Below are 56,174 nucleotides of genomic sequence, written 5' to 3'. Positions count from 1 at the left end.
GGCGAACCGCTGCTCCCCGCCACGGGCATCAAGCGATTCGACACGCCGCAGGGCGAAGTGGCGGTCGGGGTTATCGGCCTGACGCTGAAGGACACGCCGATCCTCGTCACGCCCAGCGGGGTCGATGGCCTGACATTTGCTGACGAAGCGGCCACGATCAACGCTTTCGTGCCGCAGCTGGAGGCCGCAGGTGCCGACGCCATTCTCGTCGCAATCCACCAGGGCCTCAGCACTACGGCAGGTTACAATGACGAAGGTTGCGGCGGCATTGCGGGCGCTCTGCTGGGTATTCTCCAGCAGGTGGATCCGCGGGTGGACCTCGTCCTTTCGGGCCACACGCACAATGCCTATGTCTGCGATTACGGCAAGATCGATCCGTCGCGCCCGTTCCTCGTAACCAGTGCAGCCTACGGCGGTTCCATGCTGACGGACATCGCGCTTGAATTCCGCGGCGACCGGCTTGTGGCGAAGAGGGCTGAAAACATCGTGGTCGGTCACGATGGCGATGCGGAGGCAGGCGGTTTTCCACGCTTCGCACCGGATGCGCAGGTTGCCGCCTATGTCGAACGCTATGTCGAAGCCGCGCGCGAGGCCGCCGAACGGCCTGTCGGGCGTTTGTCGGGGGATGCGGTGAAAGGCGCGGGGCTGGGACGGCTGATTGCCGATGCACAGCTCAGCGCGACGCGCGAGGCTGGCGCGCAGATCGCCCTGATGAACAGCGGCGGCATTCGCGCGCCGCTCGCATCCGAAAATGACGGCATCATTACCTTCGGCGATATCTACGCCGTGCAGCCTTTCGGCAATGTGCTGATGACGAAGAGCCTGACCGGAGCGCAATTGTTCGAGGTCCTTGAACAGCAATTCGCCGGCACTGAGGATGAACTACTGTCACCGTCCGCCGGCTTTGCCTTCACCTACGACACGAGCCGCGCGCCAGGGCAGCGCATCCTTTCCGCGACACTGGAGGGTCGGCCCATCCACCCTGCGGCAAATTACCGCGTCACTATGAACAGCTTTCTCGCCAGCGGGGGCGACGGGTTTGCGACATTTGCAGAAGGGACCGAAGCCGTGACCGGGCCGCTCGACCTCGACGCCATGGAGGCATGGTTCGCGATGCAGCCTGTCACGCCTGTGCCGGCCGAGAAACGCGCTGTCGCGGCCGGTAGTCAGCCGCGCTGACGCTTACATGGCGCCGCTGTTCATTGCCTGATTGTCGCGCAAATAGGCCTGCTCCGCATTCATCGGACCGGTCGTGGGCGCATTCTCGTCCGGCAGGCGGTAGATCGCGCCATCGGCAACGGCATAGATCTGGGTTTCACCATCTTCGCGGATGAGGATGCGGCTGTTGTCGGAATACCAGTTGAAGGTGCCGCGCGTTTCGGTGCCGGTCTCGTCACGCATCACATAGGTGTCGTCACCCCCCAGCGTGATCATCCGCTCTCCCTGCGGCGTGGACTGCGCATAGGTACCCTCATAATCGACAGTGCTGCGGGCATCCAGCGGCACCTCGGGATAGGTAACCGGCACTTCCGGCAGTTCGACATTCGCTGGCGACGGCCCTTCGGCCATCTCGGTTTCTGCCGTTTCATTGTCGCCGCAGGCAGCGAGAGCGAGGGCAAGAGGGGCAGCGATAAGAGCGGTTCTGATGGTTTTCATTCGATAATCTCCGGCTGATCGGGTTGCCATTGCAACGACTGAACGCGCGGTTTTGTTTCGGAATTCACGCGGGACGCTCACTTCAGCCGCATATCCAGCCCGGGCAGGACGGTCCTGTAGAAGGCGACGATCCGGGCCATGTCCGCCATATAGTCGCCGGTGAGCGCGATTGGCTCACCCAGGCCGCCGGTGCGATTGTCATAGTCGATCCAGCCAGGGACCACCGGAACGCCGGCGGCCGTGGCGATTCTGTGGAAGCCGCTGCGCCACTCGGTCACTGCCCGCCGGGTGCCTTCGGGCGCGATGGTCAGCAGCAGGCGTTCGTCCGCTGCTTCGGCTGCGGCGAAGCGATCAGCCATCTGCGACACCATATTCGCTTTTCTTGATCGATCGATGGGCAGGCCGCCCATGTCGCGCATGAAGCGCCCCATCGGCCAACGGAACAGGCTGTCCTTGGCCATGAAGTGGGTCGACACATTCAGATCATTGGTCAGACCGAGGTAGTTCACGAAATCCCAGTTCGTGCTGTGCGGCACGGCGATGATCACGGCGCGCTTCACTTGCGGAGCATCGCCCGTCGCTTTCCATCCGCGCATCCGGTACAGTTTCAGCAGCATGGACTGCACGATCCGGGACAAGGATCCGGCGAGGGGCTGACTGCTGCCTGTCACGAAATTCTCCCCATCGGCTCTTCATTCATTACGGGCTGCCGGCGCCGGTGCCAAGTTCGGCGATCAGTTCTCCCAGAGCCCAGAATCCTGTCAACACCGCCGGCAGCAGCAACAGGCCGGTCGCAACCGCCAGCACCATCCCGCCACCGGAGATCAGCCGTAATCGGCTGGCCTCCCAGATAAGGAAAATGCCGAGCGGCAAGGTCGCGGCGCAGGCGGAGACGAGGCCCGGGACATAGCTGCCAGTCGTAAACCCCATGAGAAAATGCGGAAATAGCGCATTGCCTGCGCTCATCGCCGCGATCATGCAGATGATGAAGCAGCCGCGTCTGGTCGGCCGCGCTGTCAGCAGGATAGCGACAGGTACGATCGCGAAAGCGATAAGGCCCCACCGTATGGCCGCCATGGGCGGGAGCGCCGCTCGCAAGCCGAGCCAATCACGCGTCTCGGCGAGGAAATCGGGGTCCAGTGGCAGGGTCCACCATTCCTCGACATTGTGCAGCACGATGGCGAGCGCCATTGCGCGGACCAGCAGCGTGAAACGCGCAGACGACCATGCGGTGCGGCGAGCAGAGGCCGCCGCATCTGGCTGGATCACATCCGGAACACGCCGAAACGCGGCTGCTTCTCGATCGGAGCCTCCAGCGTCGCCGACAGCGCCAGCCCCAGCACGTCGCGGGTCTGGGCAGGATCGATAACGCCATCGTCCCACAGGCGGGCGGTGGCGTAATACGGATTGCCTTCGGTTTCATATTTCTCGCGGATCGGAGCCTTGAATGCTTCCGCTTCCTCTTCCGTCCAGCTGTCGGCGTCGCGATGCACGGTGGCGAGAACGCTGGCCGCCTGCTCACCGCCCATGACCGAGATACGCGCATTCGGCCATGTGAACAGGAAGCGCGGGCTGTAGGCGCGGCCCGCCATGCCGTAATTGCCTGCGCCGAAACTGCCGCCGATCACCACGGTGATCTTCGGCACCTGAGCTGTGGCCACCGCCGTCACCAGCTTCGCACCGTGCTTCGCAATGCCCTCAGCCTCGTATTTCCCGCCGACCATGAAGCCGGAGATGTTCTGCAGGAACAGCAGCGGAATGCCGCGCTGCGCGGCGAGCTGGATAAAATGCGCGCCCTTCAGCGCGCTTTCGGAAAACAGCACGCCGTTGTTTGCCAGTATCGCCACCGGCATGCCCCAGATACGGGCGAAGCCGCAGACCAGCGTCGCGCCATATTGCGCCTTGAATTCGTGAAAGGCGCTGCCATCCACCAGCCGGGCGATCACTTCATGCACGTCATAGGGCGCGCGGACGTCTTCGGGGATCAGGGCGTAGAGATCGTCCGCCGCGAAATTGGGTGCTTGCGGATCGCGCAAGGTCACATCGGGCGTATGCGGCATGCCCAGATGGCTGACGATATCGCGCACAATGGTGAGCGCGTGTTCGTCATTTTCGGCGAGATGATCGACGACGCCTGACTTCTTTGCATGAAGATCGCCGCCGCCAAGATCCTCGGCACTGATCTCCTCCCCGGTAGCCGCCTTGACCAGCGGCGGGCCAGCGAGAAAGATTGTGCCCTGTTCGCGCACGATCACCGTCTCGTCCGACATTGCCGGAACATAGGCACCGCCCGCCGTGCAGCTGCCCATGACGCAGGCGATCTGCGGGATGCCGAGCGAAGACATCTGCGCCTGATTGTAGAAGATGCGCCCGAAGTGATCGCGGTCGGGGAAGACCTCCGCCTGATGCGGCAAATTCGCACCGCCGCTGTCGACCAGATAGATGCACGGTAGCCGGTTTTCCTGCGCGATTTCCTGCGCACGAAGATGCTTTTTCACCGTCATTGGATAATAGGTGCCGCCCTTCACCGTGGCGTCGTTGCACAGGACCATGCATTGTCGGCCCGAGACGCGACCGATGCCGGCGATGACCCCGGCCCCCGCAATATCGCCGCCATACATGCCATTGGCGGCAAGCTGCGCTATTTCAAGGAAGGGCGATCCGGGATCGAGCAGACGTTCGACCCTGTCCCTAGGCAGCAGTTTCCCGCGCGAGACATGACGTTTCCGGCTGCCTTCTGATCCGCCCTTTGCGGTTTCAGACACGCGCTGGTGCAGTTCTTCCGCGAGCCTTCGATTGGTGCGGGCATTCGCCTCGGCAGCGGGGCTGGTTCGATCGAGAGTGGATGTCAGGACAGGGGCGCTCATGCGGCGAGTTCCTCGGCAGGCGATTTGGGGGCTTTGTCGATCGTGTCGATCCACGGCCAGCGATCTTTCCAGAATATGTGCCGCAAATCTTGCGCGCGCGGAAGATCGCGGATCAGACCGCCGCGCAGGCGCAGATTTCCGGGACGGGAGGTTCGGCGGCTGTAGACGGCCGCACCGCAGGTGTCGCAAAACGCCCGGAACTTGCCGGGCGAGCTCTCATACTCACGGATCGTGTCGCGCGCCTCGAAATCGACTGCGGCTTCGTCAACCGGCACAGAAACGTTGAAGGCCGCGCCGGTGCCGCTGCGACATTGATGGCAATGGCACAGCCGTGTCTGGCGCGGAGCGCCCTGCAGGACATAACGCACGCCGCCGCACAGGCATTCACCCCGATATGTCAGCGCATCGCCATCATCCTGCATGCGTTCGGCTGGCATCAGCCGGCAGCCCCGATCAGCTCGCGTCCGATCAGTATCCGGCGGATTTCATTCGTGCCCGCGCCGATATCCAGCAGCTTGGCATCGCGCAGATAGCGTTCCACCGGCCAGTCGAGCGTGTAGCCTGCCCCGCCCAGCGCCTGTACACTTTCCGCCGCGACGCGGAAGGCGTTCTCACTCGCCAGCAGGATGACGCCTGCTGCATCGAAGCGAGTGGTCTGGTCCTTGTCACAGGCCTTGGCCACGGCATATGTGTAGGCGCGGGCCGATTGCAGCGCGACATACATGTCGGCGACCTTGGCCTGCATCAGCTGGAACGAGCCTATGGGTTTCCCGAACTGCGTGCGTTCGCGCATGTAGGGGATAACGGTGTCGAGGCAGGCCTGCATGATGCCGAGCTGGATGCCGGACAGAACAACGCGCTCGTAATCGAGGCCGCTCATCAACACGCCGACGCCGCCATTCTCCGGGCCCATGACATTCTCGTCCGGCACGAAGCAATCGTCGAACACCAGTTCCGAAGTCGGGCTTCCGCGCATGCCCATCTTTGCAATCTTCTGGCCGATGGAGAAGCCTTCCATGTCCTTTTCGATCAGGAAGGTCGTGATCCCCCGGCTGGGCTTGCTGTCCCGGGCTCCGGTCTTGGCATAGACCACCAGAACATCGGCATAGGGCGCATTGGTGATCCAGAACTTCGTGCCAGTGAGGCAGTAGCCGCCGTCGACCTTTTCCGCCTTTAGCTTCATCGACACTACGTCCGAGCCTGCGGCAGCCTCGCTCATCGCCAGGCTGCCCACATATTCGCCGCTGATCAGCTTCGGCAGATATTTCGCCTTCTGTTCGGCATTGGCCCAGCGCGCCACCTGATTGACGCAAAGGTTCGAATGCGCGCCATAGGAAAGGCCGACGCTGGCACTCGCCCGGCTGATTTCCTCGACCGCCACCACATGTTCGAGGTAACCCCAGCCAAGCCCGCCGTCCGCTTCGGGTACCGTAATGCCGTGCAGGCCGAGTTCGCCCATCTGCGGCCACAATTCGCGTGGGAAGCTGTCTTCCCGGTCGGTCTTTTCTGCAAGCGGAGCGACCTGCTCGTCAGCGAAACGGGCCACGGTGTCACGCAGCATTTCGGCATCCTCGCCGAGGTCGAAATCGAAACTGGGGGTCGCGCGCAAGTTGGGTCTCCTTCTTCGCCTTGCGCATAGCGATGCTTGGCGGAAGGCGCAAACCGCGAAGCTGCAGCGGCCAGTGCCATCGACGGCAAGGATTATCTGTCACTATGCCCTTGTTCATATTGGCCCAAGGCCAAATAGCCGCTATGCACGCCGCCAGATGAAGACAACTCCCGATCTACACCCATGGCCGGAGGGCACTCCGCCCGCTGCGGCCATGTGCGGCGAAGAGGCGCGCGCCAGCATCATGGCGCAATATGGGCTCGATTCGCTGGACGACGATGGCGAATTGCAGCAGATCGTCGGATTCGCTGCCCGCCTGTGCGACGCGCCCATCGCCCTGGTGTCGCTGGTGGAGAAGGAGCGCCAGCGCTTCCTCGCTCGCGAGGGCCTGTCCGAAAAGGAAACGCCCCGCCCCACCTCGTTCTGTGCCCATGCGATGTTGCAGGCCGAACCGCTGGTGGTGCCCGATGCGCGGGAGGACACGCGCTTTGACGATAATCCGCTCGTCACCGGGCATCCCAACATCCGCTTCTATGCCGGCGCGCCGCTGATTTCGGGTGAAGGCGCACCGCTTGGTTCTCTTTGCGTCATCGATACCAAGCCCCGTACCGGGGGCTTGAGCCAGATCCAGACCGAGGGGCTGCGCGTCATGGCGGCTGCGGTGATGCGCCGCTTGCGCCATCGGCGCGAGACGCTGGTCTCGGCGCAGAACATCGCTAAGCGCGAAGAGCAGCTTCGGACCCTGATCGACAGCCTGCCGCATATCGCCTTCTCCATCGATGAAGACGGAAAGTTCAATTATCTCAACGCCCGCTTTACCGAACTGACCGGTGCCGCTCATCCCAAGAGGCGCGACGAATGGCTGGACCTCGTTCATGAGGAGGACCGCGAGGCGCTGGCCCGCGAATGGACCGAGGCGATGAAGGAAGGCGCAGGCCTGACCTACGAATTCCGCCTGCGCATGGCCGATGAAAGCTGGCGCTGGGTCGAGGTGAACACGCTCTCCACGGCCAATGGCGAGGAAGAATCGCGGCGCTGGTTCGGCACCATCACGGACCGTGACGATCATCACCGCCACATGCAATCGCGCGAGATGCTAGCCAGCGAATTGTCGCATCGCATCAAGAACATTTTCGCGGTGGTTTCCGGCCTGATCGCCATGCGTGCGCGCCGCTATCCCGATATGAAGGAATTTGCCGACGATCTGAACGGAACGATCCGCGCTCTGGGACGGGCGCATGATTTCGTGCGTCCTGTGGAAGGTGCGAAGGGCGACAGTCTGAACGGTCTGCTGAAGGAACTGATGGCGCCCTATCTTCGCAACGGCGACGACCGCGTGATCCTGTCGGACGGCGATTGTGCCATCGGTCCGCGCTCGGCCACGCCGCTCGCCCTCATCTTCCATGAACTGGCCACCAATTCCGCGAAATATGGTGCCATGTCGGTCGACGAAGGGCAGGTTTGCATCAACTTCGACTGCGACGGCGACGATGCGGAGATCGTCTGGCGCGAACAGCATGGGCCGAAACCGCATCCGCCTGCCGACGATGGCAGCAATGCCGGCTTCGGTTCCCGCCTCGTCAAGATGGCGGTGGAAGGGCAATTGAACGGGCGAATGGAGCATATCTGGCATGACGACGGGCTGGAAGTCCGCTTGAACCTCCCGCTGGCAACGATCGCCAATTAGCGCCCCCGCGCAGTCCGGCGGGCCGCTGCCCGCCCTTTCCATCACGGGCTTGCGCAAGCATTTCGGCGCGGTCCGTGCCGTGGACGATGTAACTCTCGACGTGGCTGAGGGCAGCTTCTGCGCGCTGGTGGGGAAGTCGGGGTCGGGCAAGTCGACGCTGCTGAAGATGGTCAATCGGCTGATCGCTCCCGATGCGGGCACGGTCATCCTCCATGGCGAAAATAGCCTTTCCGGCCCTGCACCCGCTTCGCGGCGGCGGATTGGTTATGTGTTCCAGGACGTAGGCCTGTTCCCGCACATGAAGGTTGCGGAAAACATCGGCATCGGCGGGCGCGTGGCCGGTGTGCCCTTGTCGCGTGAGCGCGTGGCCGAATTACTTGAACAGGTCGAACTCGACCCTTCTCTGGCGGAACGGATGCCGGATGAATTGTCCGGCGGGCAGCGCCAGCGGATCGGGGTCGCACGCGCTTTGGCGCTGGAACCGCCGCTGCTGCTGATGGACGAACCCTTCGGCGCGCTGGACCCGGTAACGCGCGAGGCCCTGGGGCGCAGCGTGCGCGCCCTGCATGATCGTATCGGCCTCACGACATTGATGGTGACGCATGACATGGCCGAGGCCCTGCTGCTGGCGGACAGGGTGCTGGTAATGGACCGCGGCAGGATCGTGGCGGACGAAGCGCCCGCAGCGCTTGTGGCGGGCGCAGGCGGAGAGGAGGCGCAGCAAATGGTGGCGGTGCCCCGCGCACAGGCACGCGCGTTGACCGGGCTGGAGCGCAGCATTGAGTGACATTGCCGCCATTCTGGTGACGCTCGGCCCCAAGCTGGCGCAGCATGTGCTGCTTGCAGGATCGGCACTGGCGCTCGGCATCATCATCGCCTTGCCGCTCGCCGTCTGGGCCAGCCGATCCGCCAGCGTGGCGCGTGTGGCGCTCACCTTCGCAAGCCTCGTGCAGACCATCCCCGCCCTCGCTCTGCTGGCGCTGTTCTTCCCGCTGCTGCTGAGCCTGCGGGCGATTTTCGGCGAGGGGCTGCCGACGCTGGGCTTCTTGCCAGCCCTGCTGGCGCTCGCCCTTTACGCCCTCCTGCCGATCCTGCGGAACGCGGTCACGGCCCGCGAACACATGGCAGCCGGGGTGCTGGAGGCGGCGGACGGCGTGGGCATGACCCCGGCGCAGAAATTGCGCTGGGTCGAAGCGCCGCTTGCCGCGCCCTACATCATGGCTGGCATCCGCACGGCTGCGGTCTGGACGATCGGGGCGGCGACGCTTTCGACGACTGTGGGGCAACCCAGCCTGGGCGATCCGATCTTCGCCGGCCTGCAGACTCAGAACTGGGCCCTGGTGCTGGCCGGCTGCATCGCCAGTGCGGGCCTCGCCATCGTCGCCGACCTGCTCCTCGGCACCGTGGAGCGGGGGTTCCGCTCCCGCGACAGACGCCATAGCCGCTGGATGGTTCGCGGCGGCCTGCTGCTGCTGGCGCTGGGGGTTGCGGCCGCCCTCTGGTCGATGCGCGACCGCAGCGATGAAGGCGCGGCGGTGATCGGGGCGAAGAACTTCTCCGAACAATATATTCTCGCCCGGCTGATCGGGCAGCGCCTGGAAGAGGCAGGTTACGCCGTGCGCTACCGCGAAGGGCTCGGCTCTGCCGTGATCCACCGCGCGCTGGCTTCGGGCAATGTCGACCTCGCCGTGGATTACACGGGTACGCTGTGGACGAACGAATTGCAGCGCGAGGACATGGCCGGGCGCGATGCGATGTTCGAGACGATCCGCGAATGGGAAGAGCGCGAGACGGGGATTCATGTGCTCGGCAGGCTCGGTTTCGAAAACGCCTATGCCTTCGCCATGCGGCGCGACGTTGCAGACCGGCTCGGCATCGAAACGCTGGACGATCTCGCCCGCGAAGCGCCACGCCTGACCATCGGCGGCGACATCGAATTCTTCGAGCGGCCCGAATGGCGGGCGGTGCGGCAGGCCTATGGCCTCGGTTTCGCCGAACAGCGCAGCTTCCAGGCGACCTTCATGTACGACGCGCTGGCCGCTGGCGAGGCGGATGTCATTTCCGCCTACACCTCCGACGGGCGGATCGCGGCGGACGATCTGGTTGTGCTGGAAGACCCGCGCGGGGCGCTGCCAACCTACGATGCCATCCTGATGCTCGCGCCGGGGATTTCAGAAGACGAGGATCTGCTGCGGGTACTGCGCCCGCTGCTGGGGCAGATCGACGTTGCCGCCATGCGGCGCGCCAATCACGCGGTGGACAGGGCGGAGAACAAGCGCAGCCCGGCAGAGGCGGCACGAATGCTGGCGCGTGAAATTACGCGCTAGAGTTTACTCGGGCGCTTCGAAGCCAGCCCCGCCCGGCCAATCGGGCGCGGCCAGCCCCATCACCTTGAACAGCTGCCCCATCTCGTCATCCGCAATCAGCCGGTCGCGCTGAGCACCAAGTTCCGCCTTGTATTGCGGTGCCCTGGCGGCAAGATTCTCGGTTCGCATCCCGATGCCGAGGCTGCGCAGAAAGTCCCCCTGCGTGGTGACGCCCAGAACCCGCAAATTGCGGCTGCGGGCTATGTTGGCCAGTGTCGCAAAATCGACATGCGTAGTCAGATCGGCCTCGCCCGGTGCGGCAAAGGGGCTGAGCTTGCGATGTGCGCGAACCGCCTGCAGGGTCGATCCGGCCTGCGTTTCAGCATAGCCGTAATCGACGATCAGCGCAGCACCGCCCTGATCGCCAAGCCGACCGGCAATTTCATACATCACCGCCGCCGCGCCCGGATTGGTTTCAATGATCGTGCCCTCGGGTGCCTCCTGCCAATCAGAAGGCACGGCGGAATCCATCGGCTGCCCTCCCGCGACGAAGGTGAAATCGTCGCCGTCCAGCCCGACCATCCGTTCCCGCCAGCCTTCGGCCGTCCGCACCATTTGCCGCACTGGCAGCGCGTCCAGGAATTCGTTCGCCACCAGCAGCATCGGCGCGTCCATGGGCACCGTCGAGAGATCGTCATGCCACAGGGCGCCAGATACCGCTTCGGCCTGGCAATCCTTCAGGGCATTGCTCGTTTCCACAAAATGCACTTGCGGACCTAGGCCGTAGCGCCGCGCGGCGCGCAGCGCATCCTTGGCCAATGTGCCGCGGCCCGGGCCGAGTTCGACATAATGCACATATTCCTCGCGCCCGGCCCGCACCCAGAGGTCGGCCAGCCACAGACCGATCAATTCGCCGAACATCTGGCTGATTTCGGGCGCGGTAACGAAATCCCCCTCGCTGCCGAGCGGATCCTTTGCCGCATAATAGCGCGCATTGCTTTCGCCCATGAAATGCGAAAGCGAGATTGGCCCGGTATTGCGGATCAACCGGCGGAATATCGCCCCAAGATCCCGGGGTGCATCCGCCGGTTCATCCTCCACGCTCACTTGCCAAATCCCGCGTCAGGCCGGAGCGGTTTCAGTCGCGCGATAACTCGCCCCGCTCGCCAGCGGCGGACGCATCAGCGCGCGGACCATGACAAACAGGCCGAGCAGTATCAGCGGGATCGTCAGCCACTGGCCCATGCTGAGGCCGGTTCGATAGGCGAAATCGGCCAGTTGGACATCCGGTTCGCGGTAAAATTCGACCGTAAAACGGGCCAGCGCGATGCCGAAGGTGAACACGCCGACAAGCAAGCCGGGCCGGTACCGGGCGCGCGTGCGCCAGAACATGTAGAGCAGCACGACAATCAGCAGCGCGCCTTCCAGCGCCGCTTCGTACAATTGGCTCGGGTGGCGGCCCAGCGGACCCGCACCCGGAAACACCATCGCCCAGGGCACATCGGTGGTGCGGCCCCACAATTCGCCATTCACGAAATTCGCCAGCCGCCCGAACATCATGCCGAAGGGCACGTTGACCGCGATGTAATCCGCAACCCGCAGGAAGCGCAGCCCGCCCTTGCGGCAGACGAAGGCGATCGCCAGCAGCACGCCCGCGACCCCGCCATGAAAGCTCATCCCGCCGGTCCACAGCTTTAGAATGTCGATACTGGTCCAGAGCGAGGGTTCGTAGAAGGTGGCATAGCCGATCCGCCCGCCGAGGATGATGCCGAGCGTGCAATAGAAGAACAGATCTTCCGCATGACGCTGCGCCATGGGAGCGCCCGGGGCCTTGATCATCTTCGTCAAATGCCAGTAACCAAGCGCGATCCCGGCCAGATAGGCGAGCGAATAATAGCGCAAGGTGAAGACGCCGAAATCGATCCCGGGCCGCAGACCGAGCTGCGACCAGACGATCGGCCCGGCCTCTGCCTGGGCCGCGATTGCGGCGGTTACTAGTGACAGCACGTGTTGCACCCCTTAAACAATCTGCATGGGCACAAGGCCTGTTCGCATGTTCGTGTGGCGTGCTATTGCCATAGCAGCACCGCGCTTGGAACCCCATCTGCGCGGTCCGGACATACGGAATGAATATGGGGTGAAACGATACCGGCCGGGTTTGACCCATGCGCGAATTCGCAAAAGCGGATCGCACCGGCCCGGACAAGGAGATGGACTGCATGCCGAGCGAGCTGGACGACACGCTGAACCGAATCATGGACGGATTGACCGGCCCCGGCCAGCTGTTCGAAACCAAGGACGTCGACAACAAGGGCGTCACGATGCCCGCCTTCGTCAACGCTCCGCCCAGCCTGGCGCATTATTTCGCCCATTATTGCAACGAGCACAAGGACACGCCCTTCCTGGTGGACGGGGAAACGCGGCTGACCTTCGGGCAGGCCTATGCCGCCGCGCGGTCGGTGGCTGCCAGCCTCGTCGCCGATCACGGGATCGCCAAGGGTGACCGGGTGGGCATCGCCGCGCGCAATTCCGCCAATTGGATCGTCGCCTACATGGGCATCATCATGGCTGGCGGCGTCGCCACGCTGGTGAATGGTTTCTGGACGGGCGAGGAAATGGCGGACGGCATCCGTCTCGCCGGATGCAAGCTGGTGCTGGCCGATGCGCAGCGCGCCGCCCGGCTCGAAGGGACGGATCACCGCTCGACGGTCGTGACGTTCTCGCACGGTGGGCCGGCTTCGGAAGGTCTGTCTTCCGTCTGGAAGGCGGAGCCGGGTTCCGTCACCCTGCCCGAAATGGCTGCGGACGATCTGGCGACCATTCTTTATACATCCGGTTCGACAGGCCAGTCGAAGGGTGCCTATTCGAACCACCGCAGCGTTATCCACGGCATCTTCAGCTATGTCGCGCAGACGGTGATGAGCCTCGGCTATCTTACCCAGAAGGGCGAAGCACCCTCGTCGCAGCCCTCTGCTCTCGTGGCCGTGCCGCTGTTCCACGTGACGGGCGAGATACCCCTCTTCCTGCAAAGCTACGCCATCGGGCGCAAGCTGGTGCTGATGCCGAAATGGGATGCGAAGGAAGCGATGCGCCTGATGGAAGCGGAAGGCGTAACCTATTTCGTCGGCGTCCCGCTGATGAGCCACGAGATCGCCACCCATCCCGACCGCAAGGATTACGACCTTTCGGAGTGCAAGAGCTTCGCCGCCGGTGGCGCGCCGCGTCCGGTCGATCACGTCAACGCGATCAAGGAAGCCTTCCCCGAAGGCTTCCCGCTGCTCGGCTATGGCCTGACCGAAACCAACGCTGTCGGATGCGGCAATTTCAACGAGAACTATCTCGCCAAGCCGGGTAGTACCGGTTCTCCCAGCCGCCCTCTGGTCGACTTGGCCATTCTGGACGATTCCGGCGCCAGTCTGCCGCAGGGGCAGGTGGGCGAGATCTCGATCCGCTCCATCGCCAATTTTGAAGGATACTGGCAGAACGAGGAAGCGACCCGAGCCGCCTTTACCGACGATCGGTACTTCCGCACCGGCGACCTCGGCTATCTGGACGAGGATGGCTATGTCTTCATCGTCGACCGCAAGAAGGACATCATCATTCGCGGCGGCGAGAACATCGCCTGCATCGAGGTGGAGGAAGCCATTTACGGCCACCCGGACATTGCCGAATGCAGCGTCTTCGGCCTGCCGGACGACCGCTATGGCGAGGTGCCTGCCGCCGTCTATCACGTGAAGGACGGACGCAATCTGGCGCCTGACGATCTGTGCGAATATCTCGAAGCGCGGATCGCCGCCTTCAAGATTCCGCAGTATCTGTGGCAATCGGAAAGCGCGCTGCCGCGCCTTGGCACGCAGAAGATCGACAAGCGCGCCGTCAAGGCCGCCTATCAGGGGCGCGTTTCGGCAACTTGAGCAAACCGGCCGCCTTGCCCGACGCGGACCGGCAACCCAGCCGGAACCTGCCTCCGCGCACGGCGATTATCGACCAGCGTGACGTGATCGACAGGCGAGCCATCGCCGGTCGGATCGCGGAACTTGTCGCCGAAGCCAAGGCGGCCGGACAAAAGAAGGCAGGAGAGGCGGCGCGTCCGCAGGTTCTGGCATTGCTCAAGCAGGCGCTGGAGAATGGCCGCGCCGAACTCGCCCGGCGGCTGGTCGAACGCCCGTCAGCCGGGCACGAAAACGCCGCCGGGCATGCTTTCCTGATGGATCAGCTGCTGCGGCTGGCGCATGATTTCGTCACGCGCGATCTGCTGACCGCCATGTCGCGATCGCCGCGCGAGGTGCTGACCATCATTGCAGTCGGCGGGTACGGGCGGGCCGAAATGTCGCCGCATTCCGATGTGGATGTCGCCTTCGTCACGGGCATGCCAGGCTCGGCATGGTGCGAAAAGGCTGTCGAGGCGATGCTCTACCTGCTGTGGGACCTCGGCCTTAAGATCGGCCAGTCCAGCCGCACGGTTGACGAGACGATCCAGATGGCGATTGCGGACCTCACCATCCGCACCGCGCTTCTGGAAGGGCGCTATGTCTGGGGCGACAAGGCGCTTTATGCCGATGTTTCGCGGCGCTTCTGGGCCGAGGTCGCGGCCGGAACAGGCCGGCAGTTCGTTTCCGAAAAGCTGGAGGAACGCAACCGCCGCCACCAGCGCATGGGCGACAGCCGCTATGTCGTCGAACCCAATGTGAAGGATGGCAAGGGCGGCTTGCGCGACCTGCAGACACTGTACTGGATTGGCAAGTTCATCCACCGCGTGCGCAGCGCCGCCGAACTGGTGGACAAGGGCCTGTTCACTCCTGCTGAATATCGCAGCTTTCGCAAGGCGGAAAGCTTCCTGCTGGCGGTTCGGGCCCATCTGCACACTATCACCGGGCGCGCAGAGGACCGGCTGACCTTCGATCTGCAGCGGCAGGTTGCGACCGCGATGAACTTCGCCGACCGCACCGGCAAGAGCAGCGTCGAACGGTTCATGCAGTTCTACTTCCTGCAGGCGAAGAGAGTGGGATCGCTGACCGGCGTGTTCCTCGCCCATATCGACGAGGAGTTTGCCCAGAAGCGGGCGCGCCGCGGTCTTCTGGCGGGCTTTACCGCCAAGCCGCGCATCGTGAAAGGCTACCGCGTATTCGGCGGCACCATCGCCGCCCCGTCGGACGACTGGTTCCAGAAAGACCCTGTTCGCCTGATCGAGATTTTTCGCATGGCGGAGGAAATGGGGCTGGAAATCCACCCCTCCACCATGCGGCAGGCGGATCGCGACTCTGGTCTCATCCAGGCGGAAATGCGGGAAGACTCCCGCGCCAACGCGCTGTTCCTGGACCTGCTTTCCGGGCGGCGCGATCCGGAAACCGTGCTGCGCTGGATGAACGAAGCCGGGGTCTTTGGCCGCTTCGTGCCGGATTTCGGCAGGGTCAACGCGCAGATGCAGTTCGACATGTATCACCATTACACGGTGGACGAACACACGATCCGCGCCATCGGCCTCGTCTCTCAGATCGAGCGCGGGTTGCTGGCCGACGATCACCCCCGCGCCACCCGCCTGATCCACAAGGTGCAGAGCCGGCGGGCGCAATATGTCGCCGTCTTGCTGCACGATATCGCCAAGGGCCGCGGCGGAGATCATTCCGAACTGGGTGCCGAGATCGCCTACGAACTCTGCCCGCGTTTCGGGCTGGACGATGGCGAGACGCAGCTTGTCGCCTGGCTGGTCCGCCAGCATCTGCTGATGAGCGCGACCGCGTTCAAGCGCGACCTGACCGATCCCAAGACCATCGAGGATTTCGTCGCCCGGGTGCAGAGTATCGAACGCCTGCGCCATCTCGCCATCCTTACCGCTGTCGATATTCGCGCTGTCGGCCCCGGCGTCTGGAACAGCTGGAAGGGCCAATTGCTCGGCGAACTGTTCGACGCCGCGCACGAACGGCTGCGGCTGGGCCATATGCGCCATGGTCGCAGCCAGCGCGTCGCCGCGAAAAAGGAGGCCGTTCGCGCCGCCCTGAAGGACGATGCCGCGCTGCTCGACCGGCATGGCAAACTGTTCGACGATGCCTACTGGATCGCGGAACCGGGCGACATCGCCGCCATGAACATCGTGCAGTACGATGCAGCGCGGCGGATGGAACATGAATTGTCGATCCATACCGAACACTGCCCCGAACGCGGCGCGACCATGGTCAGCGTGATCGCATCTGACCATCCGGGTCTGTTCTATCGCATTGCGGGCGGCATCCACCTGGCCGGTGCCAGCATCATCGATGCGCGCATCCACACCACGCGCAATGGCTGGGCGGTGGACAATTTCATCGTGCAAGACCCGCATGGCGCTCCCTTCAACGATCCCGGCCAGCTCGAACGGATAGAATCATCCATCACTGACGCGCTGGCAGGCCGCATTGCGCTGGTCCCCCGTCTTGCGCAAAGACCCCTTCCCCACAGCCGGGCCAAGGCATTCGAAGTCAAGCCGCAGGTGATTTTCGACAACAAGGCGTCGAACCGTTTTACCGTGATCGAGGTACATGCCCGCGATCGCTCGGCCCTGCTCAACCGCGTGGCGCGCACCCTGTTCGAAAACCGGCTGGTGGTGCGTTCGGCGCATATCACCAATTTCGGCGAACGCGCGGCCGACACTTTTTACGTCACGGATCTCACCGGCAACCGCGTTACGGCCAAGGACCGGCTGGTCAGGCTGGAGCGCGAGTTGCTCGACGCGGTCAGCGACGAACGCCAGGCGGCGCTGGAGCAGGCGGAACTGGAGCAGGCCTGAGCGAGGCTGGCGTGTCAGCCCTGCGCCGGACGTTCGCCGAACAGGGCGCTCCCGACCCGCACATGGGTCGCGCCCAGCTTCACCGCCGTTTCGAAATCGCCGCTCATTCCCATGCTGAGGCCAGTGCCAGTTTCCAGGCCATTGTCGCGAGCGAGCTTGTCGAGCAGCGCGAAGAACGGCGCAGGCTCAATCCCCTGCGGCGGGACGCACATCAGCCCGGCGAGCGGGATATCGGCCAATCGCGCCCGTTCGAGGAATGCCGGAAGCTCGGGGATAGGGCAGCCGCCCTTCTGCGGCTCGTCGCCAATGTCCACCTGCACGAAGCAGGGCACCCGCCGGTCAAGCTTGTCGAATGCCTTGGCGAGCGCCTTGAGCAGACTGTTCCGATCCAGCGAATGAATGCAGTCGAACAGGGCCGCGGCATCCTCCGCCTTGTTGGACTGCAACTGGCCGACCAGATGCAGCTTTACCCCCTCGTATCGTGCACGCATTGCGGGCCACTTTTCCTGCGCCTCCTGCACCCTGTTTTCACCGAAAACGCGGTGTCCGGCATGCAGCAGCGGTTCGATGGCCGCCGCATCATGGGTCTTGCTGATGGCGACCAGCGTGATCTCGTCCGCGTTACGTCCGGCGATCCGCGCTGCGCGCTGGATACGGTGTTCGACGGCCTCGAGCCGGGTGACTGCGCCGGGGCCAATGTCGGGGGCTGCATCGTTCATGACGCAAGCCTATAACGCCTGCATGCCGCCGCGCCAGACCCCTCTCCCGATCCGCTGGCTTCTGAGCGATGCGCGCAATGACGCCGTATTGGAAGATGCCCTTCGCGCCCTGCCGCCAAACTCGGGATTCGTGTTCAGGCACTATCACCTCGATCCTGTCGGAAGGCGCCAGCGTTTCTACGCGCTTTCGGCTTTGGCCCGGCGCTCGGGTCATCTGGTGATCCTGTCTGCCGATGCGGAAACAGCGCGGCAGTGGGGTGCTGACGGCATCTACGGTTCGCCAGAGGTTCTGCCCGCTCCATCCACCGACCTGCTTCGCCTGGCGACAGTGCACGATCAGGGCGAGATGCAGGCGGCAAACGCGGTTTCCGCTGACGCCGCCTTTGTCTCGCCGGTGTTTGCGACCCGGTCCCATGCCGGTGCACCGGTCCTGGGGCCATCAGGGTACGCGCGTCTTGCTGCCCAGGCTGAGATGCCGGTTATCGCGCTCGGCGGCATGACTCCCGAACGCGCCGCAGCGCTCGGCTGCGCCCGCTGGGCCGCCGTGGATTGGGCCTTCGGATGGGTTGGTGCACGATCCGAAAGGCGCTGAGGCCCCAAGGATTCTTGACGGCGGGGCGGGTCACGGGCCATGGTCCCGCCGGGGTGGGACGCGGCATCGGCTGCGGCACCGAACAGCGGAAGACGGGTAATGGCGACACGCGCAATCGGGGACCGGGGCCTCAATCGCAGCAGCGGCAAGCAGGCGGCGACCGACTGGCGCGCAGCCTTCCGCCGCTCGCTGCGCCGGGCGGGCCAGATGGTCGGCGCGGTCGTCCTGTTCGCCGCCGCATTGTTCCTCGCACTGGCGCTGGTCAGCTATACGCAGACCGATGCCAGCCCCTCTACCGCCGCATCGGGTGAGGATATTCGCAACTGGATGGGCCTGAGCGGCGCATGGGCTGCGGAGCGCGCGCTCTTCACCTTCGGCCTCGCATCCGTGCTGCTGCTCCCGCTCCTTTACGTGTTCGCGCGCAAATTGTGGCGCGACGTGGAGGAGGAGGACCGCGACACCGATACCCGCTGGTGGCGCCCGATCGGGCTGCTGCTGCTCGGCATGGCGCTGCTTGCCAGCGTTCTGTCGCTCGCCTTCGAAGGGCCGGGTGGCACCCTGCCCGCATCGATGGGCGGACTCGTCGGCCTTCTCGGCGCAGGCGCGGTCGAGGGGATGGTGTCCGGCCTGCCGGAAGCGCTGCAAGGCTGGGTGATATTGCTGGCCGCGCTGGCCGCATTGGCAGGCGGCGTTACCATCGTCACGCGGGTCTTCGCGCTGGACTGGGCCGCGCTGCTGACGCTGCCGGGCTTTCTCAAGACCATGCCGCTTGCTCGCCGCAGGACCTCCGCCGCACAGGATACCAGCGCCACGCCCGAGGTTTCGCCAGCACCGGCGCGGGCCGAAGCGCGCGGAGAGCCGCGGCGTGAGCATATCCCGGACACTCCGCGCCGGTCGCCCGAAATCTCCGATCCGTCGGCACCCGTGCGCCCAGCCGCGGCCCGCACGCCAAAGCCGCGCCAGACGGATATGTTCGCGGCCGACTACCAGCTTCCGAGCCTCGGCCTACTGGAAGAACCGCCCGTGCATGCCGCGCCGAAGCTGGACAAGATGGCGCTGGAGCGCAATGCGCGCCTGCTCGAGAACGTGCTCGACGACTTCAACGTGAAGGGCGAGATTACCGCCGTCCGCACCGGTCCCGTGGTCACCATGTACGAACTGGAGCCCGCACCCGGCATAAAGGCCAGCCGCGTCATCGGCCTGGCCGAAGACATTGCCCGCAACATGAGCGCGATCTCTGCCCGCGTTTCGCCCATTCCCGGCAAGACCGTGATGGGGATCGAACTACCCAATGCCGACCGGCAGATGGTCGTGCTGAAGGAACTGGCCGCCAGCGCCGCCTTCGCCGACAGTGACGACGGGCTGCCCATCATCCTGGGCAAGGACATCGCCGGGGAACCGATCGTGGCCGACCTCGCCGCGATGCCGCATCTGCTGGTGGCAGGCACTACCGGTTCGGGCAAGTCGGTGGGGCTGAACTGCATCCTGCTGTCGCTGCTCTACCGCTTCACGCCGGCCGAATGCCGCCTGATCCTGATCGACCCCAAGGTGCTGGAACTGAAAAGCTACGATGATATTCCGCATCTCCTCTCACCGGTGGTCACCGAACCGCACAAATCGGTGCGGGCGCTGAAATGGGCGGTGGAGGAAATGGAGCGCCGCTACCGGCAGATGAGCAGCATCGGCGCGAGGAATATCGACGGCTTCAATGAAAAGGTGAAGGCCGCCGCCGCCCGGGGCAAGCCGCTGGGCCGCCGTGTCCAGACCGGCTTCGACCCCGAAACTGGCGAGGAACTCTACGAGGAAGAACAGCTCGATTACCAGGCGCTGCCGAAGATCGTGCTGATCGTCGACGAACTGGCCGATCTGATGGTCACTGTCGGCAAGGAGATCGAGGTGCTGATCCAGCGCCTGTCACAGAAGAGCCGCGCCGCCGGTATTCACCTCATCATGGCGACGCAGCGCCCGAGCGTCGATGTCATCACCGGCGTCATCAAGGCGAATTTGCCCACCCGCATCAGCTTCAATGTCACCAGCCGCATCGATTCGCGCACCATCCTGGGCGAGCAGGGCGCGGAACAATTGCTCGGCAAGGGCGACATGCTGTTCAAGCCGAGCACCGGCGCGCTGGTCCGCGTGCACGGCCCGTTCGTCTCCGATGACGAGGTGGAACAGGTCGCCAGCCACTGGCGCGGCCAGGGCAAGCCGGAATATGTCGACGCGGTGACGGAAGAACCCGAAGATGGCGGGGGCTTCGGCTTCGACGACGAATTGACCGCCAGCGACGATCCGGACGAGCGCAAGTACCGGCAGGCCTGTCAGATCGTGTTCGAAAACCAGAAGGCGAGCGGCAGCTGGCTGCAGCGCCAGATGGGCGTCGGCTACAATACCGCGGCGAAATGGATCGAGAGGATGGAAGGCGACGGGCTGGTCGGCCCCGCCAACCATGTCGGCCGCCGCGACATCTACCGCGACGAGAACGGTAACCCGCTTTAAGCTGAAGCTATCAGCTCCGATCAGGCGGTTTCGTCAGGCCAGCTCTTGCGGTCGATGACGATCTGGTCGGTCCCCCGCCAGTAATTGCCCGCACCATGGGCACGGCCCACCAAGTTCAGCGCCGGTGCGTCGATGCGCAGCTTGCCGTCTTCCTCGCTTAGGACGGAATCGACGATGTCCATTGCGATCACTTCGCCAATGACGATGGCGGAATTGTCCGAAGTGTCGATGATCTTCCACACCCGGCATTCGAAGGTGACCGGCGAGGTCGCGATTACCGGCGGCTTTACATGGCGGGCCGGGCGCGTCTCGACACCGGCAAACTCCAGTTCGCTGGTGCCGGCAGGCGCGTTGATCGCCGTCATCACCATGATCTCGGCATCGGCTTCCGTGACGAGGGCGATGGTGAATTCGCCCGTTTCGCGGATGACGCGCAGACTGTCCTTCTGTGCCTCGCCAGCGCGGGCATTGTCGCCCGAGATGCCCAATACCACCAGCGCCGGGTCGGCTCCCATGGCGTTGAAGAAGGAATAGGGCGCGGCGTTGGTACGGCCCAGATTATCCAGCGTGACCACCCAGGCGATGGGGCGCGGCGTAATGGTGTTCACCAGCAGCTTGTAGCGTTCGGCGGGCGACAATTCGGAAAATTCATATTGCATGCACGCTCCCTTAGCGAAGCGCGCCCGCCCTTGCCAGCGTCAGGCGAAAGGCAAAGAAAACGCCCGCATATCTCGTGCGAGATATGCGGGCGCAGTGTCTGTCATTCGCGCCGTTCGGCGCAGAGCCGGTCAGCCCAAATCGCTGGCCGTCAGAGTGGTGAAGTTCGTGGCGGCTTCGGCATTCTGCGCCATCACGTCGTCGGGAGAAGCGATCATTCCGGCACGAGTCAGCAATCCGTCACGCGACCAGTTCTTGGCCCATTCGGCAACATATTCGCGCAGACCCGGGATGGCATCCAGATGCTGCTTCTTCACATAGATGAAAAGCGGCCGCGCACCGGGATATTCGAAACTTGCGATGTTGTCATAGGTGGGCATGACGCCGTTCATCGGCAGGCCCTGAACCTTGTCGGCATTTTCCTCGAGATAGGAATAGCCGAAAACGCCGACGGCCTGCTTGTTGCCTTCGATCTTCTGGACGATCAGATTGTCCTGCTCTCCCTGATCGACATAGGCGCCGTCATTGCGGACCTCGGTGCAGATCTGATCGTAGCGATCCTCGTCGCTTTCCTTAATGGCTTCCATGCCGGGGCCAGCTTCGCAACCGACTTCGAGGATCAGTTCCTTCAGCGCGTCGCGCGTGCCCGAGGTGGACGGAGGACCGTAGACCAGGATCGGCTGCGCAGGCAGGCTGGGGTCGATATCGGACCAGAGCTTCGCGGTCTGTTCTTCGCCGTAAGGATTGGCGGCCAGTGCGCGATAGACGATTTCCGGCGTCAGATTCATCTGGATGCCGTTCTGCGCCGATGCGAAGGCAATGCCGTCGAGCCCGACCTGCAGTTCGACGATCTCGGTAACGCCGTTCTGCGTGCAGGTGGCGAATTCCGACGCCTTCATCCGGCGCGATGCGTTCACGATGTCCGGCGTGTTGGTGCCGACGCCCTGGCAGAAGAGCTGGATGCCGCCACCCGAACCGGTCGATTCGACCAGCGGGCTGTTCATGCCAGGGTTGGAACGGGCGAAGCTTTCCGAAACCAGCTTGGCGAAAGGATAGACGGTGGAAGATCCGACCGCGCGAACGGAATCGCGCGTCGCGCCGCCTTCAGTGCCGCAGGCGGAAAGGGCCAGGGCTGAAAGGGCGGCAAAACCGATGGAGAGCGAAAGGCGCATTGAATTTCCTAGGGTGAATCAGGTGGATGGCGATCCAATAGGACCGTTGCATGACAGTTTGGCTACAATTGCGACAGAACTTCAGAAGTCGAACTGTGCCCTGACGCCGAAAGCGTCGACCCTGTAAGAGGTATCGCCCGTGAGCGTGGGTTCGGCGAAATCGTATGACAGGCGCTCGTACTCCGCCATCAGCCGCGTGTTGGCAGTGGGCGCCCATATCAGGGCGAGGCCGAGAGCATTCTGTTTGCCGCCGACAATGTCTTCGTCCACCAGGTCGAGGTAATCGTAACGGACATTCAGCTGGACAGCCCCGACCCCGCCCTCGGTGACCGGGCGTTCGGGACGGATGCGGTCGAACTTGCCATCCTTGTAACCACGGCGGTCGCCTTTGGTCAGGAAGTAGCCGGCCTCGACGTAGCCGCCGAAGAAACTGGCATCGGCAGCCACTGGCCTATCCACGCTTTGCCGGAACCCTTCGGCCGCGAAATGGAACCGGCCGGCGATGGCGGCGGCCTCCAGCCCGAAGCCGGTTTCCGATTCGGCGGCGAAGCGGCCCGTATCGATGAAGCGCTGATCGGTGAAATGAACGCCGGGCCGCTGGCGGAAGCGCAGCGCCTCGCCTTCGTTCAGCCGCGCACGGTGCGCCGATCCGCCGAGGTGCAACTGGGTACCGCCGATCCTGGGCATGTAGACTGCGCGCGCGTCGAAACTCCAGTCGCGGTCCCCGTCGGAATCGATCGGCTGGCCGAAAACACCCGCCTGCAGCAGCAAATCCGACTTCAGATATTGCGCCGACACGCCGAGCCGGCGCTGAAAACCGAATGCATCGGTGAACGCTGCTCGCTCCAGAAACGATGTGTGCAGGCTGCTTGTCACTTCCTCTAGCGACTGGAAGTTGTTGTGCTGCCCTACCGTCAGTTCGACATTGCCCACTTGGCGCGTAATGACTGCGTCCGCGAATTCCACGCTGCCGCTAGCGAAGTCCACCTCGACCTTGAAGCCGAAATCGCCCGGAGTGGTTCCGCTGAAGCCAAGACGCGCACGGCGCACTTCCTCGCCTGAGCCGTCAGGCAGGCCGGAGCCGTCCGGAGTATCGACTACCCCGGCATCGAGCTGGATGCGGCCGCGCGGCTTGAAGCTCCAGCCAGTGGCGTCATTTATCCCTGCGCCATCCGATACGGTCACGACGGGTGCAGTTTCGCCCGGCGCGACTGTTTGCGAGCTGTCCGGGGCAGGAAATGGCGCGCTTTCCTGTGCGGATGCGGCATGGCTCAACCCGGCTGCCGATGCGAGCAATGCTAAGGACGATGCCAGTTTCACGCTGTTGGAACCTCTTTACCATGACGTATTTGTGGCGCCTCTGCGTCCCTTGTGTGACTCTCTTATGACGTTTTGTAAAAAAAGACCGGGCGCATTCGCCTGCCTTGCCCGGCGCTCCCCCTGCTTTGCCCGGCAAGTCAGACCCCTGCGATGGGTTGAAGGAAGGCGGTTTCACTTGTAACGAAGCCCGCAAATCCGGGCCGTCCGGCCCCGCAGGAGAGAGTCGCGATGCGCATCGGTTGCCCAACAGAAATCAAGAACCACGAATATCGCGTCGGGCTGACTCCCGAAAGCGCGAAGGAAATGGTGCATCACGGCCACGAGGTCTGGATCCAGAGCGGCGCAGGCCTGGGCATCGGCGCCACCGACGAACAATATGTCGAGTCAGGCGCGAAGATCGTGGACGGCCCCGACCCGATTTTCGCAGAATGCGAAATGGTGGTGAAGGTCAAGGAACCGCAGGCGGAGGAACGCAGCAAATTGCGATCGGGCCAGATCCTCTACACCTATCTGCACCTTGCTCCCGACCCCGACCAGACCCGCGACCTGATTGATTCGGGTGTGACCGCCATCGCCTATGAAACGGTGACCGGGCCCAACGGACAGCTGCCGCTGCTCAAACCCATGAGCCAGGTTGCAGGCCGCATGAGCATCCAGGCCGGTGCCAATGCTCTGGAAAAGGCGCATGGCGGGCGCGGCGTGCTGCTGGGCGGCGTTCCGGGCGTGATGCCGGGCAAGGTCGTCGTCATCGGCGGCGGCGTGGTCGGCTTTAACGCGGCGCAGATGGCGGTCGGGCTCGGCGGCCAGGTCACCATCATGGACCGCGATCCCGATGTTCTCGACAAGGTCGGCACTTTCTTCGAAAACCGGGCCAGCACGCGCTTTTCGAACAAGGCCAATCTGGAAGATGCAGTGGCTGAGGCCGATCTGGTCATCGGCGCGGTGCTGATCCCCGGGGCCGCCGCACCCAAGCTGGTGACGCGAGAAATGCTCGGGTTGATGAAGCCCGGCGCGGTGCTGGTCGATGTCGCCATCGATCAGGGCGGCTGCTTTGAAACCAGCCATGCCACCACCCATGCCGAACCGACCTATGTCGTGGACGAGATCGTGCATTATTGCGTTGCGAACATGCCCGGCGCGGTTGCCCGCACCAGCACCTATGCCCTGAACAACGTCACCCTGCCCCATGCCCTGCGGATCGCGCGGATGGGCTGGAAGGACGCAATGCGGGCCAATCCGCATCTGGCGGAAGGGCTGAACGTGCATGAGGGCAAGCTGACCTATCGCGCCGTGGCCGAAGAACTCGGCTATGAATATCACGCGGTCGCGGACCTGCTGGCCTGATGAGGCAAGCGGCGGGCCGGACGCACGTGTCCAGTCCGTCGCTCACCCGATTTACTCTTCAGCGAAAAAGGCTGCTGCGACGTCCGGCCTGATGCGGACCAGCCTGCCGCTGGCCTTGTCCAGCATGGCCCAGGTCGATCGCACCGATACCAACACCTTGCCGGCATCGTCGGAAAAGCTGACGCAGCGGTCGAAGCGGGCGCCGCGAGGTGCATCGGGGATCCATGTCTCCGCCGTGACCGCCTCGCCTGCGCCGATATTACCGCGATAATCCACCTCGTGCCGGGTCACGACCCAGAAATAGGCCTCGACATGGGCCGGGTCCGCCCTAGCCTTCCAATGGCTGGTAGCGATGTCCTGCGCCCAGCCGAGCCAGACGATATTGTTCACATGGCCAAGCTCGTCGATATGTTCGGGCTTTGCCTCGAAGCGGCGGGTGAAGCGGGCGCTCACCCCGTCGCCTCCTGTTCCGCAAGGCCCATCTGCCAGAGGATGAATGCGAATTCCTCTGCCGTTTCGGTCAGCGACTGGAAACGCCCCGACTTGCCGCCGTGGCCCGCGCCCATATTGGTCTTGAGCAGCAGTTCATTGGCATCGGTCTTCTTCTCGCGCAGCCGGGCCACCCATTTCGCCGGTTCCCAATAGGTGACGCGGGGATCGTTCAGACCCGCCGTCACCAGCAAGGGCGGGTAATCCTGCGCCGCCACATTGTCGTAAGGGCTGTAGCTGAGGATGAGGTCGAAGGCGGCCTTGTCCTCGATCGGATTGCCCCATTCGCCCCATTCGCCCGGCGTCAGGGGCAGCGACGCATCGAGCATCGTCGCCAGCACATCGACGAAGGGCACATGGGCGACCACGGCGCCCCAAAGTTCAGGGTCGGAATTGATCACCGCGCCCATGAGTTCGCCGCCAGCCGATCCGCCGGAGATGCTGATGCGCCCGGCGGCGGTATAACCGCGCTCCACCAGGCCTTTCGCCACATCGACGAAATCCGTGAAGGTATTGATCCGCTGCTCCAGCTTGCCGGATTTGTACCATGCCCTCCCCAGATCGTCGCCGCCGCGAACATGCGCGATGGCATAGGCGAAACCGCGATCGACAAGGCTGAGGCGCGTGACCGAAAAGCCCGGCGGAATGGCGATGCCATAGGCGCCATAGCCGTAGAGATGCAGCGGACCGGAAGGCGCGCGGCCCCTGCGGTGAAGGATGCTGACAGGGATCATCGTCCCGTCCCGCGCCGCGATTTCAAGCCGCTGCGTTTCGTAAAGCGAAGCATCGTAGCCCGAGGGGATCTCCTGGACCTTCAGCACCTCCAGCCGCCGCTCGGCCACGATGTAATCAAAGGTGGTCGCAGGCGTGTCCATGCTTTCGTAGGACACGCGCAGCCGCTCCATCGCCCATTCGGGATTGTCGCCCAGCGACGCGGTGTAGCTTGCCGCCGGGAAGGCGATCGGCTCGATCCGCGAAGGATCGTCGTAATAGCGGATCTCGATCGTATCGAGGCCGCCCACGCGCGATTCGAGCGCATAAAAATCGCGGAACAGGTCGAGGCCGGTCAGATAGATCTCATCGCTGCCCTCCACCAGGGTCTTCCAATCGCCGGGCTTGTCCAGCGAAGCGGTGGCCAGGCGGAAATTGTCATGCGTATCGTTGGCGAGGATGAACAGCGTGCCGCCCCGTTCGTCCGCCTCGTATTCCACGCCCTTGCGCCGTTCCCTGACAAGGATCGGCTCCGCCAGCGGATCGTCCGCCGGCACCAGGCGCACTTCGCTGGTTTCGTGATCCGATGTACCGATGACGAGCCATTTCTCATTGGCCGACAGGCTCGAACCGACGCGAAAGCCTTCGTCATCCTCGTGGTAAAGTTCGACATCGCTCCCCAGCGGATCGCCCAGCCAGTGCAGCCGCGCATTATCGGTGCGCCATTGTTCGTTGGCGAGGCTGTAGACTACCCCGCGATCATTCCCGACCCAGACCAGCGAGGACAGCGTGCCGGGTATCTCGTCCGCCAGCAACTCGCCGCTGGCCAGATCGCGGAAGCGGGCCGTGAAGCGTTCCGATCCATTATCGTCCACGCTGAAGGCGAGTTTCAGTCCATCGGCGCTGACCGCGATAGCCCCGAGCCGGAAATATTCGCAGCCCTCGGCAAGTGCGATCTCGTCCAGGATCAGCTCGTCGCCAGTGCCGCCGGGTTCCTCGCCGACCGGGCACCGCCACCATTTCTTGTATTCGGCACCTTCCTCATATTCGACCCAATAGAGCCACTGGCCATCCTTCTGCGGCACGGATTTGTCCGCTTCCTTGATGCGCCCCCGCATTTCAGCGAACAGCTTGTCCACCAGCGGGCGATGGGGTGCCATGCGGTGTTCGAACCAGGCGTTCTCCGCCTTCAGATGGCGCAGGATCTCGGCATCCTTCACTTCCGGATAGAGGGGATCGCGCAGCCAGGCGTAGTCATCGGACACATCGATGCCGTGATGGCTGAGGCTGGACGGTTTTCTGGCCGCGACGGGCGGGCCTGCAGGTGTGGTATCGGTCATTCCGATCCCCTATGTTAGATGGAGACAAAAGAACAAGACCAAGGACAGACCGCCATGCTGATGCAGACCCACGAAGCCCGCCTCGACTCCCTTCGTCAAGAATTGCAGCGTCAGGGGCTGGACGGCTTCGTCGTCCCGATTTCCGACGAACACATGTCGGAATATATCGGCAGCTATGCCCAGCGCCTGTCCTGGCTGACCGGCTTCGGCGGATCGGCGGGCAGCGCGGTCGTGCTGCGGAAGGACAGCAGCAAAGGCGGCAAGGGCGCGGCCATGTTCATCGACGGCCGCTACACCATTCAGGTACGCGATCAGGTGGACGAACGGCTCTACGATTACTGCCTCGTGCCCGATGTCGAAATGGGCAGATGGATCGCGGAGAACGCCGGGGCGGGCGCGAAGATCGGTTACGATGCGTGGCTGCACACGAAGGGCTGGGCCGACAGGATCGGAAAGGCACTGACAAAAAAGGGCATGAGCCTGGTGCCGGTCGAGCAGAACCCCGTGGACGCAGTCTGGGAAGACCAGCCTCAGCCCTCGTCGGCCCCCGCCACCATCCATGTCGATGAACATTCGGGCCGCTCCAGCGCCGACAAGCGCACCGAGGTCGCCAATTGGCTGAAAGAGGAAGGCTATGACGCGGCAGTCATTCCGGCGCTCGATTCCATCGCCTGGCTGCTGAACATTCGCGGCACGGATGTGGAGCGCACGCCGGTCGCCCTGTCCTATGTCATCGCCCATGCGGACGGCACGGCCGAATTGTTCGTCGCGCCCGAAAAGATCACGCCCGAACTGACCCAGCACCTCGGCAATGCGGTCACCGTCAGGCAGCGCGATGCCTTCGAAGGGGCGCTGGCCGACATGAAGGGCAAGACCGTATCGGTGGATCCGGACTACGGCGTCGCGGGCATCTACCAGGCGCTGGAAGCCGCTGGCGCGAAGCCGGTCGCGGATCGCGATCCCACTATCCTGCCGAAAGCGATCAAAAACCCGGTCGAGGTGCAGGGGCACCGCGATGCCCAGGCCCGTGACGGGGCAGCGGTGACGAAGTTCCTGCACTGGCTGGCCACCGAGGCAACGAGCGGCAAGGAAACGGAACTGTCCGCTGCAGCTAAACTCCGCGCCTTCCGCGATGAAACCGGCCTGCTCCGGGACCAGAGCTTCGACACGATCTCGGCCGCCGGACCCCATGCCGCGATACCGCATTACCGTGTGGACGAGGAAAGCAGCCTGACCATCGAACAGGGCAGCGTTTTCCTGTGCGATTCGGGCGGGCAATATCTCGACGGAACAACCGATATCACCCGTACGGTGTGGATTTCCGGGGCTGGTGAGAAGGCGAAGCCGACTGCCGAAGTGCGCGACCGCTTCACCCGCGTGCTGAAAGGCCATATCGCCATCGACCGCGCCGTTTTCCCCCAAGGCACCGCAGGTGGCGAGCTGGACGGTTTCGCTCGCCAGTTCCTGTGGCAGGTCGGGCTGGATTACGGCCACGGCACGGGCCACGGCGTCGGCAGCTTCCTCGGCGTTCACGAAGGCCCGCAGCGCATCGCCAAGATGACGGGTTCATACCCCGGCACGGGCCAGGAACTGCACGAAGGCATGATCCTGTCCAATGAACCCGGCTATTACAAGGGCGGGGAATACGGCATCCGGATCGAGAACCTGATCCTGACCGTCGCGCGCGAAGTGGACGGGGCAGGCTTCGGGACGGATGGGGGCCGCTTTCTCGGATTCGACACGCTCACTTTCGTGCCCATCGCCCGCGACATGGTGGAAGCGAGCCTGCTTACGGAAGACGAGAAGGCGTGGTGGAACGACTATCACGCCAGATGCCGCGAGATCCTCGCGCCGCAACTGTCAGGCGATGTCCTTGCCTGGATGGAGGATGCCTGCAAACCGCTCTGAGCGCCTGCAAACCTCCGGCGATTGCGACCAGGTGAACGGAGCCGCGCCTCCGCGACACTTTGCGACAGAGACAGCCGATTGCGGCATAAGCCTGCGACATTCGGGGTCTAGAAGGGTGTCATGAGTTGCGGCGGGTCCGGCCTACCCCCCTGAACGGAACGTCGCAGCTCTCCAGATCTTCAAGAGGACCAGGAACTATGCGCAAGCAGACAATCGCCCTTTCCGCCGCAATCCTGTCGCTGGCCGCGACCGGCAGCATCGCCGTCGCCCAGACCGGCGACAAGACCCTCACCCGTGCCGAGGCGCAGACCCGGGCAAGCACCGCCTTTGACAGGATGGATGCCAATAATGATGGCAGGCTGGACCAGGCCGACCGTGCGGCGCGCCAGAACGCCCGCTTCGACCGCATCGACACTGACGGCAACGGCAGCCTGAGCCGCGAGGAATTCGCCGCAATGCGCAGCGCGCGTGGCGGCGAAATGCGCGAGGGTCGGCGCGGCAAGCGTCATGGCGGCTGGGCCCGCATGGGCGGACGCGGCATGATGCAGAATGTCGATGCGAATGGCGATGGCGCCATCACCAAGGCGGAATTCACCGCGCAAGCCATGACCCGTTTCGCTGCCGCCGATGCCGACAATGATGGAACCGTCACTGCCCCCGAGCGCAAGGCCGCGCGGGAAGCGATGCGGCAGGCTTACCGGGCGAACCGCGCATCACCGGCGAACTGATCCTTGCCCGGGCGCGCGCGGCTTGTCAGGTGAAGGCATGACGGACGACGAAACAGCCATCCTGCTCGTCGATGACGAGGATATCCTGCGTGAACCCCTGGCCGCCTATCTGGTACGCCAGGGGTTCGCCGTCACGGAAGCCGCCAGCGCCGCCGCTGCACGCAGCATGCTGGTGGATGAAACGCCCGATCTCGTCCTGCTCGACATCATGATGCCGGGTGAGGATGGATTGTCGCTGTGCCGCCACCTCGTGGAGGTGAGGAACATTCCTACCATCCTGCTGACGGCGAAGGGCGAGGCCACCGACCGGATCATCGGTCTCGAGATCGGCGCGGACGATTACCTGGTCAAGCCTTTCGAACCGCGCGAGCTGGTGGCGCGGATCCGCTCGGTCCTGCGGCGGGCGAACCGCCTGCCGGGCGCGCAGGAGCCAGCGCCGGAAGGCGGGGATCGCGACTATATATTCGAAGGATTCCGGCTGGATGTGCTGAAGCACCGCCTGACCGACCCCGACGGGGCGATGATCTCGATCTCGACCGCGGAGTTCCGCCTGCTGCGCGCCTTTCTCGATCATCCGCGCCAGGTGCTGGACCGCGACCGCCTGCTCGATATGGTGCAGGGACGCGAGGCGCATCTGTTCGACCGCGCGGTCGACAATCAGGTCAGCCGCCTGCGCCGCAAGATCGAGGCGGACAGCCGCAATCCCGAATATATTCAGACCGTGCGCGGCGGCGGCTATCGCTTCGCCGCCGACGTGCAGCGCGCAGGCGCAGAGGCGCAATGATTCGGCTGTGGCCGCGCAGCCTGCTGGGGCAGGTGCTGCTGTGGACGGCGCTGGCGCTGCTGGCGGCGCAGGGCATCTCCGCTGTCCTGCTGTACCGTGCTGCGGAGGAAAGGCGCGAAGCGGAGATGCTGAACACCGCCGCCTTCCGCTTCATCGCGCATGAGACCGGGCAGGGATTGGAGCGTAGTCGCGACCGGCGGAGCGACAGAAGTGCACGCCGCGCACGGCGCGGTCCGCCCTTGACGACAAGCGCCAACCTGCCCGTCGCCCTGACCGGGCAACGCCAACCGGCGCGGGAGGCCGCGCTGGGTGAAATTCTCAAGGTCCAGAACATCTCTTTCGAAGACATCGCGGTGGGCCGCGCGTCCGTGGCCGACGATCCCGCCTCTCTCGCCTGGCTGACCCGCAGAGGGAGGGGAGGCAGCGCCGATGCCGCAGATCGCCAGGTGATGCTGGCCGCCATCCTGCGCGATGATGGCACATGGCTGGTATCCCGCCAGCCGGAACGCAGGCGCGAACCGCGTGTCTGGCGCGGCATCGTCTTGCAGACGGCGATCATCTACCTCGTCCTTGTCGGCGGGCTGGCCCTGCTATTGCGACGAACTACCCGTCCACTGGCCGATCTGACCCGCCGGGTGGACGACTTCGGCCGCGCACCGGCAGGGCAATTACCGGACGATCTGCCGGAGAAGCTTCGTGGCCCCGAAGACGTGCAACGGCTCGTCAGCGCGCAGCAGGCGATGGAGCGCCGCATTGCCGCCATGCTGAACGAGAAGGATGTGATGCTCGGTGCCATCGGGCACGACCTCAAGACCCCGCTCGCCGCCCTTCGCGTCCGCATCGAAACGGTGGAAGACAACGCCGAACGGCGGAAAATGGCGGCGAGCATCGACGATCTCTCGCAAACGCTCGACGACATTCTCGCGCTCGCCCGCATCGGCCGTTCCGACCAGCCGCCGGAAAGGGCCGAATTGTCGACGCTTGTGACAGCGGTTGTCGAGGAATTCGAGGACATGGGCGCACAGGTCGAACTCGGCCCGATGATGCGCATCGTTCGGCCCGTTCAGGTCACCCTGCTTCGCCGGGCGCTGCGCAATCTCGTCTCCAATGCCCTGCGCTATGGCGAGTTGGCGAGGGTTTCGGTCAAAGAAGAAGGCGGCGCGGCCCTGTTGCGCGTCGAGGATGAAGGACCGGGCATAGCGGAAGACCAGATCGGCGCGATGATGGAACCTTTCATCCGCGGCGAGGCATCCCGCAACCGCGCGACCGGCGGATCGGGCCTGGGCCTCGCGATTGCCCGCGCCATCGCAGAATCGCTCGGGGGAAAGCTGGTCCTGGCCAACCGGTCGGAAGGAGGATTGCGGGCCGAGATACGCATTCCCTGACGGCCTCGCGGATCGAGAAATTGGCCGCCCGAGCTTCGCTGATTGCACGCCGCCCCTCGACTTGAAGGGTGAAGGCGGTAAATGGGTCGGGATGGCGGATGCGGCTCCCTTTGTCCTGCTCGACGATGCAAGGCGCGAAAATGCGGCAGATGCGCAGCTTTACAGCAGCCCTTCGCAGGTCTTCGTGGCGCGCCGGGCGGACGAGGTCGAAGCGGTTCTCGCCGCAGCCGACACCGCGCGGCGCGAAAGCGGGCACACGCTGGCGGGTTATCTTTCCTATGAGGCTGGCCTTGCCCTCGAACCGCGCCTGCGCGCTTCAGCCGATGCGCGTGTCGGAGCAGGTGGCCCGCTGGTCTGGCTTGGCCTGTTCGACAATTGCGAGACGTTCAGCCCGGATGCAGTGCCGGACTTGCTGGAACAGCATGGCTCGCCGCAAGGTATAAACAGCCTCGGACCGCTCGACCCGCAGATTGCGCCCGGCGGATATTCCGCGCAATTCACTGCGCTGCAGGAAGCAATTCGCGATGGCGACATCTATCAGGCCAACCTGACCTTCCCGCTGGCCGGCAGCTGGCGCGGCGATCCGCTGGCGATCTACGCCGCCCTGCGCGCGGAATCGCAGGCGGGGTATGGCGGCGTGATCTTCGACGGGTCAAGCTGGCTGCTCAGCCTGTCGCCGGAACTGTTCGTGTCGGTGAAGGGCGATACCGCCCGTGCCAAGCCGATGAAGGGTACTCGCCCGCGCGGGGAAACGCCGCAGCAGGACGAGGCGCTGGCCGAGGACTTACGCAATTCGGCGAAGGATCGGGCCGAAAATCTGATGATCGTCGACCTGATGCGCAACGATCTGTCGCGGGTCGCCGTGCCCGGCAGCGTTCAGGTCGAGAAGCCTTTCGCCGTAGAAACCTACCCGACATTGCACCAGATGGTTTCCACGGTCGAAGCGACGCTGCGTCCGGGCACGAGCGTGATGCAGCTGGTGCGGGCGCTGTTTCCCTGCGGGTCCATTACCGGCGCTCCGAAAATCCGCGCGATGGAATTGATCGCCGCTACCGAAACCGGCGCGCGAGGCGCTTATTGCGGTGCTATCGGCCGCATCGGCGGGCCTGCGGGTGAAAATGGCGGGGATGCGGCGTTCAACGTCGCCATCCGCACCCTGCGCCTGACGCCGGTCGAGAACGGGCAAGGCCATGCGGTGCTGGGCGTCGGGTCCGCGATCGTCGCCGACAGCGAGGCGCTTCCCGAATGGCGCGAGGCGCTGTTGAAGGGCGATTTCGCGCGGCGAGCGGCGCCGGGTTTCGACCTGCTGGAAACCATGCGCTTCGACCCCGATGAAGGCATCGCCCTGCTGGAATTGCATCTTGAGCGGATGAAGAACAGCGCCGAGGCGCTCGGCTTCGCATTCGACCGCCATGCCGCGCGCAACGCGATCCATGCCCTGTGCTTCGAACTCGAGATGCCCGCCCGGTTGCGCCTGATGCTGGCGCGGAGCGGTGCCACCTCACTAGAGGCTTCGGCGCTGCCAGAGCCACTTGCCGACTCTGCCCGCTGCATTGTCCTTCCCCTGCCCACCGGCAGCGGCGATTTCCGGCTGCGGCACAAGACGACCGATCGGCATTTCTGGCAAGATGCGCTCGAAGTCGCCCATGACAATGACGCGGCGGAAGCGCTGATGATGCGCGACGACGGGCTGCTGACCGAGGGTAGCTTCACGTCCATTTTCGTCCAGCGTGACGGAATTCTACACACCCCGCCCGCTCATCTCGGCCTGTTGCCCGGCGTGCAGCGCCGTGCCCTGATCGAATCGGGGCGCGCGACCGAAGCCGAATTGCGGCTGGAGGATCTGGAGGGCGGGTTCTGGATCGGCAACGCCCTGCGCGGAATGATGAAAGCGGAACTCGCATGAACATACCCATCCTGTTCGAGGACGGCGAGGCGCTCGTCATCGACAAGCCAGCGGGTCTGCCGCTGGAAACCCCGCGCCGGGGCGGCCCGGCGCTGAGCGACCATTTCGAGGCGCTGAAGCTCGGGTTTCACCGCCCGCCCGCCATCGTGCACCGGCTCGACACCGATACTTCCGGTTGCCTGCTGCTGGCCCGTAATCCGAAGGCGCTGAAGCGGTTCAATCGCGCATTCGAGGATCGCCAGGTCACGAAGCGTTATCTGGGTATCGTCGCGGGCGAAGTGGCGGAGGAAGAGGGCACGATCACCCTCGCCCTCTCGAAAGTCAGCAGCGAGAAGCAGGGCTGGCGCATGATCCCGGCGCGCGCGGGCAAGGTTTCCGTCACCCTCTGGCGCCGTATCGCGGTTGTGAATGGAAACAGCCTGCTGGAATTCCGCCCGGAGACAGGCCGGACTCACCAGATTCGCGTACACGCAGCTTCGGGACTGGACGCGCCGCTGCTGGGCGATCCGCTGTATGGCCAGCGGCAGCCACACGCGCGAATGATGCTGCACGCGGCAGACCTTACCATCCCGCGCGAGGCCAAGGACGACATCGCCGCCAGCGCGCCTCCGCCGCCCGAATTTGCAGAACTGGGGTTTGCAGGCATCACAGATGGGTGAAGGCGGTCCCGTCGGCCAAGAATGGCTGGACCAGGCTTTGGCAGGGGCGGAAGAGAGTTTCATCGCTTCTTCCGGACCGGGCGGGCAGAACGTGAACAAGGTGGCGACGGCGGTTCAGTTGCGGCTGGATGTCTTCGCGCTGCGCCTGCAGCCGCAAGTCTTCCGCAGGCTGAAGGGTCTCGCCGGCAACCGGATGAACGCGCGGGGCGAGATCGTTCTGACCGCACGCAGCCACCGCACGCAGGATGCGAATCGGACCGAGGCGCGCGAGCGCATGGGGCAATTGCTGCGGCAGGCCCATGTCCAGCCGCGCCAGCGCAGGAAAAGCCGCCTCAACCGGATCAACAAGGAAAAGCGGATCCGCGGCAAGAAGAACCGCGGCGCGATCAAGGCCTCGCGCGGCAAGGTGGACTATTGAGATCCGCCCCGCGCGCGAGCCTTGGGCCTGACCTTCGGCTTGACTTGTGGGCGACTGTCCGCCAAGGCGCTGGGCATATGAGGGGCGGCGCGATGCGTCGCCCGATGTTGTTTACCCTATCAGTTCGCTGGCGGCATTTTCCGGCCAGCTTCTCGAAAGCATCAGGATAGCGCCATGGCGAAACCCGCAACCGTCAAGATCAAGCTGGTCTCCACCGCAGACACCGGCTTCTATTACACGACGACCAAGAATCCGCGCAACATCACGGAAAAGATGACCTTCCGCAAATACGATCCCGTCGTGCGCAAGCATGTCGAGTTCAAGGAAGCCAAGATCAAGTGATGCGAATGCCCGCCTGACCGGCGGGTATGGTGCTTCGGATCCGGTCTGCCAGCGGGCGGGCCGATGCCGAATGATGAACCTGCGGAACCGGCAGGGTTCAGTGATGGTTCAACGCTTCGTCGCCATGTATGGCATCTAATGACACGGAGCATTCCTATCTTGCACACACCCATCTTGCTCACGATAGCCAAAAAGCCGCTGCGCGCCGCCCTGGCGGCCGCGTTCGCCATCGGCGTACCCTATGCCGCCATGATGCTGCCGGTTACTCCGGCGCTTGCTGCAGCCGGGGATCTCGACCGCGCCGTCGCCGCCCTGCGCGGCATCACCACCATGCGCGCCAGTTTCACGCAGACCGACCGCAACGGACAATCCGTCAATGGCGTGATGACGCTGAAGCGCCCCGGCAAGATCCGTTTTGAATACCAGAAGGGCGTGCCCATGCTGGTGGTATCGAACGGCAAATCGCTGACGCTGGTGGATTACGAAGTGAACCAGGTCCAGCGCTGGCCGATCGCCAATTCGCCGCTGGGTGCGCTGCTCGACCCATCGCGCGATGTGAAGAAATTCGGCAAATTGCTGCCGACCGGCAATTCCGATGTGGTCAGCGTCGAAGTGCGCGACCCGAACAAGCCGGAATTCGGCGTGATGACGATGATCTTCACGAAGAACGCTTCTGCGCCGGGCGGACTTGAACTGACCAACTGGGTCACTCTGGATGCGCAGAACCAGCGCACCACGGTTCGCCTGAAGAACCATCGCTACGGTGTGTCGGTTGCTGACAATTCCTTCACCTATCGCGACCCGCGCAAAACGTCTCGTCGCCCCCGCTGAACCGCTGGCCGCTATACTGTTCCACATACGCGTTACACGGCCCTGATCGTTCATGACGTGGCAAGCCGGAGCGGCGTAGAAAACAGGTGACGAAGCGATCGGAGGTGGGTTTCCCCCCTGTTGCCCTGACCTCCACACAGATCGTTTCGTCAAAGCGTGACGAACGCTGACAAATGAACCCTCGTGCCACTGCCCCCGGCGCGAGGGTTTTTTGCATCCTCTCGCCTTCGCACGGCTTCTTCCCTCCCCGATAGACATGCAGCGCCTGCCGCCCTATCGCCGCGCCATGGTAAAGATTGCCTCCTGGAACATCAATTCCGTCCGCCTGCGGATGCCGATCGTCGAACGCTTCATTACCGAGGAAGCGCCCGATGTCCTGTGCCTGCAGGAGATCAAGACAGTCGAGGAGACCTTCCCTTTCGAAGCCTTTGCAAAGCTGGGCTACGTCCACACGGCCGTGCACGGGCAGAAGGGCTATCATGGCGTCGCCACCGTCAGCCGGATCCCATTGAAGGAACATTCACGCCATGATTGGCAGGACAATGGCGAAGCGCGCCATGTCGGCGTGGAACTGGGCGGCGCAGGCCAGGGCATGGTTGTCGAGAACGTTTATGTGCCCGCTGGCGGTGACATTCCCGACCGCGAGCTGAATGTGAAATTCGGCCAGAAACTGAACTTTCTCGAACGGATGACCCGTTGGGCGGAGAAGGTCGACTGCCCCACCCTGATCGTCGGCGATTTCAACATCGCTCCGCTCGAGAGCGACGTCTGGAACCACAAGCAGCTGCTGAAAGTCGTCAGCCACACCCCGATCGAGGTGGATACGCTTAATAGATTTCGCGACGCCCACGGCTGGAGCGACATCGGCCGCGAACATATACGCGACCCACAGCGTTACTTCAGCTGGTGGAGCTATCGCTCGAAAGACTGGAAGGTCAATGATCGCGGCCGCAGGCTCGATCACATGTGGGCCAGCCCGCAGCTTGCCCGGCAAGCCGTCGCGCATAGCGTGCACGAACACGCCCGCGACTGGGACAAGCCTTCCGACCATGTGCCGCTGGTTACGGAGTTTGATCTCTGAGCCAGGCGGGGTCCATGTCCCCCTCCCCGTCGCGCCGGGTGGCGCTGGCGGTCGATGCCTTGCGCCACGGCTGGCCTCTTGCAGTCGAATGTGCGGCGCAGGACGGCTCGCAAGCCGCAATGCGTATCCTGCTGCCCGTCGAAACTGCGATTGCATCGCAAGCGAGAGCAGAGTTCCTGCTCATCTCAGCGGCCCGCGCGGCGACGCTGAAGCTTGGCAACCAGCGCGCAGCCGCGGCGCCGCACGCGCCGGTGCTGATGTCCGGCGTGGAACATTTCGACCTCTCCGCCGCCCTGGCGGTCGCCGACCCCGCTCTCGATCTTGCCTCACCCATGAAGGGTCCCTTCCGCGCGGCCCCGCTGCCGTGGCACGATGCCGCGGTCGCGGCGCTGGAACTTGCGCGTATCGCCGGCATTCTTCCCGCCTTCATGGTTGATCCGTCCAATGCAGGCGAGGCGCAGCCCGTATCGCCCGCCGATCTCGACGCCTTTGCCGACCCGGCCCGCCTCGCCATCGCCACTCGCGCCCGGCTTCCGGTCGCAGCGGCAGAGGATACGGAAATCGTCGCCTTCCGCAGCCCCGACGATCTGCGCGAACATGTTGCCCTGATCATCGGCCAGCAGAATGGCGACCGCGTGCCCCTGATCCGGCTGCATTCCGAATGCCTGACAGGCGACATCCTCGGCAGCCTTAAATGCGATTGCGGGCCGCAGCTCGATGCAGCGCTCGCCGCCATGGCAGAGGAAGCGGCGAATGGCGGTTGGGGCGTGTTGCTGTATCTGCGGCAGGAAGGGCGCGGCATTGGCCTCGTCAACAAGATGCGCGCCTACAAATTGCAGGATCAGGGCTTCGACACGGTGGACGCGAATCGCCGGCTCGGCTTACCCGAAGAGGCGCGCGATTTCCCGGTCGCGGCGCGGATGCTCGACCTGCTGAATATAAGGGAAGTGCGGCTGATGACGAACAATCCGGCGAAGGTCACGGCGCTGGAACAGGCGGGTACGCGTATCGTCGAGCGGGTGGCACACCAGCTGCCGGCCAATCCGCACAACGCCCGCTATCTCGATACCAAGCGCGACCGCGCCGGGCATTTGCTGCGCTGAACCGGCGCGCGTTGCTATTCCGCGTCCAGGCGGCGAGCGATGGCCTGCCCCATGCGCACCTTGTCGCCGGGGCGGAAGTCGGCCAGCCATTCGATGCGGCCTTCCTCGAACAATAGCACGACGGTCGAACCGAGCAGGAACTTGCCCATCTCGTCCCCTGCTTCGTAGGACGGCGCTTCCCCGCCTTCCGCTTCCGCAAGAACGGAGCGGATCAGCGCCTTGCCATGCGGTTCGACCGGGCCGGACCAAGAAGTTTCGATGCCCGCCACGATCATCGCGCCGACCATCACGCTCGCCACCGTGCCGAGTTCCGTATCGAAGATGCAGGCGAGCCGTTCGTTGCGGGCGAACAGCCCCTCGACACCCTGCGCCGTCGCGGCATTGACCGAAAATAGCTGCCCCGGCACATAGGTGGTGCTGGCCAGCGTTCCCGAAACGGGCATGTGGACGCGGTGATAATCGCGCGGAGACAGGTAGATCGTCGCGAACTGGCCATTGTGGAACCGCCGCGCCAGATCGGCATCGCCGCCCAGCAATTCGCGCACCGAAAAGTCGCGTCCCTTGGCCTGCACGATGCGCCCGTCGGTAATGCGGCCAAGCTGGCTGATCGCGCCATCCGCCGGGCTGACGATGTGGCGCGAGGCATCGGCGATGGGCCGGGCGTCGTGCTTCAGTGTGCGGGTGAAGAAGTCGTTGAAGCTCTTGTAATCGCGCTCGGGCCGTTCGGCTTCGCCCATGTCGACATCATAAGCGAGGATGAAACGCCGGATCAGCAGATCCTTGATCCACGGATTCTCGCTGGCGGCGAAGCGCCCGGCGAAACGGGACAGACCATGATGGGGCAGGGCATGCTGCAACCAGACGAAGGGTTTGCTCACAATACTCATCGAAGCTGGCTGTCCTTGCTGCCGCGGCGATTCATCGCGCTATGCCGCACCTGTCCGTCGCGTGTCCCCTGGCAATTGATGCAGGTGCGGGTGCCGGGGAGCGCCTTGCGCCGCTTTGCCGCTATAGCCTCGCCGCAATCGTCGCAATATCTCGCCCCCAAACCGGAGGCGCTGGCCGCAGCCATGCGCGCCCGTGCGGCAGCAACCGCGTCGCTTACCGTGTCGTCGATCTGGTCCTGAACCGCGCCATCACGCGTCCACCCGCCTGCCATGCCATACTCCTTTTGCCGTCAACGGACGGGGAGCAAGCGCGGTTCCGGCCAGGCTTTCCGGCCAGTCAGCGGCGTTCGAAGGCCTGCAGCCCCACGCCAAGCCGGTTTTCGCCGATATCCAGCCGGTCACCCGACCAGTCTGCGACGAAAGTGGTGTTGCGCGCCAGATCGGGTACGAGGCGCGCATCATTGCCTGCGATCCGCAAACCATCGGCGCTGTGGTTCTGCTGTTCCGCGGCGATGGCAATGAAGGCGGAATAATTTTCCTTGTCGCGGCCCTGCACGAACCAATTGTCGGTGATCGAACCGGAAGCGCCTGCGGGCAGGTCGATCATGTAATTGGTGCCGCGCCCCTGCGAATCGTCGAAGCTGTTGTTCGCGATCTCCACTTGGCCCGCCCGCGCCTTGACGTAATGGCCGCCGGTGCCGGCTTCGAACCGGCTGCGCGTGACGCGGAGCATGCCGTAATCGCCGACATAGATGGAATGGACGCAGCCGCCCGCCCCTTCGCAGGTGCCCAGCCCGCTAAAGGTCGATTTGTCGATGATGATGACGGAGGCCGGATCGTCGGCGGTGAGGATGCCCTGCTGGCTGTCTTCGAAACGGCTTTGCGCCACCGTCAGATCGCCACGCTCCAGCCGGATGCCGGCGCCATTGGTGTCGGGCACGGCCATGCCGCGAAAGGTGAGGCCCACGACATTTGCCTCGCGCCCGCGCAGCACCAGCGCCGCCTTGCCTTCACAGGTCGTGCCATCGAAGATCGCCGCGCCGGGTCCGGCGATGAAATACGAAACGCGCCCCGCCTGCTGCACCGCGCATTGGCGATAGATCCCGGGCGCGACGGCGATCGTGCCGGTGGCATCGCCGATGGAATCGACGGCGTCCTGAAGATTGGCGAAGCCGCGCCCGGTTTCGGTGACGGTAAATGCCGCGGCGTTCTCCTGCGCCATCAGCGCCGCCATCGGAATGGCCGCGACGGCAAGCGCCGCCAGTGCAAGCGGCCACGCAAGCGAGATGCGCTCTGCAGGTTCGCGTTCCGGCGGGGTTCGGGCGGGCTTATCCATGGACGGCAACCTGAACGAGAATGGTTAACGGAGTGTCAAGCCCAATCCCTCCAGGTCTAATCCGCATTGCGGATCGCCGCCACGAAGGCGTCGCCATAGGCTTCCAGCTTCTTTGCCCCCACTCCGGCGATGCGCGACAGGGCATCGCGGCTGTCGGGCCGATTCGCGGCCATCTCGCGCAGGGTGGAATCGTGGAAGATGACGTAGGGCGGCACCTGCGCCTCCTGCGCCAGTTCGCGGCGCAATTCGCGCAAGGCATCGAACAGCGGATCCCCGACCGGGTTCGCGGCATTGTCCCGCGCCCCGCCCCGCCCCCTGCCGCTGCGCCGCTCCTTCTTCGGCGGCAGGACCATCTCCACCGCCTGCTCGCCTTTCAGGATCGCGCGCGCATCGCCGCCCAGCGCCAGCCCGCCGTGATCGGTCGCCACCAACGCCCCGCGCGCTTGCAAGGCGCGGGCCAAGGGGCGCAGCAGCGGCGCCTCGCCCGGATCCACGATGCCGAACACGCTCAGCCGGTCGTGCCCGCGCTGTTCAATCCGTTCGTCCGACGCGCCGGTCAGAACCTTCTGCAGATGGCCGAAGCCGAAGCTCTGCCCTGTCCGATAAGCCGCCGAGAGCAGCTTGCGCGCCATCTCGCTGGCATCCACCATCGCGGGCGGGTTCAGGCAATTGTCGCAATTGCCGCATTGCGGCGGCGGGTCTTCGCCGAAATGGCGGAGCAAAATGGCGCGGCGGCAACCCGGCGCCTCCACCAGCCCGGCTAGCACGTCCAGCCGCGTGCGCTCCCCCGCCTGCCGTGCGGCGTCCAGTTCCTGCAAACGGCTGCGCGCCTGCACGAAATCGCCCGCGCCCCACAGCATGACTGCCTGCGCCGGATCGCCGTCCCGGCCGGCGCGGCCCGTCTCCTGGTAATAGGCCTCGATGCTCTTCGGAATGCCCGCATGAGCGACGAAGCGCACATCGGGCTTGTCGATGCCCATGCCGAAGGCGATGGTGGCGACCATCACCATGTCCTCGCTCGCGACGAAAGCAGCCTGGTTCGCGGCGCGGCGCTCGGGCGGCAGCCCTGCGTGATAGGGCAGAACGTCTCGCTGCGTGGCGGATGCGAGGCTGTCCGCCAGTTCCTCCACCTTGCGGCGGGTGGGGGCGTAGATGATGCCGGGGCCGGGGTGATCGGCCATCACCTGTGCCAATTGCCGCTGCAGGCCGTCTCGCGGGCGGATGGCGTAGGTTATGTTGGACCGGTCGAACCCGGCGACGATCAAACCTGCTTCGGGAATGCCCAGCTGCGTCAGTATATCGGCGCGGGTATGCGCATCCGCCGTTGCCGTCAGTGCCAGGCGCGCCACATCGGGGAATGCATCCATGAGGGGGCGCAGCTGGCGGTAATCGGGGCGGAAATCATGGCCCCATTCGGAAACGCAATGCGCTTCGTCGATGGCGAACAGGGCGAGCGGCGCGGCGGTCAGCATGTCGCGGAAACCGGGCTGGCTCGCCCGTTCCGGCGCGACATAGAGCAGATCCAGCTCGCCTGCCCGGAACGCATCCTGCGTCTCGCGCCAATCGGCATCGGCGCTTGTCAGCGTGGCGGCGCGGATGCCGTTCTCGCGTGCCGAGCGCAACTGGTCGTGCATCAGGGCGATCAGCGGGCTGATGACGAGGCAGGTGCCCCGCAGCATCGTCGCCGGAAGCTGGTAGGTCAGGGACTTGCCTGCGCCTGTCGGCATGACCGCGAGCGTGGACTGTCCGCCCAGCACACGTTCGACCACCTGCGGCTGAACTCCGCGAAAATCATCGAACCCGAAGATGCGGCGCAGGGCCTCGCGCGCGGCAATCTCGGAAGGCGGGGCGCTGCCTGGCGATGGGGCAATGTCGGACGAGGGGGAATCCATCTGCCGCCTGTGACAGATCGGCGGCTGGGGGTGAATGGCGCGGCGCGCGTTTTTTGCATTTCCAGCAGCTTTTCGCCCCGCTACAAGGCGCTGCACGTTGCGGCGGTAGTGCACACACCGGCGCGGCACCCTCTTTTACCATTACGGAGATTGCCCCCATGAAGAAACTCGCTCGCGCCGCCATTGCCTCGGCCACGCTGTTCGCCCTCGCCGCCTGCGGTTCCGCCGACGATGCCAACGAAGAAGCGATGGCCGACAATGTCGAGATCCCGGCAGACGATGCGATGGCTCCAATTGTCGAAGCCCCCGTCGCCGACCCCGCCATCAACGAGCCGGTCATCGATACCGAAACCATGGAAAACCCGGCTGCCGTGACCGAAAGCGAGCAGGTGCGCGCCGAGACCGCTGCGACAAGCGCCGCGGATGTCGCCGCTCGCGCGCAGGCCGCAGCCGCCGAGGCCGCGACCGCCACCGCCGAAGACCGGATGGAATAAGCAGCGCATCATTTTTACGCGGCGATCTGCCCGCGTGAAGCGCCAGTGCCGTAGCGTCGGCACGAAAGGATCGGAAGCGGGGGCGTCGCAGCAGCGATTCCCCCGCTTTTCCTTTGCCCATCGCGCGCTATGGTGGCCGCAATGCTTCGCTTTGCACCCCCGGCCGGCCTCGCCGCATTGCTGACGCTTGTCGCCGGATGCGCCCCAGCGGCTGAAGAAAGCGTGGTGGACGAGGTCGGCCCCGACGAAGCGCGCGCCCTTGAAGAGGCTGCAACGATGCTGCGCGAACGGCCCGAAGACGCCGCCGACACACCAGCCGAAGCTGCGAAAACAGCGACCCCCTGAAACGATTCGAGAGAGGATTACCCATGGCCGAGCACGGAATGGACCAGGAGACCTTCGGACAGTTCATCGAACAGCTTGAACGCTATGTCCGCGAACGGCTGATCCCGGCCGAGGAAGACATCATCGCAAACGACCGCATCCCCGAGGACATCCTCGACGAGATGCGCGACATGGGCCTGTTCGGCCTGACCATGCCGGAAGAATATGGCGGTGCGGCGATGAACACGGCGCAATATGTCGAAACGATCCGCGTGCTGTCCTATGCGCTGCCTGCCTATCGTTCGATCATCTCGATCAACATCGGCATGGTCTGTTCCGCGCTGAAGAACGGCGGAACCGAAGCGCAAAAGCAGGAATGGCTGCCCCGCCTCGCCGCTGGCGAAATCGCCTGCTTCGGCCTGACGGAGCCGGGATCGGGCTCCGATTCCGCCGCGATGCAGACCACCGCGCGCATGGATGGCAACGAATGGGTGCTGAACGGCACCAAGCGTTATATCACCAACTCGCCGCATGCGAAGCTGGGCCTCATCATGGCCCGCACTTCGAAAGAGAACCAGCCCAAGAACGCCCATGTCAGCGCCTTCCTGGTGCCGATGGACACGGATGGCGTGTCGGTCGGCAAGCCGGACAAGAAGATGGGCCAGTCCGGCAGCCACATCGCGGACGTCATGCTCGACGACGTGCGCCTACCCGCAGACGCCTTGCTAGGCGGCGAGGAAGGCCAGGGATTCCGCTTCGCCATGCAGAGCCTCGACAATGGCCGCCTGTCCATCGCCGCTGCCAGTTGCGGTTATGGCAAGCGCATCCTCGACACCGCGCTGCGCTATTCGACCGAACGGCAGGCATTCGGTGAACCGATCTCTCAATTTCAGCTGATCCAGGCGATGCTGGCCGACAGCCGGGCCGAACTCTATGCCGGGGAATGCATGTTGCGCGATGCGGCGGCGCGGGTGGATGCGAAGGAGAAGAGCATCATCGAGGCCGCATCGGCGAAGATGTTCTGTTCCGAAATGTGCAACCGCATCGCCGACCGCTGCGTGCAGGTGCATGGCGGCGCGGGCTATCTGGCGGAATATGAGGCGGAGCGCTTCTATCGCGACAGCCGCATCTACACGATCTACGAAGGCACCACGCAGATCCTGCAACTGGTGATCGCCAAGAACATGCTGCGCGACTTCGCCGCCGGGGCGCAAAGATAGGGCGGGAAACGCACGTCATGCAGGACATGCTTTCCGGCCTTTCGATCATCGAGGCGTCCAGCTTCGTCGCCTCTCCCACCGCAGGGCTCTATTGCGCGCAGATGGGCGCGGATGTCGTGCGTGTCGACCAGATCGGCGGCGGGCCGGACTTCACGCGCTATCACGTAACGGACGAGAACCATTCGCTTGCCTGGGAGAACCTCAATCGCGGCAAGCGCAGCGTGGCGCTGGACCTGCGCAGCGGCGAAGGGCGGGAACTGCTGGTCGAACTGGCCCGCGCCACCGGGCAGCTGATCACCAATTTTCCGCAGAACAGCTTCCTGTCGCATGATGTTGTGGCGCATGGCGATCCTGACATGATCACCCTGCGGATCATGGGCTGGGCCGATGGCGCCCAGGCGATGGATTTCACCGTCAACGCCGCCGTCGGTTATCCATATTTGACCGGCAAGAAGGACCAAGACGGGCGCGAACACCCGGTCAATCATGCCCTGCCCGCGTGGGATCTGCTGACCGGGGCCTATTCCGCTTTCGCCTTGCTCGCCGCCCTGCGCAAACGTGAGGCGGGCGGCGGCGGCGGGGAAATTCGCGTGCCGCTGGGCGATGTCGCCATCGGCACGGTCGGTATGCTCGGCGGCATTGCCGAGGTGCTGTATCAGCAGGGCGACCGCGACCGGCAGGGCAACGATATCTGGGGTGCCTGGGGCCGCGATTTCACCACGCGCGACGGGGAGCGGATCATGCTCGCCGCGCTCACTTCAAAGCAATGGAACGCTATCGTCTCGGTGCTGAATATCGCGGCTGAGGTCGCGGAGATCGAAGCAATGCACGGGGTAGAATTCGCGCCCAGCGATCACAATCGCTACGTTCACCGCGAAGAACTGTTCGCGCTGGTCGAACCGCGCATCGCTTCCCGCACCTCGGACGACGTACTCGCCGCGCTGGAGGCGGCAGGCGCGACTTTCAGCCGCTATCGCACGCCCTACGAGGCCGCCCGCGATCCGCAACTGGTTACCGAAAATCCGCTGTTCGGCACGTCGCCACCCAATCCCAGCGGATTCGACTATCCCGCCAACGGCGCCTTCGCCAATCTAGCGGGGGCGCCGCGCAGCCGGCCCGCCGCCGCGCCGCGCAACGGGCAGCACACCGAACAGGTGCTCGCAGAAAGGCTCGGCCTGTCATCGCGCGTGATCGGTGACCTTGTCGATCGCAACATCGCCCATGACGCCTCGCAGATAAAGGATTTGCCATGACCACCCGCCCCTTACGCCGTGCCGCCATCGTCAGCCCAATCCGCACCGCCGTGGGCAAGTTCGGCGGCGCGCTGGCCCCGCTCGAGGCAGGCGAACTCGGCGCGATCATCCTCAAGGCGCTGGTCGAACGCACCGGGATCGACGCCGCGCGAGTCGATGATGTCATTTTTAGCCAAGGCTATGGCAGCGGCGAGGCACCCTGCATCGGCCACTGGTCGTGGCTGGCCGCCGATCTCCCGCTGGAAGTGCCGGGCTATCAGCTCGACCGCCGCTGCGGATCGGGCCTGCAGGCGCTCGCCAATGCGGCGATGATGGTCCAGACCGGCAATGCCGACATGGTGGCAGTGGGCGGCGTCGAAAGCATGTCCAATGTCGAACATTACACCACCGATCTGCGCGACGGCGTGCGCGCGGGCAACGTCACCCTGCACGACCGGCTGACACGCGGGCGGGTAATGAGCCAGCCCATCGAACGCTTCGGTGTCATTGCGGGCATGATCGAGACTGCCGAGAATCTCGCCAAGGATTACGGCATCACGCGCGAGGAAGCCGATGCCTTCGCGGTCCGGTCGCAGCACAATGCCGCCGCCGCGTGGGACGCGGGCAAGTTCGACGATTACCTCGTCCCCGTCAGCGTTCCGCAACGCCGGGGCGAACCGGTAATCTTCGACCGTGACGAGGGCGTCCGCCCCGACGCGAGTGTGGAGTCGCTCAGCAAATTGCGCGCCCTGGAGGGCAAGACCAATCCAGATGCCATCGTGACCGCCGGGAACGCCAGCCAGCAGAACGATGCGGCCGCCGCCTGCCTGGTGGTGGGCGAGGATATGCTGGAGGAGATGGGCGTCGAACCCATCGCCTGGTTCACCGGCTGGGCCGGGGCGGGCTGCGACCCGTCGCGCATGGGCATCGGCCCCGTGCCTGCGGTCGAGCGCCTGTTCCGCCAGACCGGCATGGGCTGGGACGATATCGGCATGATCGAACTCAACGAAGCCTTCGCGGCGCAGGTTCTGGCGGTTCTGAAGGGCTGGGGCTGGTCCAGGGACGATGCCCGCATGGACATTCTCAACGTCAATGGTTCGGGCATTTCGCTCGGCCATCCGATCGGCGCGACGGGCCTGCGCATCCTGGCCGACATGACTCACGAAATGCAGCGGCGGAAGGTCCAATACGGGCTGGAGACCATGTGCATCGGCGGCGGTCAGGGGCTGGCGGCGATCATCGAGCGCGCCGCCTGACGGGCAAGCGGGCTTCATCGCATTTGTCACCCCTGCACAGGGGTGCTAGAAACCCGCGCATCATGGCTACGATCGTACAACCCGAAAGCGACTTTTCCGCCCTCCCCGAAATGCCGGAGGACGTGTTCACCGCGCCTTTGAAGAAGCCCGAGCATCTCGGCGCCGACTGGCTGGAGCCTTCGCAGGCGTCCTATGACGGCGATGACGATGCGATCTGGGACGATCTGTTCGACCGCCAGATGGGCGTTTTGCCGGGGCGCGCGGCCACGGCCTTCATGCAGGGTCTGGAGAAGCTGGACCTCGGGCGTGGCGGCGTTCCGGAATTCGCGCGCCTGTCTGAAGAACTGGATGCACTGACCGGGTGGAGCGTCGTGCCCGTCCCTATGCTTATACCCGATCACGTCTTCTTCTGGCACCTGGCCAACCGGCGGTTCCCGGCGGGAAATTTTATTCGCACGCGCGAAACCTTCGATTACATTCAGGAACCCGACGTCTTTCACGACGTGTTCGGCCATGTGCCGATGCTGACCGACCCCGTTTATGCCGATTACATGCAGGAATATGGCAAGGCCGGCTGGAAGGCGATGCGCTATAATCGGCTGAAAGCGCTGGGCGCGCTCTACTGGTACACGGTGGAATTCGGCCTGATGATGGAAGGCGACGAGTTGCGCGCCTATGGCGCTGGCATCCTGTCAGGTCCGACCGAGGTCAAATTCGCTGTCGAGGCAGCTTCGCCCAACCGCATCATGCTGAATGTCGATCGCGTGATGCGGACAGATTACGTCATCAGCGACCTGCAGCCGACCTATTTCGTTATCGAAAGCTTCGAGGATCTCTACCGCCAGACGGTGGAACGGGATTTCGACCGGCTGTATCGCGCTTTGCCGCCTGCCTTCACCTATGCCAATTCGGCGGTGATCGATGTCGACAATGTGGTGCAGCACGGAACACAGGAATATCTGCTGCGCGGTGGACGCGGGAGCGGTGCAAGCCCGGTCTGACAGGTAACTTCGCCATAGTCATTATTCGAACAAGAGCAGTTTCAGCAGCAATCGGGCCGGTAATTTGGTTTCAGTGCGCGATGATCTTGCGTAATGCGTTGATCGCGATGAGAAGACCGGTTGCTCCGATTACGGAGAGCAGCAGGGCAGTGCCGCTGATGCCGTAGAGGATGGATTCGCTGTTGGTCAGGACACCAGCCAACAGCGTACCGCCGATGCCCACGGCGATGTTCAGGGCCAGCCCCTGAAAATCATTCAACTGCAGGATGATTGCCGCAAGCCAGCCCAGAATAGCGCCGACGGCAATCAGCAACAAAAGTGCCATTTCTTATCCTTTATCAACTGACAAGGATAATGGCTGAATAGCTGCTTGTTTCCCGCAATTCCGCCGAAAAGTACGAATGTTGCAAGATTGCAACAATCGCCCATTCCGCTACGCCGCGTCGTAAGAGGGGCCAGTCAGGGAAAGGTCACGCCAACAGAAGCCAGGCCAGCGATGCGCTGCCGACAACGATGCGATACCAGGCGAAGGGCTTGAACCCGTGCCTGGATACATAAGCCACGAAGGCGCGGATCACGATCATCGCGGCGATGAATGCGGCGGTAAAGCCGACCGCGATCTCGTCCCATCCGATGACGGCATTGCCCGCCATCAATGCGGGATCGCCCACCACCTTCACCGTCGCCGCGCCCAGCATGGTCGGCACAGCGAGGAAGAAGGAAAATTCCGCCGCGGTCTTGCGCCCGACTCCCATCGCCAGGGCGCCCATGATGGTGGCGCCTGACCGGCTGGTGCCGGGGATCATGGCGAGGCACTGCACGAACCCGACGCCGATCGCCATGCGCCAGGACAGGCCTTCGACGCCTACATCTTCCTTGGGAGTGATGGTCTTCTCCAGCACGAGGATCGCGATCCCGCCCAGGATCAGCGCGACGGAAACGGTAAGCGGACTTTCCAGCATCGCATCGATCGCATCTTCCGCCAGCAGGCCGATCACGGCCGCGGGCATGAAGGCGAGCAATATGTTGCGGGTGAACAGCAGCGCCTTCGTCTCGCGCCGCAGCAGCCCCGTTCCCATGTCCCAGAATAGCGACCAGTAGGTGACGACGACCGCCAGAATGGCGCCGAGCTGGATGACGATGTTGAATTGCCGCCATTGCCCGGGGTCATAGCCGAAGAAGGTCTGCGCGAGGATCAGATGCCCTGTCGAGGAGATCGGCAGGAATTCGGCCACCCCTTCGAGCAGGCCGAGCAGGAGTGCGGTGACGGTCAGGTTCATGGCCGCTTCGTCAAAAGGAAAGGGCGGCACAAGTCAAGCTGACCCGCACCGCCCCGTGTTATTCCTGTATTCTGTGCCTTACCAGATACGCACGCGCTCTTCCGGCGGCAGGTACAATTCGTCGTCGGGCGTCACGTTGAACGCCTTGTACCATGCGTCCAGATTCCGCACCGCGCCGTTGACACGGTAGATTTCCGGGGAATGCGGATCGGTCTGCAGACGCTGACGTCCCATTTCCTCACGCTGCATCGAACGCCAGACCTGCGCCCAGGCGAGGAAGAAACGCTGGTCGCCGGTCAAACCGTCGATCACCGGCGCTTCCTTGCCGTCCAGCGACAGGCGATAGGCGCGGTATGCCATCGAAAGCCCGCCCACATCGCCGATATTCTCGCCGAGCGTGAACTTGCCGTTCACACAGGTCTCCCCTGCATCATAGGGGCAGTACGCATCATATTGAGCAGCCAGCGCGCTGGTCAGCTTTTCGAAGCGGGCGAGGTCTTCTTCCGCCCACCAGTTCTGCAGCTTGCCGGACGCATCGTATTTCGCGCCCTGATCGTCGAAGCCGTGGCCCATTTCATGGCCGATGACTCCGCCGATCGCGCCGTAGTTCACGGCCGGATCGACATTCGGCCCGAAGAAGGGCTGCTGCAGGATGGCCGCCGGAAACACGATCTCGTTGAAGGTCGGGTTGTAATAGGCGTTCACCGTCTGGGGCAGCATGAACCATTCGGTCTTGTCGACCGGCGTGCCCAGCTTGGCCAGATTGTCCTTCTGCTGCCAATCCTGTGCCGCAAGGCGGTTACCCAGCGGATCGTTGCCTGATATGTTGAGCCCTTCATAGGTCTCGAACTCGTCGGGATAGCCGATCTTCGGGTTGAAGGACGCCAGCTTGGCCATTGCCTGTTCACGGGTCGCCGCGCCCATGAAGGCGTTTTCCTTCAGGCTTTCCGCCATCGCGAGCCGCAGGTTCGCGACCAGCTCGTCCATCTGAGCCTTGCTCTCGGCCGGGAAGTAGCGGTCGACATAGGCCTTGCCCAGCACTTCGCCGAGCTGGCTCTGCGTGTTGGAGATGGCCCGCTTCCAGCGCGGTTCCTGCTGCTCGGTACCCGACAACGTCTTGCCGTAGAAGGCGAAGCGCGCATCGTCGATCTCGCTCGGCAGGACGCTGGCGTTGGACGACAGGAACTGCGCGGCCATATAGGCCTTCAGCGTCGCGAGCGGCGTCTGCGTCAGCAGTTCCATCATGCCGGGAACACCGCCGCCGATACCGGCCAGCGTTTCGGGCGTCAGGCCCAGTTGCTCGGCTTCTTCCGCGCTGGGCGGAATCTGCGAGACGGAGAAATACGGCTCGTCGTCGAGGCCGATCTGCGACAGCACGGTGGAGAGTGGGAAATCCCCGGCCATCTGCGCCAGTTCGGCACGGCTGACCTTGTTGTAGGTCAGGTCGCTGTTGCGCAGGGCAACACGGTCCCATTCGCGAAGAGCGCCCTGCCGTTCGAATTCGTAAACGGCTTCGGCGGATGCCTCGGGATCTTCGTAGCCAGCCTTGCCGAGCAGGAAAGTCAGGTAATCCTTGTAGGCGGAGCGAATGGTTTCGTTCCGCTCATTGTCGACGAGGTAATAATCGCGATCGGGCAGACCCATCACCGAAAAGCCGAGCGCCGGAATATAGGCGTCCGGATCTTTCTGATCGACCGTAACACCGCCACCGATGATCGAGGGGAAGCCCGGCTGTTCGAACAGCATGGCGAGTTCGTTCAGCGAATTGGCGCCGTAAATCTTCTGCAGGTAAGGCTGCGCGGGGGCGAGGCCGGCAGCGTCAATGGCCTGCGTGTTCACGAAAGCGTTGTAGGCATCGACGATGCGGCGTTCCTGCGTGCCCGGCGCGGGGCTGGACGCAACCAATTCATCGACCAGCGTGCGGACATCTTCGCGCGACTTCTCGTTCAACGCGTCGAACGAACCGTAACGCGACTTGTCGGCAGGAATCTCGTTTTCCGCGACCCATTTGCCGTTCACATATTCGAAGAAGTCGTCGCCGGGATCGACAGCGGGATCGAGGCTGGAGGGGTTTACACCCCAGGTACCGTAATCGACGGTCGGCATTGCCGCGGCTCGTGCCGTGCTCTGGCTGTCGGTCTGAGCCAGGGCCGGATTGGCCGTGGCGAGTGCGGCGGCACAGACGCCGGCTGCAAGTATAGATCTGAGCATGTTTTCCCAATCTTTCTATTTATTTCTGAACCTTGTTAGCAAAGCGATGCTGAACGAAGGCTGAGATGCGGCGGAGTATAGCATCGATCGCACCTCGTGTGCTTCTGTTGCGTATCTGCTTGTCGAATGATGACAGCCGTTGGTCGATTGCTCGCAGCTGCGCTTCACCGCGTGAAATCCCATTGCCTCAGGACGAGGCGCCTACATCGGCGAATTGCAGCGAGGCGAGCCGCGCGTAGAGGCCGCCTGCCCGCGACAGTTCCGCATGGGTGCCCTGCTCCACGATGCGTCCCGCCTCCATCACCACGATGCGGTCGGCCTTGCGGACGGTCGCCAGCCGGTGCGCGATGACCAGTGTCGTGCGGTGCTGCATCAGCCGGTCGAGCGCCTGCTGAACCGCCTGTTCGCTTTCCGCGTCCAGCGCGCTGGTCGCTTCGTCCAGCAGCAGGATGGGCGCATCGCGCAGCAATGCCCTGGCAATGGCGATCCGCTGCTGCTGACCGCCCGACATGCGCGTTCCGCTCTCGCCCAGATAGGTGTCGAGGCCCTGCGGCAGTTCCTGCAGAAAGTGTAGCGCATTGGCGGCCCTGGCCGCGTCCAGGATCGAATCCTCCGACGCGTCCCAAGCACCATAACGCAGATTGTCGCGGGCATTGGCGGAAAACAGCACCCCGTCCTGCGGCACGAAAGCGAAGCGCTGGCGGATCTCGGCAGGATCGACCGCGGTGAGCGGGACGCCGTCCAGCCGGATTGATCCTGCCTGGGGATCGTAAAACCGTTCCGCCAGCTGGAAGATCGTGCTCTTGCCCGCGCCCGAGGGGCCGACAATGGCGACGGTTTCACCCGGCTCCACCTCCAGCGAGAAATCCACCAGCGCGGCGGTTTCGGGCCGGGTGGGATAGCGGAAGGTCACATTGCGGAAGGACAGGCTGCCGCGCGGCGGGATCGGTAGGGCAAGCGGACGAGCAGGCGGAGCGATGGTGGGAGCCTGGCGCAGCAATTCGTCCAGCCGGCTGGCGGCACCGGCGCCGCGCAGCAGGTCGCCATAGACCTCGGTCAAGGCTCCGAACGCCCCCGCCACGATGATGCCCGCGATGACGAAGGCCACGATGGTGCCGCCGCTCAGGTCACCGCTCACCACCATCAGCGCGCCGCGCCACATGACCAGCGTCAGCGCGCCGAAGACGAGAGTGATGATGATCGCGGTCATCACCGCACGGATCAGGATGCGTTTCTTCGCCGTGTCGAAAGTCGCCTCCACCGCCTCGCCGAAGCGCGCACCTTCGCGGCGTTCCTGCCCGAAGGCCTGCACGATCTTCATCGCGCCGAGCACCTCGGACACCATCGCGCCCACATCGGCCACGCGGTCCTGGCTCGACCGGCTGACATCGCGAAGCCGCCGCCCGAACAGGACGATGGGGATGATGATGACCGGAATGGCGATGAACAGGGTGACGCTGAGTTCCGGGGCCAGCCAGAACAGATAGGCCGTGCCGAGGATCGCCATGATGGCATTGCGCAGGGCAACCGAAACGGTGGTGCCGACCACCTGTTCGATGATCGCGGTGTCCGACGTCATGCGCGAGGAGATCTCCTTGGGCGAATTCTCCTCGAAAAAGGCAGGGGCGAGCCGCATCAGGTTCCGATGCACCGCACTCCGAATGTCCGCCACCACGCGTTCGCCAAGCCAGCTGACAAAATAGAAGCGGAAGGCCGTGGCGATGCCGAGCACGATCACGATCATCAGCAGGTAACGGAACCAGCGGGCAATATCGGCAGGGTCACCCCCTTCGGCGAACCCACGATCGACCACGAGACGCAGACCAGCGGGGATGCCCAACGTCGCCAGCGCGCTGACGAGCAGGGCAGCCCAGGCAAACGCCAGTTGGCGCGGATATTGGCGGGCATGGTCCCAGACCATCCGCAAGGGGCCAAGCGACTTCGCCTTGGCGTCCGGGTCCGGCTCGGCAGCTTGAGCATCCGCCTCATTGCCGAAATCCTGCGGCTCTGCGGCATCCTTCGCCTGGCGGAGCGCGTCGGAGTTCGCCTCCCCTTTCCCGCGGGAGTGCACGCGGGAGAGGGTGAAATCGTCGCTACCGGCTCGATCGGTTTCGGAATGATCCATCGCAGCTTCCTCTAGCCCCCTGGCGGCTCGAAATCCAGAGACCGCCCGCCCGACATTGTGGCCAAAACCGCAAGGCAAGTTGCAAATAGCAACTCCGATGCGCATATTGCACTGCACAATAGACTGAATTCATTCTCCAGGGGCCGCCAAATGCTGTATCACGCCTATGAACTGCAACGTGCCTGGCTATCCAGCGCCAGCGCCATCGCCTCCATCAGCGCCGAGATTCTGTCCAACCCGCGCCTGCCGATCGGCTACAACGGGCTGGGCCCCATGGCCGCCAGCGCGCTCGAAGTGTTCGCCCATGCAGCACAGACTCGCGGCAAGCCCGAATTCGGTATCGAGAGCGTGAAGATCGGCGGAAAAGCCCGGGCGATCACGCAGTCCGTCGTCATGCACAAGGCGTTTGGCGACCTGCTCCGCTTCACCCGCGAAGGTCTGCCAAAGGACGCGCCTCGCCTGCTGATCGTCGCCCCGATGAGCGGTCATTTCGCCACCCTGCTGCGCGGCACGGTCGAACGGATGGTCGAGAATTGCGAAGTCTACATCACCGACTGGCACGACGCCAAGCTGGTGCCATTGAGCGAGGGCCAGTTCGACCTCGACGATTACATCGATTACCTGATCGAGTTCATCGCCCATATTGCGCAGGAGGATGGTGGCCGCGCGCCTCACGTCATGGCGGTGTGCCAGCCTTCGGTTCCGGCTCTGGCCGCGACGGCAATCATGAACGGCAACGATCACCCCGCCACGCCCGCCACGCTGACGATGATGGGTGGCCCCATCGACACGCGGAAATCACCGACGACCGTCAACGATCTGGCGATGGACCGCCCGCTCAGCTGGTTTCGCCAGAACGTCATCGCGACCGTGCCGATGAGCTATCCCGGTGCCGGAAGGCGCGTCTATCCGGGCTTCCTGCAGCTCGCCAGTTTCATGAGCATGAACCTCGGCAATCACATGCTGAGCCATTACGAGATGTTCAAGCACCTCACCGCAGGCGACGACGAAAGCGCGCAATTGTCGAAGGATTTCTACGACGAATACCGCAGCGTCGCCGACATGACGGCGGAATTCTATCTGCAGACGGTGGAGGAGGTTTTCCAGACTCACTCCCTGCCCGAAGGCACCTTCACCCACCGCGGCCAGCGGGTCGATCTCGGCGCCATTGACAAGACGGCGATCCTGGCGGTCGAAGGCGAGCGCGACGATATTTCCGGCATCGGCCAGACCAAGGCGGCGCTCGGGCTCGCGACCGGATTGGAAGGCGCCAAGAAGCAGTATTATCTGGCGGAAGGCGCCGGGCATTACGGCATCTTCAACGGCAGCAAGTGGCGCGGCAAGGTAGCGCCGACTGTGGAAGCCTTCATGGCCGAGCAAGCCTGAGGCATCAGGCCCGGGCCGAACTCCCGGCGATTCCTCCGCAAAAGAAAAGGGCGGCACCCGTTTGCGGGGCCGCCCTTTTTCATTTCTGCGTGCAAGGTGCGGCGTGGGTCAGAATACCTCGAACAGACCCGCTGCGCCCATGCCGCCGCCCACGCACATGGTCACGACGACATATTTCACGCCGCGACGCTTGCCTTCGATCAGCGCATGGCCGGTGCAGCGTGCGCCCGTCATGCCATAGGGGTGGCCGATGGAGATGGAGCCGCCGTTCACGTTCAGAATGTCGCCATCGATGCCCAGCTTGTCCTGGCAATAGAGCACCTGCACGGCGAAGGCTTCGTTGAGTTCCCACAGGCCGATGTCCGACACCTTGAGGTCGAAGCGTTCGAGCAGGCGCGGGATAGCGAAGATTGGGCCAATGCCCATTTCGTCAGGCTCGGTCCCGTGCACGGCCATGCCGACATAGCGGCCCAGCGGTTCCAGACCCATCTTCTCGGCCAGTTTCGCTTCCATGACGATGCTGGCGCTTGACCCGTCGGAAAGCTGGCTGGCGTTACCGGCTGTGATCGAACCGTTCGGCAGCACCGGGTTCAGCTTCTGCAGGCCTTCGATATTGGTCGAGGGACGATTGCCCTCGTCCTTGGAGAGGGTGATTTC

General features: G+C 64.1%; 50 protein-coding genes (1 of these 50 cut by a window edge). 27 read left to right on the top strand and 23 right to left on the bottom strand.

Annotated features, from left to right (window positions below; translation table 11 throughout):
- A partial coding sequence (locus tag G7A66_RS14315; RefSeq protein ID WP_232366844.1) for a bifunctional metallophosphatase/5'-nucleotidase occupies window positions 1–1,179 on the top strand: 1,179 nt, incomplete at its 5' end.
- A gap of 3 nt (window positions 1,180–1,182) precedes the next feature.
- Here the strand turns inward: G7A66_RS14315 and G7A66_RS12565 are convergent.
- From G7A66_RS12565 to G7A66_RS12540, 6 genes are all read right to left on the bottom strand, one after another.
- Window positions 1,183–1,656 carry a hypothetical protein gene (locus tag G7A66_RS12565; protein WP_174295955.1) on the bottom strand — a complete coding sequence of 158 codons (474 nt, stop codon included), beginning with the start codon at window positions 1,654–1,656 and terminating at the stop codon, window positions 1,183–1,185.
- 77 nt (window positions 1,657–1,733) lie between these two features.
- Window positions 1,734–2,327: a 1-acyl-sn-glycerol-3-phosphate acyltransferase gene (locus tag G7A66_RS12560; protein ID WP_332310556.1), complete on the bottom strand. Its 594-nt coding sequence runs from the start codon at window positions 2,325–2,327 to the stop codon at window positions 1,734–1,736.
- A gap of 28 nt (window positions 2,328–2,355) precedes the next feature.
- Window positions 2,356–2,925, bottom strand: a complete 570-nt coding sequence (locus tag G7A66_RS12555) for an HXXEE domain-containing protein (protein ID WP_174295954.1) — start codon at window positions 2,923–2,925, stop codon at window positions 2,356–2,358.
- Window positions 2,922–4,523, bottom strand: a complete 1,602-nt coding sequence (locus G7A66_RS12550; RefSeq protein ID WP_174295953.1) for a carboxyl transferase domain-containing protein — start codon at window positions 4,521–4,523, stop codon at window positions 2,922–2,924. Before G7A66_RS12550 ends, G7A66_RS12555 begins: the two co-directional genes overlap by 4 nt.
- Window positions 4,520–4,960, bottom strand: a complete 441-nt coding sequence (locus G7A66_RS12545) for a GFA family protein (RefSeq protein ID WP_174295952.1) — start codon at window positions 4,958–4,960, stop codon at window positions 4,520–4,522. The genes G7A66_RS12550 and G7A66_RS12545 overlap by 4 nt, the downstream gene beginning before the upstream one ends.
- Window positions 4,960–6,132, bottom strand: coding sequence for an isovaleryl-CoA dehydrogenase (locus G7A66_RS12540; protein WP_174295951.1), 1,173 nt, complete (start codon window positions 6,130–6,132; stop codon window positions 4,960–4,962). The genes G7A66_RS12545 and G7A66_RS12540 overlap by 1 nt, the downstream gene beginning before the upstream one ends.
- Before the next feature lie 157 nt (window positions 6,133–6,289).
- Between G7A66_RS12540 and G7A66_RS12535 the strand changes: the two genes are divergently transcribed.
- From G7A66_RS12535 to G7A66_RS12525, 3 genes are read left to right on the top strand one after another with little or no spacing between them, the layout of a single operon-like run.
- Window positions 6,290–7,819 carry a sensor histidine kinase gene (locus tag G7A66_RS12535; protein WP_174295950.1) on the top strand — a complete coding sequence of 510 codons (1,530 nt, stop codon included), beginning with the start codon at window positions 6,290–6,292 and terminating at the stop codon, window positions 7,817–7,819.
- A 49-nt stretch (window positions 7,820–7,868) separates the two neighbouring features.
- A complete protein-coding gene (locus G7A66_RS12530) occupies window positions 7,869–8,606 on the top strand; it encodes an ATP-binding cassette domain-containing protein (protein WP_232366843.1) in 738 nt (245 codons plus the stop codon).
- Complete coding sequence (locus G7A66_RS12525; RefSeq protein WP_174295949.1) at window positions 8,599–10,146, top strand: ABC transporter permease/substrate-binding protein; 1,548 nt, start codon at window positions 8,599–8,601, stop codon at window positions 10,144–10,146. Before G7A66_RS12530 ends, G7A66_RS12525 begins: the two co-directional genes overlap by 8 nt.
- A 3-nt stretch (window positions 10,147–10,149) precedes the next feature.
- Here the strand turns inward: G7A66_RS12525 and G7A66_RS12520 are convergent, their stop codons facing one another.
- Together G7A66_RS12520 and lgt are read right to left on the bottom strand one after the other, a co-directional pair.
- Window positions 10,150–11,232, bottom strand: a complete 1,083-nt coding sequence (locus tag G7A66_RS12520) for a class I SAM-dependent methyltransferase (RefSeq protein WP_332310555.1) — start codon at window positions 11,230–11,232, stop codon at window positions 10,150–10,152.
- Between the two features lie 15 nt (window positions 11,233–11,247).
- Window positions 11,248–12,129 (bottom strand): prolipoprotein diacylglyceryl transferase, encoded by an 882-nt coding sequence (gene lgt / locus G7A66_RS12515; RefSeq protein ID WP_174296061.1) that lies wholly within the window; start codon window positions 12,127–12,129, stop codon window positions 11,248–11,250.
- Between the two features lie 215 nt (window positions 12,130–12,344).
- On the opposite strand from lgt, the gene G7A66_RS12510 reads away from it, so the two are divergent.
- Entirely contained in the window at window positions 12,345–14,039 is a 1,695-nt protein-coding gene (locus G7A66_RS12510; protein WP_174296060.1) for a class I adenylate-forming enzyme family protein, read from the top strand.
- A 65-nt stretch (window positions 14,040–14,104) separates the two neighbouring features.
- Window positions 14,105–16,888 carry a [protein-PII] uridylyltransferase gene (locus G7A66_RS12505; protein ID WP_174296059.1) on the top strand — a complete coding sequence of 928 codons (2,784 nt, stop codon included), beginning with the start codon at window positions 14,105–14,107 and terminating at the stop codon, window positions 16,886–16,888.
- 14 nt (window positions 16,889–16,902) lie between these two features.
- On the opposite strand, the gene G7A66_RS12500 is transcribed toward G7A66_RS12505, so the two are convergent.
- Window positions 16,903–17,607, bottom strand: coding sequence for a YggS family pyridoxal phosphate-dependent enzyme (locus tag G7A66_RS12500; RefSeq protein ID WP_174295948.1), 705 nt, complete (start codon window positions 17,605–17,607; stop codon window positions 16,903–16,905).
- On the opposite strand from G7A66_RS12500, the gene G7A66_RS12495 reads away from it, so the two are divergent.
- Window positions 17,606–18,199: a thiamine phosphate synthase gene (locus tag G7A66_RS12495; protein ID WP_232366842.1), complete on the top strand. Its 594-nt coding sequence runs from the start codon at window positions 17,606–17,608 to the stop codon at window positions 18,197–18,199. The two genes, G7A66_RS12500 and G7A66_RS12495, sit on opposite strands and share 2 nt — an antisense overlap.
- A 99-nt stretch (window positions 18,200–18,298) precedes the next feature.
- Window positions 18,299–20,695 (top strand): FtsK/SpoIIIE family DNA translocase, encoded by a 2,397-nt coding sequence (locus tag G7A66_RS12490; RefSeq protein WP_174295947.1) that lies wholly within the window; start codon window positions 18,299–18,301, stop codon window positions 20,693–20,695.
- A gap of 20 nt (window positions 20,696–20,715) precedes the next feature.
- Here G7A66_RS12490 and G7A66_RS12485 read toward each other — a convergent pair whose 3' ends face one another.
- The 3 genes from G7A66_RS12485 to G7A66_RS12475 all read right to left on the bottom strand — a co-directional run bounded on the left by G7A66_RS12485 (window position 20,716) and on the right by G7A66_RS12475 (window position 23,844).
- Window positions 20,716–21,354, bottom strand: coding sequence for a flavin reductase family protein (locus G7A66_RS12485; RefSeq protein ID WP_174295946.1), 639 nt, complete (start codon window positions 21,352–21,354; stop codon window positions 20,716–20,718).
- A 129-nt stretch (window positions 21,355–21,483) separates the two neighbouring features.
- On the bottom strand, window positions 21,484–22,524 hold the full coding sequence (locus G7A66_RS12480) for a substrate-binding domain-containing protein (protein ID WP_174295945.1): 1,041 nt from the start codon (window positions 22,522–22,524) through the stop codon (window positions 21,484–21,486).
- A gap of 81 nt (window positions 22,525–22,605) precedes the next feature.
- Window positions 22,606–23,844 (bottom strand): OprO/OprP family phosphate-selective porin, encoded by a 1,239-nt coding sequence (locus G7A66_RS12475; protein WP_174295944.1) that lies wholly within the window; start codon window positions 23,842–23,844, stop codon window positions 22,606–22,608.
- Window positions 23,845–24,072: 228 nt separating this feature from the next.
- On the opposite strand from G7A66_RS12475, the gene ald reads away from it, so the two are divergent.
- Entirely contained in the window at window positions 24,073–25,188 is a 1,116-nt protein-coding gene (gene ald / locus G7A66_RS12470; RefSeq protein ID WP_174295943.1) for an alanine dehydrogenase, read from the top strand.
- A gap of 51 nt (window positions 25,189–25,239) precedes the next feature.
- Here ald and G7A66_RS12465 read toward each other — a convergent pair whose 3' ends face one another.
- Together G7A66_RS12465 and G7A66_RS12460 are read right to left on the bottom strand one after the other, a co-directional pair.
- A complete protein-coding gene (locus tag G7A66_RS12465) occupies window positions 25,240–25,641 on the bottom strand; it encodes an acyl-CoA thioesterase (RefSeq protein WP_174295942.1) in 402 nt (133 codons plus the stop codon).
- Complete coding sequence (locus G7A66_RS12460) at window positions 25,638–27,728, bottom strand: S9 family peptidase (protein WP_174295941.1); 2,091 nt, start codon at window positions 27,726–27,728, stop codon at window positions 25,638–25,640. Before G7A66_RS12460 ends, G7A66_RS12465 begins: the two co-directional genes overlap by 4 nt.
- 54 nt (window positions 27,729–27,782) lie before the next feature.
- Here G7A66_RS12460 and G7A66_RS12455 point away from each other — a divergent pair, with 54 nt between their 5' ends.
- From G7A66_RS12455 to ribA, 11 genes are all read left to right on the top strand, one after another.
- Window positions 27,783–29,636: an aminopeptidase P family protein gene (locus tag G7A66_RS12455; RefSeq protein ID WP_174295940.1), complete on the top strand. Its 1,854-nt coding sequence runs from the start codon at window positions 27,783–27,785 to the stop codon at window positions 29,634–29,636.
- Window positions 29,637–29,833: 197 nt separating this feature from the next.
- Entirely contained in the window at window positions 29,834–30,364 is a 531-nt protein-coding gene (locus G7A66_RS12450; protein ID WP_174295939.1) for an EF-hand domain-containing protein, read from the top strand.
- Window positions 30,365–30,401: 37 nt separating this feature from the next.
- Window positions 30,402–31,148 carry a response regulator gene (locus G7A66_RS12445; protein ID WP_174295938.1) on the top strand — a complete coding sequence of 249 codons (747 nt, stop codon included), beginning with the start codon at window positions 30,402–30,404 and terminating at the stop codon, window positions 31,146–31,148.
- The gene (locus G7A66_RS12440; protein ID WP_174295937.1) at window positions 31,145–32,533 is read left to right on the top strand and encodes a sensor histidine kinase; all 1,389 of its coding nucleotides are present in this window, start codon (window positions 31,145–31,147) and stop codon (window positions 32,531–32,533) included. The genes G7A66_RS12445 and G7A66_RS12440 overlap by 4 nt, the downstream gene beginning before the upstream one ends.
- A 91-nt stretch (window positions 32,534–32,624) precedes the next feature.
- Window positions 32,625–34,439: an aminodeoxychorismate synthase component I gene (gene pabB, locus G7A66_RS12435; protein ID WP_174296057.1), complete on the top strand. Its 1,815-nt coding sequence runs from the start codon at window positions 32,625–32,627 to the stop codon at window positions 34,437–34,439.
- On the top strand, window positions 34,436–35,098 hold the full coding sequence (locus tag G7A66_RS12430; protein WP_174295936.1) for an RluA family pseudouridine synthase: 663 nt from the start codon (window positions 34,436–34,438) through the stop codon (window positions 35,096–35,098). The genes pabB and G7A66_RS12430 overlap by 4 nt, the downstream gene beginning before the upstream one ends.
- Complete coding sequence (arfB, locus tag G7A66_RS12425) at window positions 35,091–35,516, top strand: alternative ribosome rescue aminoacyl-tRNA hydrolase ArfB (RefSeq protein WP_174295935.1); 426 nt, start codon at window positions 35,091–35,093, stop codon at window positions 35,514–35,516. Before G7A66_RS12430 ends, arfB begins: the two co-directional genes overlap by 8 nt.
- Window positions 35,517–35,690: 174 nt before the next feature.
- Entirely contained in the window at window positions 35,691–35,858 is a 168-nt protein-coding gene (gene rpmG / locus G7A66_RS12420; protein WP_160755883.1) for a 50S ribosomal protein L33, read from the top strand.
- 249 nt (window positions 35,859–36,107) lie between these two features.
- Entirely contained in the window at window positions 36,108–36,689 is a 582-nt protein-coding gene (locus G7A66_RS12415) for a LolA family protein (RefSeq protein WP_232366879.1), read from the top strand.
- Between the two features lie 286 nt (window positions 36,690–36,975).
- The gene (locus tag G7A66_RS12410; protein WP_174295933.1) at window positions 36,976–37,770 is read left to right on the top strand and encodes an exodeoxyribonuclease III; all 795 of its coding nucleotides are present in this window, start codon (window positions 36,976–36,978) and stop codon (window positions 37,768–37,770) included.
- 14 nt (window positions 37,771–37,784) lie between these two features.
- Window positions 37,785–38,873: a GTP cyclohydrolase II gene (ribA, locus tag G7A66_RS12405; RefSeq protein WP_174295932.1), complete on the top strand. Its 1,089-nt coding sequence runs from the start codon at window positions 37,785–37,787 to the stop codon at window positions 38,871–38,873.
- Between the two features lie 14 nt (window positions 38,874–38,887).
- On the opposite strand, the gene asd is transcribed toward ribA, so the two are convergent.
- From asd to recQ, 4 genes are all read right to left on the bottom strand, one after another.
- Window positions 38,888–39,760, bottom strand: coding sequence for an archaetidylserine decarboxylase (gene asd / locus G7A66_RS12400; protein WP_206675185.1), 873 nt, complete (start codon window positions 39,758–39,760; stop codon window positions 38,888–38,890).
- Window positions 39,757–40,032 carry a DksA/TraR family C4-type zinc finger protein gene (locus G7A66_RS12395; protein ID WP_174295931.1) on the bottom strand — a complete coding sequence of 92 codons (276 nt, stop codon included), beginning with the start codon at window positions 40,030–40,032 and terminating at the stop codon, window positions 39,757–39,759. The genes asd and G7A66_RS12395 overlap by 4 nt, the downstream gene beginning before the upstream one ends.
- Before the next feature lie 65 nt (window positions 40,033–40,097).
- Window positions 40,098–41,096: a right-handed parallel beta-helix repeat-containing protein gene (locus tag G7A66_RS12390; protein WP_174295930.1), complete on the bottom strand. Its 999-nt coding sequence runs from the start codon at window positions 41,094–41,096 to the stop codon at window positions 40,098–40,100.
- Between the two features lie 56 nt (window positions 41,097–41,152).
- Window positions 41,153–42,988, bottom strand: coding sequence for a DNA helicase RecQ (gene recQ / locus G7A66_RS12385; protein ID WP_174295929.1), 1,836 nt, complete (start codon window positions 42,986–42,988; stop codon window positions 41,153–41,155).
- A 158-nt stretch (window positions 42,989–43,146) separates the two neighbouring features.
- Here recQ and G7A66_RS12380 point away from each other — a divergent pair, with 158 nt between their 5' ends.
- The 6 genes from G7A66_RS12380 to phhA all read left to right on the top strand — a co-directional run bounded on the left by G7A66_RS12380 (window position 43,147) and on the right by phhA (window position 48,515).
- A complete protein-coding gene (locus tag G7A66_RS12380; RefSeq protein ID WP_174295928.1) occupies window positions 43,147–43,482 on the top strand; it encodes a hypothetical protein in 336 nt (111 codons plus the stop codon).
- A gap of 129 nt (window positions 43,483–43,611) precedes the next feature.
- Window positions 43,612–43,827, top strand: coding sequence for a hypothetical protein (locus G7A66_RS12375; protein WP_174295927.1), 216 nt, complete (start codon window positions 43,612–43,614; stop codon window positions 43,825–43,827).
- A 23-nt stretch (window positions 43,828–43,850) separates the two neighbouring features.
- Window positions 43,851–45,026, top strand: coding sequence for an acyl-CoA dehydrogenase family protein (locus G7A66_RS12370; protein WP_174295926.1), 1,176 nt, complete (start codon window positions 43,851–43,853; stop codon window positions 45,024–45,026).
- A 17-nt stretch (window positions 45,027–45,043) separates the two neighbouring features.
- Window positions 45,044–46,279, top strand: coding sequence for a CoA transferase (locus tag G7A66_RS12365; RefSeq protein WP_174295925.1), 1,236 nt, complete (start codon window positions 45,044–45,046; stop codon window positions 46,277–46,279).
- The gene (locus tag G7A66_RS12360; protein WP_174295924.1) at window positions 46,276–47,514 is read left to right on the top strand and encodes an acetyl-CoA C-acetyltransferase; all 1,239 of its coding nucleotides are present in this window, start codon (window positions 46,276–46,278) and stop codon (window positions 47,512–47,514) included. The genes G7A66_RS12365 and G7A66_RS12360 overlap by 4 nt, the downstream gene beginning before the upstream one ends.
- A 62-nt stretch (window positions 47,515–47,576) precedes the next feature.
- Window positions 47,577–48,515, top strand: a complete 939-nt coding sequence (gene phhA, locus G7A66_RS12355; RefSeq protein ID WP_174295923.1) for a phenylalanine 4-monooxygenase — start codon at window positions 47,577–47,579, stop codon at window positions 48,513–48,515.
- Between the two features lie 70 nt (window positions 48,516–48,585).
- Here phhA and G7A66_RS12350 read toward each other — a convergent pair whose 3' ends face one another.
- From G7A66_RS12350 to G7A66_RS12335, 4 genes are all read right to left on the bottom strand, one after another.
- Complete coding sequence (locus G7A66_RS12350; protein WP_206675184.1) at window positions 48,586–48,840, bottom strand: GlsB/YeaQ/YmgE family stress response membrane protein; 255 nt, start codon at window positions 48,838–48,840, stop codon at window positions 48,586–48,588.
- Window positions 48,841–48,985: 145 nt separating this feature from the next.
- Window positions 48,986–49,795: an undecaprenyl-diphosphate phosphatase gene (locus G7A66_RS12345; protein WP_174295921.1), complete on the bottom strand. Its 810-nt coding sequence runs from the start codon at window positions 49,793–49,795 to the stop codon at window positions 48,986–48,988.
- 78 nt (window positions 49,796–49,873) lie between these two features.
- Window positions 49,874–52,006 (bottom strand): M13 family metallopeptidase, encoded by a 2,133-nt coding sequence (locus tag G7A66_RS12340; RefSeq protein WP_174295920.1) that lies wholly within the window; start codon window positions 52,004–52,006, stop codon window positions 49,874–49,876.
- A gap of 187 nt (window positions 52,007–52,193) precedes the next feature.
- The gene (locus tag G7A66_RS12335; protein ID WP_232366877.1) at window positions 52,194–53,927 is read right to left on the bottom strand and encodes an ABC transporter transmembrane domain-containing protein; all 1,734 of its coding nucleotides are present in this window, start codon (window positions 53,925–53,927) and stop codon (window positions 52,194–52,196) included.
- 354 nt (window positions 53,928–54,281) lie between these two features.
- Here G7A66_RS12335 and G7A66_RS12330 point away from each other — a divergent pair, with 354 nt between their 5' ends.
- Window positions 54,282–55,517, top strand: a complete 1,236-nt coding sequence (locus tag G7A66_RS12330; protein WP_174295918.1) for a polyhydroxyalkanoate depolymerase — start codon at window positions 54,282–54,284, stop codon at window positions 55,515–55,517.
- Between the two features lie 108 nt (window positions 55,518–55,625).
- Here G7A66_RS12330 and G7A66_RS12325 read toward each other — a convergent pair whose 3' ends face one another.
- A protein-coding gene (locus G7A66_RS12325) for an acetyl-CoA C-acyltransferase (RefSeq protein WP_174295917.1) crosses the window boundary here: on the bottom strand, window positions 55,626–56,174 show its end. Its footprint extends 630 nt past the window's final position; the window shows 549 of its 1,179 coding nt (coding positions 631–1,179); its start codon lies beyond the right edge, outside the window — the gene reads right to left on this strand; its stop codon occupies window positions 55,626–55,628.

Source organism: Alteripontixanthobacter muriae, from assembly GCF_013336795.1.
Classification (GTDB): Bacteria; Pseudomonadota; Alphaproteobacteria; order Sphingomonadales; family Sphingomonadaceae; genus Pseudopontixanthobacter; species Pseudopontixanthobacter muriae.
This window is presented reverse-complemented; position numbering and strand designations above follow the sequence as displayed.

Excerpts from the sequence above, each read along its gene's own strand:
- G7A66_RS12455 (WP_174295940.1), top strand. The coding sequence starts at position 27,783 with ATGCTGATGCAGACCCACGAAGCCCGCCTCGACTCCCTTCGTCAAGAA.
- G7A66_RS12360 (WP_174295924.1), top strand. The coding sequence starts at position 46,276 with ATGACCACCCGCCCCTTACGCCGTGCCGCCATCGTCAGCCCAATCCGC.
- G7A66_RS12350 (WP_206675184.1), bottom strand. The coding sequence starts at position 48,840 with ATGGCACTTTTGTTGCTGATTGCCGTCGGCGCTATTCTGGGCTGGCTT.
- G7A66_RS12380 (WP_174295928.1), top strand. The coding sequence starts at position 43,147 with ATGAAGAAACTCGCTCGCGCCGCCATTGCCTCGGCCACGCTGTTCGCC.
- G7A66_RS12485 (WP_174295946.1), bottom strand. The coding sequence starts at position 21,354 with ATGCAATATGAATTTTCCGAATTGTCGCCCGCCGAACGCTACAAGCTG.
- G7A66_RS12550 (WP_174295953.1), bottom strand. The coding sequence starts at position 4,523 with ATGAGCGCCCCTGTCCTGACATCCACTCTCGATCGAACCAGCCCCGCT.
- G7A66_RS12395 (WP_174295931.1), bottom strand. The coding sequence starts at position 40,032 with ATGGCAGGCGGGTGGACGCGTGATGGCGCGGTTCAGGACCAGATCGAC.
- G7A66_RS12495 (WP_232366842.1), top strand. The coding sequence starts at position 17,606 with ATGACGCAAGCCTATAACGCCTGCATGCCGCCGCGCCAGACCCCTCTC.
- G7A66_RS12340 (WP_174295920.1), bottom strand. The coding sequence starts at position 52,006 with ATGCTCAGATCTATACTTGCAGCCGGCGTCTGTGCCGCCGCACTCGCC.
- G7A66_RS12375 (WP_174295927.1), top strand. The coding sequence starts at position 43,612 with ATGGTGGCCGCAATGCTTCGCTTTGCACCCCCGGCCGGCCTCGCCGCA.
- ribA (WP_174295932.1), top strand. The coding sequence starts at position 37,785 with ATGTCCCCCTCCCCGTCGCGCCGGGTGGCGCTGGCGGTCGATGCCTTG.
- G7A66_RS12365 (WP_174295925.1), top strand. The coding sequence starts at position 45,044 with ATGCAGGACATGCTTTCCGGCCTTTCGATCATCGAGGCGTCCAGCTTC.
- G7A66_RS12335 (WP_232366877.1), bottom strand. The coding sequence starts at position 53,927 with ATGGTCTGGGACCATGCCCGCCAATATCCGCGCCAACTGGCGTTTGCC.
- G7A66_RS12545 (WP_174295952.1), bottom strand. The coding sequence starts at position 4,960 with ATGCCAGCCGAACGCATGCAGGATGATGGCGATGCGCTGACATATCGG.
- G7A66_RS12565 (WP_174295955.1), bottom strand. The coding sequence starts at position 1,656 with ATGAAAACCATCAGAACCGCTCTTATCGCTGCCCCTCTTGCCCTCGCT.
- G7A66_RS12415 (WP_232366879.1), top strand. The coding sequence starts at position 36,108 with ATGATGCTGCCGGTTACTCCGGCGCTTGCTGCAGCCGGGGATCTCGAC.
- G7A66_RS12490 (WP_174295947.1), top strand. The coding sequence starts at position 18,299 with ATGGCGACACGCGCAATCGGGGACCGGGGCCTCAATCGCAGCAGCGGC.
- G7A66_RS12510 (WP_174296060.1), top strand. The coding sequence starts at position 12,345 with ATGCCGAGCGAGCTGGACGACACGCTGAACCGAATCATGGACGGATTG.
- G7A66_RS12390 (WP_174295930.1), bottom strand. The coding sequence starts at position 41,096 with ATGGATAAGCCCGCCCGAACCCCGCCGGAACGCGAACCTGCAGAGCGC.
- G7A66_RS12345 (WP_174295921.1), bottom strand. The coding sequence starts at position 49,795 with ATGAACCTGACCGTCACCGCACTCCTGCTCGGCCTGCTCGAAGGGGTG.
- ald (WP_174295943.1), top strand. The coding sequence starts at position 24,073 with ATGCGCATCGGTTGCCCAACAGAAATCAAGAACCACGAATATCGCGTC.
- G7A66_RS12440 (WP_174295937.1), top strand. The coding sequence starts at position 31,145 with ATGATTCGGCTGTGGCCGCGCAGCCTGCTGGGGCAGGTGCTGCTGTGG.
- asd (WP_206675185.1), bottom strand. The coding sequence starts at position 39,760 with ATGAGTATTGTGAGCAAACCCTTCGTCTGGTTGCAGCATGCCCTGCCC.
- recQ (WP_174295929.1), bottom strand. The coding sequence starts at position 42,988 with ATGGATTCCCCCTCGTCCGACATTGCCCCATCGCCAGGCAGCGCCCCG.
- pabB (WP_174296057.1), top strand. The coding sequence starts at position 32,625 with ATGGCGGATGCGGCTCCCTTTGTCCTGCTCGACGATGCAAGGCGCGAA.
- G7A66_RS12500 (WP_174295948.1), bottom strand. The coding sequence starts at position 17,607 with ATGAACGATGCAGCCCCCGACATTGGCCCCGGCGCAGTCACCCGGCTC.
- rpmG (WP_160755883.1), top strand. The coding sequence starts at position 35,691 with ATGGCGAAACCCGCAACCGTCAAGATCAAGCTGGTCTCCACCGCAGAC.
- phhA (WP_174295923.1), top strand. The coding sequence starts at position 47,577 with ATGGCTACGATCGTACAACCCGAAAGCGACTTTTCCGCCCTCCCCGAA.
- G7A66_RS12330 (WP_174295918.1), top strand. The coding sequence starts at position 54,282 with ATGCTGTATCACGCCTATGAACTGCAACGTGCCTGGCTATCCAGCGCC.
- G7A66_RS12410 (WP_174295933.1), top strand. The coding sequence starts at position 36,976 with ATGGTAAAGATTGCCTCCTGGAACATCAATTCCGTCCGCCTGCGGATG.
- G7A66_RS12535 (WP_174295950.1), top strand. The coding sequence starts at position 6,290 with ATGAAGACAACTCCCGATCTACACCCATGGCCGGAGGGCACTCCGCCC.
- arfB (WP_174295935.1), top strand. The coding sequence starts at position 35,091 with ATGGGTGAAGGCGGTCCCGTCGGCCAAGAATGGCTGGACCAGGCTTTG.
- G7A66_RS12445 (WP_174295938.1), top strand. The coding sequence starts at position 30,402 with ATGACGGACGACGAAACAGCCATCCTGCTCGTCGATGACGAGGATATC.
- G7A66_RS12460 (WP_174295941.1), bottom strand. The coding sequence starts at position 27,728 with ATGACCGATACCACACCTGCAGGCCCGCCCGTCGCGGCCAGAAAACCG.
- G7A66_RS12450 (WP_174295939.1), top strand. The coding sequence starts at position 29,834 with ATGCGCAAGCAGACAATCGCCCTTTCCGCCGCAATCCTGTCGCTGGCC.
- G7A66_RS12430 (WP_174295936.1), top strand. The coding sequence starts at position 34,436 with ATGAACATACCCATCCTGTTCGAGGACGGCGAGGCGCTCGTCATCGAC.
- G7A66_RS12370 (WP_174295926.1), top strand. The coding sequence starts at position 43,851 with ATGGCCGAGCACGGAATGGACCAGGAGACCTTCGGACAGTTCATCGAA.
- G7A66_RS12480 (WP_174295945.1), bottom strand. The coding sequence starts at position 22,524 with ATGCGCCTTTCGCTCTCCATCGGTTTTGCCGCCCTTTCAGCCCTGGCC.